Annotated in this window: 35 protein-coding genes and 1 pseudogene (1 of these 36 only partly in view); 21 read left to right on the top strand and 15 right to left on the bottom strand. The window is 44.2% G+C overall.

Annotated features, from left to right (window positions below; genetic code table 11):
* Both ACRBG0_RS09950 and ACRBG0_RS09945 read left to right on the top strand, forming a co-directional pair.
* A pseudogene (locus ACRBG0_RS09950) lies at positions 1–600 on the top strand (hypothetical protein); the annotation flags it as partial.
* 234 nt (positions 601–834) lie between these two features.
* On the top strand, positions 835–1,932 hold the full coding sequence (locus ACRBG0_RS09945; protein ID WP_431486746.1) for an alkaline phosphatase: 1,098 nt from the start codon (positions 835–837) through the stop codon (positions 1,930–1,932).
* Positions 1,933–1,939: 7 nt separating this feature from the next.
* On the opposite strand, the gene ACRBG0_RS09940 is transcribed toward ACRBG0_RS09945, so the two are convergent.
* Together ACRBG0_RS09940 and ACRBG0_RS09935 are read right to left on the bottom strand one after the other, a co-directional pair.
* Positions 1,940–2,542 carry a ribonuclease HII gene (locus tag ACRBG0_RS09940; protein WP_431486745.1) on the bottom strand — a complete coding sequence of 201 codons (603 nt, stop codon included), beginning with the start codon at positions 2,540–2,542 and terminating at the stop codon, positions 1,940–1,942.
* A gap of 6 nt (positions 2,543–2,548) precedes the next feature.
* Positions 2,549–3,820 (bottom strand): carboxypeptidase-like regulatory domain-containing protein, encoded by a 1,272-nt coding sequence (locus ACRBG0_RS09935; RefSeq protein WP_431486744.1) that lies wholly within the window; start codon positions 3,818–3,820, stop codon positions 2,549–2,551.
* A 223-nt stretch (positions 3,821–4,043) separates the two neighbouring features.
* Here ACRBG0_RS09935 and hppD point away from each other — a divergent pair, with 223 nt between their 5' ends.
* Positions 4,044–5,177 carry a 4-hydroxyphenylpyruvate dioxygenase gene (gene hppD, locus ACRBG0_RS09930; protein WP_431486743.1) on the top strand — a complete coding sequence of 378 codons (1,134 nt, stop codon included), beginning with the start codon at positions 4,044–4,046 and terminating at the stop codon, positions 5,175–5,177.
* Between the two features lies 1 nt (position 5,178).
* Here the strand turns inward: hppD and ACRBG0_RS09925 are convergent, their stop codons facing one another.
* A complete protein-coding gene (locus ACRBG0_RS09925) occupies positions 5,179–6,096 on the bottom strand; it encodes a hypothetical protein (protein WP_431486742.1) in 918 nt (305 codons plus the stop codon).
* Positions 6,097–6,275: 179 nt separating this feature from the next.
* On the opposite strand from ACRBG0_RS09925, the gene ACRBG0_RS09920 reads away from it, so the two are divergent.
* From ACRBG0_RS09920 to argH, 3 genes are read left to right on the top strand one after another with little or no spacing between them, the layout of a single operon-like run.
* Positions 6,276–7,355: a M20 family metallo-hydrolase gene (locus tag ACRBG0_RS09920; RefSeq protein WP_431486741.1), complete on the top strand. Its 1,080-nt coding sequence runs from the start codon at positions 6,276–6,278 to the stop codon at positions 7,353–7,355.
* Positions 7,355–7,909: an acyl-CoA thioesterase gene (locus tag ACRBG0_RS09915; RefSeq protein WP_431486740.1), complete on the top strand. Its 555-nt coding sequence runs from the start codon at positions 7,355–7,357 to the stop codon at positions 7,907–7,909. Before ACRBG0_RS09920 ends, ACRBG0_RS09915 begins: the two co-directional genes overlap by 1 nt.
* A complete protein-coding gene (gene argH / locus ACRBG0_RS09910) occupies positions 7,902–9,251 on the top strand; it encodes an argininosuccinate lyase (protein WP_431486739.1) in 1,350 nt (449 codons plus the stop codon). Before ACRBG0_RS09915 ends, argH begins: the two co-directional genes overlap by 8 nt.
* Positions 9,252–9,346: 95 nt before the next feature.
* Here the strand turns inward: argH and ACRBG0_RS09905 are convergent, their stop codons facing one another.
* Both ACRBG0_RS09905 and ACRBG0_RS09900 read right to left on the bottom strand, forming a co-directional pair.
* Positions 9,347–10,798, bottom strand: coding sequence for a hypothetical protein (locus ACRBG0_RS09905; protein WP_431486738.1), 1,452 nt, complete (start codon positions 10,796–10,798; stop codon positions 9,347–9,349).
* A 120-nt stretch (positions 10,799–10,918) separates the two neighbouring features.
* Positions 10,919–12,427 carry a hypothetical protein gene (locus ACRBG0_RS09900; protein WP_431486737.1) on the bottom strand — a complete coding sequence of 503 codons (1,509 nt, stop codon included), beginning with the start codon at positions 12,425–12,427 and terminating at the stop codon, positions 10,919–10,921.
* A gap of 289 nt (positions 12,428–12,716) precedes the next feature.
* Between ACRBG0_RS09900 and proS the strand changes: the two genes are divergently transcribed.
* The 6 genes from proS (at position 12,717) to ACRBG0_RS09870 (ending at position 19,267) form a co-directional block, all read left to right on the top strand.
* Complete coding sequence (proS, locus tag ACRBG0_RS09895) at positions 12,717–14,189, top strand: proline--tRNA ligase (RefSeq protein WP_431486736.1); 1,473 nt, start codon at positions 12,717–12,719, stop codon at positions 14,187–14,189.
* Positions 14,190–14,294: 105 nt separating this feature from the next.
* Positions 14,295–14,939, top strand: a complete 645-nt coding sequence (locus tag ACRBG0_RS09890; RefSeq protein ID WP_431486735.1) for a DUF4291 domain-containing protein — start codon at positions 14,295–14,297, stop codon at positions 14,937–14,939.
* A gap of 125 nt (positions 14,940–15,064) precedes the next feature.
* Positions 15,065–16,654: a M28 family peptidase gene (locus ACRBG0_RS09885; protein ID WP_431486734.1), complete on the top strand. Its 1,590-nt coding sequence runs from the start codon at positions 15,065–15,067 to the stop codon at positions 16,652–16,654.
* A 168-nt stretch (positions 16,655–16,822) separates the two neighbouring features.
* A complete protein-coding gene (locus ACRBG0_RS09880; RefSeq protein ID WP_431486733.1) occupies positions 16,823–17,491 on the top strand; it encodes a metal-dependent transcriptional regulator in 669 nt (222 codons plus the stop codon).
* 4 nt (positions 17,492–17,495) lie between these two features.
* On the top strand, positions 17,496–18,515 hold the full coding sequence (locus ACRBG0_RS09875; RefSeq protein WP_431486732.1) for a metal ABC transporter solute-binding protein, Zn/Mn family: 1,020 nt from the start codon (positions 17,496–17,498) through the stop codon (positions 18,513–18,515).
* Positions 18,512–19,267 carry a metal ABC transporter ATP-binding protein gene (locus ACRBG0_RS09870; RefSeq protein WP_431486731.1) on the top strand — a complete coding sequence of 252 codons (756 nt, stop codon included), beginning with the start codon at positions 18,512–18,514 and terminating at the stop codon, positions 19,265–19,267. The genes ACRBG0_RS09875 and ACRBG0_RS09870 overlap by 4 nt, the downstream gene beginning before the upstream one ends.
* Before the next feature lie 77 nt (positions 19,268–19,344).
* Here ACRBG0_RS09870 and rny read toward each other — a convergent pair whose 3' ends face one another.
* The 3 genes from rny to ACRBG0_RS09855 form a co-directional block, all read right to left on the bottom strand.
* The gene (rny, locus tag ACRBG0_RS09865) at positions 19,345–21,027 is read right to left on the bottom strand and encodes a ribonuclease Y (protein WP_431486730.1); all 1,683 of its coding nucleotides are present in this window, start codon (positions 21,025–21,027) and stop codon (positions 19,345–19,347) included.
* 99 nt (positions 21,028–21,126) lie between these two features.
* Positions 21,127–21,423 (bottom strand): cell division protein ZapA, encoded by a 297-nt coding sequence (locus tag ACRBG0_RS09860; protein ID WP_431486729.1) that lies wholly within the window; start codon positions 21,421–21,423, stop codon positions 21,127–21,129.
* Positions 21,424–21,426: 3 nt separating this feature from the next.
* A complete protein-coding gene (locus ACRBG0_RS09855) occupies positions 21,427–21,729 on the bottom strand; it encodes a hypothetical protein (RefSeq protein ID WP_044086313.1) in 303 nt (100 codons plus the stop codon).
* Between the two features lie 287 nt (positions 21,730–22,016).
* Here ACRBG0_RS09855 and ACRBG0_RS09850 point away from each other — a divergent pair, with 287 nt between their 5' ends.
* Genes ACRBG0_RS09850 through ACRBG0_RS09840 form a run of 3 tightly spaced genes read left to right on the top strand, consistent with a single transcriptional unit; the run spans position 22,017 to position 25,324 of the window.
* A complete protein-coding gene (locus ACRBG0_RS09850) occupies positions 22,017–23,321 on the top strand; it encodes a hypothetical protein (RefSeq protein WP_431486728.1) in 1,305 nt (434 codons plus the stop codon).
* A gap of 24 nt (positions 23,322–23,345) precedes the next feature.
* Complete coding sequence (locus ACRBG0_RS09845) at positions 23,346–23,939, top strand: RNA polymerase sigma factor (RefSeq protein WP_431486727.1); 594 nt, start codon at positions 23,346–23,348, stop codon at positions 23,937–23,939.
* A gap of 14 nt (positions 23,940–23,953) precedes the next feature.
* Entirely contained in the window at positions 23,954–25,324 is a 1,371-nt protein-coding gene (locus ACRBG0_RS09840) for a hypothetical protein (protein WP_431486726.1), read from the top strand.
* Between the two features lie 95 nt (positions 25,325–25,419).
* Here ACRBG0_RS09840 and pheT read toward each other — a convergent pair whose 3' ends face one another.
* The 7 genes from pheT to nosZ all read right to left on the bottom strand — a co-directional run bounded on the left by pheT (position 25,420) and on the right by nosZ (position 33,973).
* Positions 25,420–27,870: a phenylalanine--tRNA ligase subunit beta gene (pheT, locus tag ACRBG0_RS09835; protein ID WP_431486725.1), complete on the bottom strand. Its 2,451-nt coding sequence runs from the start codon at positions 27,868–27,870 to the stop codon at positions 25,420–25,422.
* Between the two features lie 277 nt (positions 27,871–28,147).
* Positions 28,148–28,930 carry an ABC transporter permease gene (locus tag ACRBG0_RS09830; protein WP_431486724.1) on the bottom strand — a complete coding sequence of 261 codons (783 nt, stop codon included), beginning with the start codon at positions 28,928–28,930 and terminating at the stop codon, positions 28,148–28,150.
* A gap of 10 nt (positions 28,931–28,940) precedes the next feature.
* Positions 28,941–29,678: an ABC transporter ATP-binding protein gene (locus ACRBG0_RS09825; RefSeq protein ID WP_431486723.1), complete on the bottom strand. Its 738-nt coding sequence runs from the start codon at positions 29,676–29,678 to the stop codon at positions 28,941–28,943.
* Complete coding sequence (locus ACRBG0_RS09820; RefSeq protein ID WP_431486722.1) at positions 29,675–30,907, bottom strand: nitrous oxide reductase family maturation protein NosD; 1,233 nt, start codon at positions 30,905–30,907, stop codon at positions 29,675–29,677. The genes ACRBG0_RS09825 and ACRBG0_RS09820 overlap by 4 nt, the downstream gene beginning before the upstream one ends.
* A 2-nt stretch (positions 30,908–30,909) precedes the next feature.
* Positions 30,910–31,344 (bottom strand): nitrous oxide reductase accessory protein NosL, encoded by a 435-nt coding sequence (locus ACRBG0_RS09815; RefSeq protein WP_431486721.1) that lies wholly within the window; start codon positions 31,342–31,344, stop codon positions 30,910–30,912.
* Positions 31,325–31,918 (bottom strand): hypothetical protein, encoded by a 594-nt coding sequence (locus ACRBG0_RS09810; protein WP_431486720.1) that lies wholly within the window; start codon positions 31,916–31,918, stop codon positions 31,325–31,327. Before ACRBG0_RS09810 ends, ACRBG0_RS09815 begins: the two co-directional genes overlap by 20 nt.
* A gap of 66 nt (positions 31,919–31,984) precedes the next feature.
* Positions 31,985–33,973 (bottom strand): Sec-dependent nitrous-oxide reductase, encoded by a 1,989-nt coding sequence (gene nosZ, locus ACRBG0_RS09805; protein WP_431486719.1) that lies wholly within the window; start codon positions 33,971–33,973, stop codon positions 31,985–31,987.
* A gap of 245 nt (positions 33,974–34,218) precedes the next feature.
* On the opposite strand from nosZ, the gene ACRBG0_RS09800 reads away from it, so the two are divergent.
* The 6 genes from ACRBG0_RS09800 to ACRBG0_RS09775 all read left to right on the top strand — a co-directional run.
* A complete protein-coding gene (locus ACRBG0_RS09800; RefSeq protein ID WP_431486718.1) occupies positions 34,219–34,623 on the top strand; it encodes an RrF2 family transcriptional regulator in 405 nt (134 codons plus the stop codon).
* 44 nt (positions 34,624–34,667) lie between these two features.
* Complete coding sequence (locus ACRBG0_RS09795) at positions 34,668–35,126, top strand: c-type cytochrome (RefSeq protein WP_431486717.1); 459 nt, start codon at positions 34,668–34,670, stop codon at positions 35,124–35,126.
* Between the two features lie 635 nt (positions 35,127–35,761).
* Positions 35,762–36,583, top strand: a complete 822-nt coding sequence (locus ACRBG0_RS09790) for a hypothetical protein (RefSeq protein WP_431486716.1) — start codon at positions 35,762–35,764, stop codon at positions 36,581–36,583.
* 379 nt (positions 36,584–36,962) lie between these two features.
* On the top strand, positions 36,963–40,676 hold the full coding sequence (locus tag ACRBG0_RS09785; RefSeq protein WP_431486715.1) for a carboxypeptidase regulatory-like domain-containing protein: 3,714 nt from the start codon (positions 36,963–36,965) through the stop codon (positions 40,674–40,676).
* A gap of 99 nt (positions 40,677–40,775) precedes the next feature.
* Entirely contained in the window at positions 40,776–44,858 is a 4,083-nt protein-coding gene (locus ACRBG0_RS09780; RefSeq protein ID WP_431486714.1) for a hypothetical protein, read from the top strand.
* A gap of 181 nt (positions 44,859–45,039) precedes the next feature.
* Positions 45,040–45,734: the 5' portion of a PorV/PorQ family protein gene (locus ACRBG0_RS09775; protein WP_431486713.1), read on the top strand. The gene runs 355 nt beyond the window's last position; 695 of the gene's 1,050 nt are visible here — the first part of the coding sequence; the start codon lies at positions 45,040–45,042; the stop codon falls past the right edge of the window.

Below are 45,734 nucleotides of genomic sequence, written 5' to 3'. Positions count from 1 at the left end.
TCAATTTCTTTTTTGCGCAATATTGACGGCATGGTAGAAAAGACTTTTATAGAAAGTGACCTTGTTTTTGCCTTCCCGGAACACTGGGGGGTAAGGGAGTATGATAACCATCGTTTTTACAAAAATATTAGTGGCCTCGGCTTAAAAGGTGTTGACTTTTTATTGGTAGATCCTTCGGGGGCTGGCCATCTTTATCTGATGGAGGTTAAAAATTATCGCACCCGAGTTCGGGAAGGCATTGTTTATGAGGCTCCGCTTAAATCGCCCGAAGAATTGGCTGCAACTATCGCCATGAAGTATGAACACACATTAAGAGCTATTCGGGCCGTCCATTTATACTACCAGCGCAAATGGTGGTACCGCCTACTGAATCGTGTCATCCGCAAAAGTCAATACACCCAGTACGATTCCGTATTTTGGACGCAAGCCTACGAACTGGCCCGCCAACCATCACAGCATACCTTCTTGCTTTGGTTAGAGACAGAAACAGAAGATCAAGCGTATGAACAACAGTTACAAAACAGTATGGGCCTACAGATAGCGTTCAAAATTGGGAGGCAGATACATCCATATCCTCCGGGAATTATAGTGCAAGGCTGATTTTTTTGGCCGTAGCAGCGCTTCGCTAGCTACCACTTGTTCCGTTCTCAGTGCTCCCTCCGGTCGCACTACTATTCCGATGAAAGATCGGAACTCGTCCTTGCCCACTCCGTGCCCCGAGTTACAGCCTCCGGCTTACGCACAAGCGATGCAAACAGAATTAGTATTCATTTAACCTGAGATAGTCTAGGTATCCATTTCTCTTTGCTAATTTTGGGCCAAATAATGGATGCTATGTCTACTAGATTTTCTTTGTTTTTGCTAGGCCTGTTATTCTTGTTGTTGAGTACCTGCAATAAATCATTACAAGACCTCAGTGCTAAAAAACCGGCCAACAATATTATTCTATTAATTGGTGATGGCATGGGCCTCACCCAAGTTTCTACGGCCTATTATTACGGGGAGCAAACACCTAGCTTCTCGACCTTTAAGTACATCGGTTTGCATCAAAATGAACCCACCGATAAGAAAATCACTGATTCAGCATCTGGAGCAACAGCGTTTTCAACGGGTTATAAGTCTTATAACGCAGCGATTGGGGTAGATCAGGACACTATTGCGAGGGAAACAATATTGGAATGGGCCGCAAAAAACAGCAAAAGCACGGGACTTGTCGCCACCAGCTCTATTACACATGCGACACCAGCGTCATTTTTTGCACACGTCGCTAACCGAAATTTCCACGAAGAAATTGCTGCTGATTTTATCAAAGCACCCGTAGATTTTGCTGCCGGAGGGGGGTATAGGTACTTCAATCAAAGAGCAGATGAGCAAAACCTATTAACAAGACTAGAAGACCAGGGAGTCAAGGTGGATACAAATGCGCTTAGAGAAGACTTGGTTTTTGGTACACGTTATGCCTTTTTGCTAGGACCAGATAGCCTGCATAGCATAAGAGGAGGGCGCGGCGATTTCCTGCCTAGTGCTACGCGTACGGCCCTTAATTACTTAAATCAGGATAAAGATGGCTTCTTTCTAATGGTCGAAGGCTCGCAAATCGATTGGGCAGGGCATAATAATGATGCAGAGTACCTTATAGACGAAGTCCTGGATTTTGACAAAGCAGTGGCTGTCGCACTGGATTTTGCTAAAAAAGAGGGCAATACACTCGTGATTGTAACAGCAGATCATGAAACTGGGGGATTGTCACTTTCTTCCCAAAAGGTATTTGGCGTTAGTGATTATGGAATCATTAACCCTACCTTTTCAACAGGTGGTCATTCGGCATCTTTGATTCCCGTTTTTGCTTATGGTCCTGGTGCCGAACAGTTTATGGGGATTTATCAGAACAATGACATTTTTACTAAAATGATGAATTGTTTTTCAAAGTAGACTTCTTCTAAAATAAGCTCCCCTGGCTGCTATCCGGCAAAAGCCGAAAAGACATCCGATGGTACGGACTGGGGCCGTGCTCGGCAATGGCCGCACGGTGTATCTTGGCGGGGTAACCCTTATTGCTGTCCCAGCGATAGTGAGGAAAGTCTTCATGGATACGCAGCATATAGTCGTCGCGATAGGTTTTCGCGAGAATACTGGCCGCAGCGATGGATAAATACTTTCCGTCTCCTTTAATAATGGTGTGGTGAGGTATCTCCCGGTAGGGGTGGAAACGATTTCCGTCGATAAGCAATTGCTCCGGGCGTATCTTCAACTGGTCCAAGGCTCGGTGCATGGCCAAAAAAGAAGCACGCAAGATGTTGATTTCATCAATCTCAGCAGGGTCTACCTGGGCTACGGCCCAAGCAAGTGCTTCTTTTTCCACAATTTCGCGGGCAGCATAGCGCTTCTTTTTACTTAATTGTTTAGAATCGTTCAACAGCGGATGCGTAAAGTCTTTGGGTAAGATAACAGCCGCAGCAAAAACAGGGCCGGCAAGACAGCCACGTCCGGCTTCATCACAACCCGCCTCGATAAGGTGTTCACTCAAAAAAGGTGCCAGCATACTGGGTTATTCTACTTGTACGCGGTACAGATATTGCCACCGCTCTTCAAAGGTAATACCCTTGTGTAAATAGTAAAGGGTACCGTCGTGAATTTGCTGTTGCTTTAGATAAATCTCAGGTATAACAGCTGCTTCTCTCAGTATGCCAGTCCTCGGGTTCACCTCGTATACATAAGTATAATTGCGATCATTAGTTAAAGTGTAGAGCTTTTGGGAAACAGCATCTTGTAATATTTTAGCAGTAAAAGCTCGCTTTTGATGAAAAACAAAAGGTACTTCTCTGCGGAAAGAGGTGTCTCCTGCCCGAAAAAAAGTAATGCGATGATTGGCAAAATCAAACAGCAGTAAATCATCTTCTATAGTGAATAGTTGAGCATTTACAGGCTGGTAAATGATTTGTTGGGCAAATATGCTTTCGTCATTTAGTAGGTTAGCTACACGCTGCTCTTCGTTACCAATTCCTTGTAAAGTACTTGCTTTATTAGCCAGGAATCGATCCTCGTCAGCAAGGCGGCGAAGAAGGTCTTCACTATAGATTTCGGCCAATTGAAAGGCTTCTCCCTCTCTAGGGGAGGCAAAGATTGTGAAAATCTGTTTCTGCTGACGATAATAACCGGTATAGGTGTATTCTTCGTCGGTGAGTAGGCATGGCCGTAAAAAACGATTGTACTCATATATCCTACTTTGGGTGCCGATAAATAACTCTTGACTGTTGTGAGATAATTCAGTAATTGAATTTTCGTAAATGACATAAGTATTGCCCATACAGCTGCTGAATAAGCATTCCGGCCTGGTTTTTTCGAGTGCTTTTTCATCTATTATTTCTCCAGAGAGCTGGGTCAGCTGTACTCGGTAATGAGGAGATCGGTCGGAGTGGATAAGTAACACCATCTTTTGATCCTGTATCATGAAGTCCATAATAGTGCGATGGTCTGGAGAGATTTTCTCTGGCTCCCGGTAGGCTTTGACTACAATGTCTGGCAAAATGGAAACTCCTTTGATGAGTTTGATTTCGAGCTGGGTTTCTTTCTTAACTAAGGGTAGCAATGCTTGTTGATAACCAAGGTGAGAAATGACCAGAGTGTCTGGAAAGGAGGCTAAAGAAAGAGAGAAATAACCATTTTCGTTGCTAATGGTGCCTTGGTTGTTATTGATTGCATAAATGGTGGCACCCGACAATGGTTCTCGGGTAGTAGCATTACTAATAACCCCTTCTTGTCCCCAACTAGTGTAGGATAGAAGCAGTAGTGGCAGAATAATAAAGCGTAACTGGGCCATGTTCTGAAGGGTTTAGCTCTTAAACTTATCAAAAGTAGTTGGATAAGCAATGCATAATCATTGAAGGGCGATAATCACAGGGTGGGCTACTTATTTGATTGGCTAAAGGATAAAATAATACTTCTGATCTGAATACTATTGGAAGGCTTGTTGAAAATTAATATATTTGCCATGGCAACTAAATTAATTTAGCCTCAGCCCTAACCAACCAAAATCATCAACTATGTCTAGCGCTACCACTGCTCCAGAAAAAATTTACCAGGAAGCTGCCGATTTTATGCCTTTACTGGGTACCGACTATGTGGAGTTGTATGTAAGTAATGCTAAGCAAGCAGCGCATTTTTACCAGACAGCAATGGGTTTTCAGCCTTTGGCTTACGCCGGTCTGCAAACCGGTTTGCAGGATCGGGAATCCTACGTTTTGCAACAAGAAAAAATTCGCCTTGTACTTACATCACCACTGAAAAGTGGTACTGCTATAGGTAAACACATTGACCTGCACGGCGATGGTGTCAAGGTTGTTGCACTTTGGGTAGATGATGCGACTGCCGCCTACAAGGAGGCCACTAACCGTGGTGCAATATCCTATATGGAGCCGGTTACGGAAGAGGACCAGCACGGAAAAGTGGTACGGTCAGGTATTCACACTTATGGCGAGACGGTTCACATTTTTGTAGAGCGCAAAGATTACCAGGGTGTATTCCTTCCAGGTTACCAGCCTTGGAACTCTACCTACCAACCCACTCCTATTGGTCTTCAGTATATCGACCATATGGTAGGTAATGTAGAGCTTGGAGGGATGAATAAATGGGTCGATTTTTATGCAGATGTTATGGGGTTCACCCAGATCGTTTCTTTTGATGATAAAGATATATCGACCGAGTATACTGCATTGATGAGTAAAGTGATGAGTAACGGTAATGGCCGCATCAAGTTTCCTATTAACGAGCCAGCGGCCGGTCTGCGGAAATCACAGATCGAGGAATACCTGGATTTTTATGAAGGAGCTGGCGTTCAACACTTGGCAGTGGCGACAGATGACATCATTGGAACGGTCAAAGAATTACAAAGCCGTGGGATAGAGTTTCTGCAGGTACCAGGTACTTATTATGATACCCTCCTGGACCGCGTAGGAGAGATAGAAGAGGACCTTGCTCCACTACGCGAGCTTGGCATCCTGGTGGATCGCGATGATGAAGGTTATTTACTACAAATCTTCACCAAGCCTATTCAGCCACGTCCTACTATGTTTTTCGAAATCATTCAACGCAAAGGCGCACGCTCTTTCGGCAAAGGGAATTTCAAAGCCCTCTTCGAAGCTATCGAGCGCGAGCAAGAGTTGAGAGGAACCTTATAGGTTAACTTTCCTCTTGTTCGGCAAGCATCCGGTCAAGCATCCCCTCTTTCATAGAAAAGCGGGAAACGGTTAATTTTTCCACTTTAGCTATTTTTAAAACAAGCTTTACGAGAATCATTGCAACGACAATCATATCTGCTCGGTCATCGGGGATATCCGCCATGGCGTGGCGCTCTTCCTGATTGGCAGCGATGATTTGCTGATAGAGGTTTTCAAAACCATCAAGGGCTACTTCGTCGCAATGAGGGGTCGGCTTGATGGTTCCCAAAATATTGGCAATCACATCAAAAGTACCTGCGGCACCTACGAGGTGGTGCGTAGGGAAGCGACTAAGCGCGAGTTCCAGCTCGACCAGTTTGCTCTTTAGAAATAGCTGGGTCTGCTCTATTTCGATGCTGCTGATGGGCTCCGTCTGGTGAAGCTTTTTGTATAAAACAGCTACCCCCACAGGGAAACTCTCAAACCATTTAACTCCCGTTTGGTCAACAATAATGAATTCTACACTACCACCTCCAATATCCATAACCATCCAGGGTGCCTCTTGAGGGCCAATCGCCTGGCGGACACCTTCGTAAATGAGTTGTGCTTCTTCCTTGCCGGGAATAATGGCGATTTCCAGGCCCGTTTTTGCTTTGACTTCAGCAACGAACTGTGGGCCATTCTCTGCGGTGCGTAGGGCAGCAGTACCCGACACTCGAGTGGCCGCTACCTGGTATTCGTTTATCTTTTGAGCATAAGTCTCCAATGCACTTAAGGCACGCTGATATGCATTTTCGCCAATGCGTTGAATGCCGTCTTCGGCTAACTTAATAAACCTTCTTTCACGATAAACCGTTGTGAATCCTCCTTCTGGCTTAGGCTGAGCGATAAGTAGGTGGAAGGTATTGGTTCCACAGTCGATGACAGCAAACTTGGGCATAACAAGCAATTAGTTGAATAACAAACATACGCAATTTGATCTCTGTGTTGTTTTTTTAAAAAAATAGAAGTAAGAATTGAGGTACTAAAGCTCTTAGCGGTTGTAGTAAATCGTTTTAATCCTGAACTATTTCTTGGTAGTCTTTTGTGGAAGTCTTTACTTTCGTAAAAAAGAAGGTTTTGGAGGTAAATGCTCAACATCCGGTCTGTATTCAGGTGATCCAATTACTGGAGCAGCTTATTTGTACTCACTCCTTTTCTAAGGAAGAAAAAGAAACGGCCGACCTTATTGCTGCTTTTTTTGAAAATAATGGACTAGCAGTAAATCGAAGCAAAAATAACGTTTGGGTAAAGCACCCTCATTGGCAAACAGGTTTGCCTGTTATTCTACTAAATTCCCATCACGATACGGTCAAACCAGCTGCTAGTTGGCAGCGTGATCCTTTTGTGGCCAATTGGGAAGGAGATCAACTTTTTGGCTTGGGAAGCAACGATGCCGGCGGACCGCTAGTGAGCCTGATTGCTGCATTTCTATTGCTTAAAGATCAGAAGGACTTACCTTTTAATCTTATCATGGCCGCTACTGCGGAAGAAGAGATCAGTGGCGCCGGAGGTATCGCTCATATTTTGCCAGAGCTAGGGCCACTAGCCGGAGGAATTGTTGGTGAGCCCACACTAGGTCATGTTGCGATAGCAGAGCGAGGTCTAATCGTTATTGATGGTGAAGCACAAGGCGTCTCTGGGCATGCTGCCCGCGAGGAAGGCACCAATGCTTTGTACGTCGCACTGGATGATATCGCTCAGCTACGAGAATACACTTTTCCGAAAATATCCTCTATGCTAGGAGGTGTCAAGGTTTCAGTTACCCAAATTGCAGCAGGCAGTCAGCATAATGTGGTACCTGACCGTTGCCAATTTGTGATGGACGTAAGAGTAAACGAATATTATACTAACGAGGAGGTCGTGGCTGCACTACAAGCCGTGTGCCAGTCAAAGTTGACGCCGCGTTCATTGCGTTTGCAATCATCAGGGATAGCTGCCGATCATCCGTTGGCGAAAGCTGTTGCTGCCCTTGGCTTATCTACTTATGGGTCACCCACCCTCAGTGATCAAGCGCTGATGCCCTTTCCTACGATTAAACTGGGCCCTGGAGACAGTGCTCGTTCTCATACGGCAGATGAATTCATCCGTCGAACAGAAATCATTGCCGGTATCAAGACTTACCTTAGCGTTCTTGGACAACTTAAATTTGACGAATAATGGATTATAAGAGTGTAAAGGATTCTGAAGTCTTCATTTCAGTGCTGATGCAACCGTCCCATTCCAATTTTGGAGGTAAAATCCACGGGGGGTATATTCTCTCCTTAATGGACCAGATTGCGTTTGCTTGTGCCTCCAAGTATTCAGGTGCTTATTGTGTGACTGCTTCTGTCGATACAGTTGACTTCCGTAACCCGATTGAAATAGGCGAATTGGTGACTATGAAAGCGTCTATCAATTACGTAGGTCGCTCTTCTATGGTGGTTGGTATCCGAGTAGAATCCGAGAATATTCAGAATGGCTTTGTCAAACATTGCAATTCTTCTTACTTCACTATGGTTGCCAAGGATGAAGAGGGCAAGACAACCAGCGTGCCTGGCTTGATTTTGAATAGCGATATTGATCGCCGCCGATTTGTTAAAAGTATCCGCCGGATGGAAATGAAGAAAGCACATAGCGAAGAATATAAGGCCCTTGATGGCAGTACAGCTGAATCACTGGAAATACTTTCTGAATATAACGTCCAAGTAAACCTCTCCAATAATAATGAGTAATACCCCTAAAAATAAACTCTGGCAGAAAGCGTATGGCTTAGATGCCAAGATTGAAGCTTTTACCGTAGGCCGTGATCGGGAGCTTGATCTTCAATTAGCTCCTTTTGATATTGCCGGTTCCTTGGCTCACGGGAAAATGCTTAGTGAAGTAGGCTTGTTACCTCCGAAAGAGTATGAATTGCTGGCTAATAAGCTACGTCAGCTTTACCAAAAAGCGATCGCCGGCGAATTTTCTATTGAAGAAGGGGTGGAGGATGTCCACTCTCAGGTGGAAATGCTACTCACTTCGGCTTTAGGTGATATTGGTAAAAAAATTCATAGTGGTCGTTCTCGCAACGATCAGGTTTTAGTTGATTTGCGATTGTTTTTTCGCGCAGAGTTAGCGAAAATTGTTCGTCAGATAGAAACTTTGAGCACCTTGTTACTGGAAAAAGCAGAAGCCAATAAAGAGGTATTGCTTCCTGGGTATACACATTTACAAGTGGCGATGGTTTCCAGCTTCGGCTTGTGGTTCAGCGCGTATGCTGAAAGCTTAACAGATGATTTGGAGCTGTGGCGTGCTACACACCATATTATCAACCAGAATCCGCTGGGTTCAGCAGCTGGATATGGCTCTTCTTTTCCTTTGAACCGTCAGCGAACGACGGAGTTGCTAGGGTTTCGAGAATTGGCTTATAATGTAGTCCATGCTCAAATGGGGAGAGGTAAAACGGAATTGAATTTTAGTTTTGCCTTGGCGGGAACAGCTCAGACCCTTGGAAAAATGGCGATGGATGTTTGTTTGTATAACTCCCAGAATTTTGGCTTTCTGAAATTACCAGATGATCTGACCACCGGGTCTAGCATCATGCCTCACAAGAAAAATCCAGATGTTTTTGAGCTTCTCCGCGGGCGTTGTAATCAATTACTTACCCTGCCTGCGCAAATGGCTCAACTCAACGGCAATTTACCTTCAGGTTATCATCGTGATTTTCAGTTACTCAAGGAGGTGCTCTTTCCTGCAATTTCACAAATGAAGCAAGTATTGGATTTAACGACCTATGCGATCACTCATCTGGAGGTTAAAGATAACCTTCTGGAAGACGAAAAGTACCGTTTGCTTTACAGTGTCGAAGCTGTTAATGCAGCAGTACTCGAAGGGTTACCGTTTCGCGATGCCTACCAAAAAATAGGAGCAGAAATAGCTGCGGGTACTTTTGATCCTCCACGAGAATTAGGACACACCCACGAGGGTAGCCTTGGGAATCTTTGTCTTCCTCAGATAAAGAACAAAATAGATAGTGTAATGGAGCAATTCAACTTTCTCTCCTGGGAGGAAGCTATGGCTCAGCTTACCAACTAGTTGTTCTCTTCGTGTAATAGCTTTACTAAGTAGCCCCAGAAAACATTGTTTCCTGGGGCTACTAAATTTATGACTCTTTGTCTTGATGCGAATAATTACCAGCGAAAGCCGAGGGTAAACACAAAGTTTTCTCGAACCGTGTCATTATTTACGAATTGCTGTGCTGCATCTGCAGTAAGATAGGGTGTGTAAGTCGTTTTTTGGCCAGCACGACGATAAGCAAAGTCCAGATAATACGTTTTCTGGCGTAAACCTAACCCAAAGCTTCCAGTTGGATAAAAGGTATTGTCACCAACGATGGGAGCTTGCTGAAGACCCACTCCTCCTCTTAGTCGAAAGTTGCCAATCGCGTATTCTGCGCCAGTCCGAATTTTTACAGCACTGGAGAGGTTTGCTTCGGTTTCTTTATTGATTTCAGCTTCATCTGTAGAGAAACCATCAAAAAGGAAGCGGTTTTTGCTGTAGTTGACATATTCGACTTCGCCGGTAAGGAAACCACTTTTGCCAAAAACGGTACCAATACCCCCCAAAAGTCGCCATGGGGTGCGAAGGCTATAGTTGAATTGTCCTTCCGGAGATTGAGCAAAGCCATTGCTTTCTGGTTCCTCGGGTAGCGTATAACTATAGTCCATGCTTGTTTCGAAAGTTTCGTCTACTTGGTAAAAAGTAGGGGTATGGATAGCCATACTTAACCGTAAAGCTTGATGCGCACGATAGATGAAACCCAGCTTGAGGTTGATACCTGCTCCAGAGGTCGTCAAATCTTGTGTGTAACGGAGGTCGTTGAATACAAAAACTTCATCAGTAGGGTCAGTTTCTGTATATTCTTTTTGTTCCTGATAGTTTAGAAAGGGAACGCCAACAGCTAGGCCCCAGAGGAATTTATTCTGCACATTGCCAGCAAAGCCAAAAGACAATTCCGTTAAAGAACCACTGCGAATGACGGTCTCTGAACGTTCTACGACAGCGTCCTCTTGGCCGTCAAAATCACTAAAGTAGAAGCCATTGTCATCAATTAGAGCTTCTGCATCGTAAGCTACTCCAGCTTCAAAATCATCAAGCCCTCGATCATTGGCTAATTCCGCGAATCGTTGTACCAAACTTCCTTTGGAAGTACCTTGGTAATAGAATTGTTGGTTGAAATCAGCCAAACGATTTATGCCGATAGCAAAGTTGAAGGTCTCCATGCCGTTAGCACCACGTGAGCTGGTAACAATACCAACATTAGGGACATTGAATTGTACCGCTGCATCATCAAAGTCCAGTTGGTTATCACCGTTTAATAAACGGGTGTTGGCAGAGTTTATGTATAGCCCAGGGCTGATCATAAACTCAGATTTTCTAATCCATCCTAAACCGGCAGGGTTGGTACTAATGACGGAAAAGTCGGCACCCAAAGGGCCTAGTGCTCCTCCTGCGCCAGTGAAACGAGCACTTCCTACAGGGTCAAAATCAGAATACCGCAAGGCGTCTCCGAAGTTTTGAGCGGTAAGTAAGCTGCCAAATAAAAATGCCAGGGAAAAAACAAGAGGTTTGAATACGTTCATTGTAAAGTAAATTTTCAGGTTAGTAGAGGGCGTTTGTACTTCTGATGAAAAATAAAATGGGTGGAAATGCTGCCACCTCCACCCGTTTTATCTTATAGAAACCATATGTATTTTTGTCGTTTATCCGCCACGACGTGAGCTTGAGCTCGAACTGCCACCTCCGCGGCTAGAGGAACTCCTGGAAGAACTTGAGCTCCGGCTACTGGAGCTACTGCTCCGACTGCTACTTGAGCTCCGGCTAGAAGAGGTACTTGGTCTGCTGGAACTGCTGCTCCGACTAGGACTAGCACTGCTCGAAGGCCGGCTTGATGAACGACTGGTACTGGAGCCACCACCACGGCTAGAGCTAGAAGGACGACTAGAGCTACTACTTCTTGTAGAAGTGCTTGGCCTACTATTACCTCCACTACGTGAGCTACTTGGCCGCGTAGAAGGTCGAGTACTGGTCGACGGTCTTGTAGAAGGCCGAGTACTTGGTCTTGTCGATGGCCTTGTACTTGTCGATGGCCGCGTGCTTGGGTAAGTACGAGTCGATGGTCTAGTTGATGGCTGCGTCCGACTAGTAGAAGGTCTTGTTGATGTACTTGTTGATGGTCGCGTACTACGAGGAGGCGCGATTTCCCGTGGTTCACTGCTTGGGGCAGTCCGTGGATTGTAACTGCTACTTGGAGCAGTACGAGTTGTCGTAGCTGGCTGACGAGTAGAAGTACTAGGACTGCTTGGGCGAGTTGACGGCTGTGGTTGAGTATAGTCACGCGTACGACCAGCAGCACTATCCGAAGGCCGATTTGTTACCGTAGGAGTGTTGTTGTTACGGGTACGTTCCCGTTCCGCTAGCGATACCGTAGCTTTAGGACGATTGTTGGTCACATCTACAGGCCCACCGGTCTGTAAAGGAATCGTGCGGTTGTTAGTTCTTGGAGCTACGGTAGAACCGAGTCTACGAGGACCATAAGCGACAGTTGTGGTATTGTTGTCGTTGTAAACATTGGTGGTGTTGTATACGTAATTGTTTCCCCAGCCTGGAGGGCAGTAAAAGTTAGAATAACCTCCTCCCCAGCGATTATAGCCATAGCCATTGCCCCATCTGTTCCAGCTGTTACCCCAGCGATTGTAGCCAAATCCAATACCAATACTTGGACCGAAGGAGTAAGCATAGGGGTTGTAGCCGAAGTTCCAGTTGTTGTAACGGTTCCAGCTATTCCAACGATTATAACGGTTGTAGCGATTCCAGCGGTTGTAACCCCAAGGTGAATCGTAAATCAATACCGTAGTCCCGCCAAAAGCATAGGGGTCGTAGTAGAAAGCATCTATATAGCAAGGGTCGAAGTAATCGAAGCCATAATAAGGGCGGTGAAAACGGCGAATACGTGATGAGTAGTTGTAGTCGTAATCATCATAATACTCGTAATCGTCATCATCGTAACCATAATCTTCGTCATAATACTCATCATTGTAATTCGTATTTGAGGAAGAGTTGTTGTAGTAGGTGCTACTATTATTGTTATTATAGTAGTCAGAATCGGTTGCCGGATCGTAGTAGACATCGTCGTACTGAGCCGAAAGCGCGGACGCTACCAGCAACAGGGCGGGTAGTAACATCCAGGCCGTCAGGTTTCTATTTTTCATATTCATTTTATTTGGCGTAATTACTGCTACACTCATTTTGTACTTATCAAACACTAAATTATTACTTTTGTGCCTGATTTTTAGTTAAGACCTTATTAAAAGCCCTTTTTGAGGGTGTTAAATAGTATTAACAAGGCGATTTAACTACTGTTAAGACGGTTTGGGAACAATTTAGTCACCTGAAAATGTTCTTTCTAACGACTTGACATTCAGAGGTCTTTAATATAATAACAGCTTATACCACTTAGAAGTTGGCTTGGCCAACACTTAGTAAAAGGACAATACGATTATGGCTAAAGCAATTGCGAATCGCGACGAGGATTATTCTCAATGGTACATTGACATTGTAAAAAAAGCAAACCTTGCTGACAATTCCGCTGTGCGGGGATGCATGGTGATTAAGCCTTATGGCTACGCACTTTGGGAAAATATGCGTGATCAGTTGGACAAAATGTTCAAGGAAACCGGGCACGTCAATGCTTATTTCCCGCTCTTTGTACCTAAGAGCTTATTTGAAGCTGAGGAAAAGAATGCCGAAGGCTTTGCGAAGGAATGTGCGGTAGTAACTCATTATCGGCTCAAAAATAATCCGGATGAGCCAGGAAAGTTAATGGTAGACCCTGAGGCAAAGTTGGAAGAAGAACTGGTCGTTCGTCCTACAAGTGAGGCGATCATCTGGAATACTTACCGTGATTGGATCAATTCTTACCGTGATCTGCCTTTACTGATCAATCAATGGGCGAATGTCGTTCGTTGGGAAATGCGGACACGCCTGTTTTTAAGAACCGCCGAGTTTCTTTGGCAAGAGGGGCATACTGCTCATTCGACCAAAGAGGAAGCTATTGAAGAAGCAAAACGTATGCAGGATGTATACGCTCAGTTTGCAGAAGAATACATGGCTATGCCTGTTGTCCGCGGAACCAAGTCTGAGAGTGAACGTTTTGCCGGGGCGGATGATACTTACACCATCGAAGCACTGATGCAAGATGGCAAAGCTTTACAGGCAGGTACTTCTCACTTCTTAGGACAGAATTTTGCGAAAGCTTTTGAAGTGAAATTTTCAAATGAAAATAACCAGGAAGAGTATGTTTGGGCAACCTCTTGGGGCGTATCTACCCGTTTGATTGGTGGCCTGATTATGACACATTCTGATAATGAAGGCTTAGTACTGCCTCCTAAATTGGCTCCGGTACAAGTGGTTATTATCCCTATTCCAAAGCCAGGAGCAGAGATCGATGAGGTAGCTGAAAAACTGATGAGGGATTTGAAAGCAAAAGGTATTCGTGTGCAATACGATACCGATGCCAAGAAGCGTCCTGGGTTTAAATTTGCCGAACACGAACTACGTGGCGTACCTGTGCGAGTAGGTATTGGTAAGCGTGATCTGGAAAAAGGCGTTGTAGAAATTGCACGCCGGGATACTAAGGAGAAATCGGCTCAGCCTTTAGAGGGTGTAGTGGATCATATTGAACAGCTGTTGGGAGATATTCAGGACAACCTGTTTAATCGTGCGCTGAAGTTTCGCGAAGAAAAAACTACTGTTGTAGATACCTTCGAGGAGTTCAAAGCGGTCTTGAAAGAGGATATTCCTGGTTTTATTTCTGCTCATTGGGATGGTACCAACGAAACGGAACAGAAAATCAAGGAACTAACCAAGGCTACGATTCGTTGTATTCCCAATGATGCTCCCGAAGAAGAGGGGCAATGCGTGTTCAGCGGCAAACCCTCCAGCAGGAGAGTCTTATTTGCTAAGGCTTATTAACGAAAACAACGCGTAGGGAACAGTGCAAAATAAATGATCCCAGCGCGAAGAATCAGTCAACCAGCGTGAGCAGTAGATTACTGTTCACGCTTTTTTATTTTAATTATGTCTTCATTACTACTAGAAAATTACCAAGACCAGCAAAATCGCCTACCAGCTATAGGCCAGCATCTCTGTGCCCAATTCACATCAGGTGATATTATCGTTTACCAGGCTTATCATCCAGGGATTGCAGATTTTGCAGTACGAGAACAATCCTTTGGTGGCTCCCATTATTCGTTTTCCCGGATGACCTGGATTAAGCCTGGCTTTATGTGGATGATGTACCGGGCAGGTTGGGCAACGAAGCCTAATCAGGAACGTATTCTTGCTATTCGCTTGAAACTGGATGGTTTTTTAGCTATCCTTGGGGCAGCGGTACATTCAAGCTTTCAGGAAGCTATTTACCAAGATCGGGAGAATTGGCAGGCAGCATTGGCTAATTCGGATGTTAGGCTACAGTGGGACCCGGATCATGATCCTCATGGACAAAAACTTGATCGACGGGCAATTCAAATAGGGCTTCGGGGAGATTGGGTACAACGATTCAATAAGGAATGGATATTGGAAATTACGGATGTAACGAACTTTGCAAAACGACAATTTTCAGTGCTCTCCGAATCAGGTGTTGAAAAACTAGAAGTGCCAGTAGAAAATGTATTTCCCTTGGGGGAATATCCTTTAATTCAGCAGCGTCTTGGTGCAGATTAGGGCATCGTGCATGCTTTTTATCGCAAAAAACTTTGGATTTAAATCATTATGCTGCTGGCTGACGGTTAATTACACAGGGATCTCTGCTATTATTACTAAATTCACTCTCTGAAAAAGCGTAAAAAATGATAAAGACAAGTTTAGTGTTATTCTTCGCCTTATTGGGCCTGAATTTATTTGCCCAGGAAAGACCAACAGAAGATCCGGCCATTACTTATGCCAACACAATTACAGTAGAAGACCTTACTCGTCACCTTACCGTTTTGGCGGATGATGAAATGGAAGGACGCGAGACCGGACAACCGGGCCAATACAAAGCTGCTCGTTATCTAGAAGAAATTATCAAAGGTTATGGCTTGCCAGGAGTTGGGCCGGAGCAAACTTATTCACAACCCATCTCTTTTATCTCTGAGCGTTGGCAAGAAATTGATTTTGTTATCAATGGTAGTAGCAAACGCCATTTGTGGGATTACTATGCTTATCCTTCAAAAAATGCTGATCGGGCTAAAGTGATGACTGATGAAGTAGTCTTTCTTGGCTACGGTATTGAAAGTGAGGAGTATGATGATTATGGTAATCAAAAGCTAGAAGGTAAAACCATTCTGATTATGGATGGAGAGCCTAAAGATCGAGACGGCGTTTCTTATGTCTCGGGGACAGAGGAGGCTTCTGTCTGGTCGGAAGATATTTCACTAAAATTAAAAGCAGCCCGTCGGCACGGCGTGGAAACAGTGCTTATTCTTGATCCCAATTTTCAAAGAAACCTGAGCAGCGCCAGAAAAATTTCTCTGGATAGCAGGATGCACATGGGCTTTAGCGAAAAGCCAGCGGATAATTACAGTAATAGCATTTACATCTCGTCGGAAACGGCTAAGACCATTCTAGGATCTTCCTATGGTAAGGTTGTAAAAGCGAGGAAGCGTATTGAAAAGAAAGGCAAACCAAAGTCGGTAAGCATCTCTGTTGATTTGGCGCTTACGCAACAAAAGAAAGTTAAAGAATTATTGGGCGAGAATATGCTCGCTTATGTTGAAGGATCTGATCCTGTATTAAAAGATGAGCTATTGATAGTAACAGCCCATTATGACCATATTGGTCGCAGAGGGAACTCAATCTTTAACGGAGCAGATGACAATGGATCGGGTACCTCTACGGTACTTGAAATCGCTCAAGCGTTTACACTTGCGAAGGAAGCAGGCGTTGGCCCTAGACGGAGCGTCTTGTTTATGTTGGTTTCTGGGGAAGAAAAAGGCCTTTTAGGTTCTGAGTTTTATGTTAATCATCCACTATTTCCTTTGGAAAGTACGATTGCCAACATCAATGTAGATATGGTAGGCCGAGTTGATGAAAAGCATGCTGCTGATCCTAATTATATTTATGTAATCGGTTCTGATCGTCTGAGTACAAGTTTGCACGAAATCAATGAAGCTGCTAACGAAAAATATACGCAACTAGCGTTGGATTATACTTACAATGCAGAAGATGATCCGAATCGCTATTACTATCGCTCTGATCATTACAATTTTGCTGAGCGGGGTATTCCTGCCGTTTTCTACTTCAATGGCACACATGCCGATTATCACCAGGATACCGATACTGTTGATAAGATCAACTTTGAAAAAATGGCTAGAATCGGTAAGCTGGTATTTTATACCGCTTGGGAGTTGGCCAATCGTGATGAGCGGATTAAGGTGGATGTTGGTGTGAAACCTTAGTCGGGTGTAAAGGTTAGGAGGGTGTAAAGGTGTAATAGTCGACTCTTACACTTTTAAACACTTACACGTTTACACCCTCAGACCCAAGTTTGTTTGTCTGATAGAATTCTTGTAACTTGCTGGCTCTAATTATTTTTTTAGATGCGTCTAAATTAATAGCCCTACTTTATGCCAGATCAGTTATCTCAGGCGGAAGAGAATTATCTCAAAGCCATTTACAAGATTAGCCGCCAAAGCGGTACCCTCGTTAGCAATAACTCCATCTCAGTGGAGATGAATACCTCTGCGGCCTCGGTAACGGATATGATCAACCGGCTATCGCAAAAGGAGTTGATCCATTATCAAAAAAGGAAAGGTGTACGATTGACGGACTTAGGTGAACTTACGGCTATTCACTTGGTGCGTAAACATCGTTTATGGGAAACTTTCCTCGTTGAAAAACTCAATTTCACTTGGGATGAGGTACATGAATTGGCGGAACAACTCGAGCATATTCAGTCAAGGGAATTGATCAACCGCTTAGATGAGTTTTTGGATTTCCCAAAGTATGACCCCCATGGCGATCCCATCCCCGATGAAAACGGAAGAATAACAGAGCGTCAACAAGTATTGCTCAGTCAATTGCCGGTAGGAGAGAAAGCGGTTGTTGTAGGAGTTAAGGATCACAGTACACCCTTTTTGCAGTATCTGGAACGGACAGGACTGTTATTAGGTGCCGAGCTAATGATAGGTGAGCGGTTTGCTTATGACAATTCTCTTCAGTTGGAGGTTGCAGATCAGCAAAAGCTACTGGTTTCTCAGAAAGTGGGACAAAATTTATATGTACAAAAGAAATAGAAGGATGCTTCGAAGAATAATTCTCGTCAAATTTCTTATTGTTTTGTGCGCTGGTTTTATTCTGAGCGCCCAAACGGAAGATCGACCACTTGTGGTTGCCTCTGCGTCTATGTTTGCGGATATGGCGGAAGTAATTGGTGGGAATCTGATCGACATCAAGATGATTGTCCCGGTGGGTGGTGATCCACACATTTATGAACCTACGCCTTCGGATGTGCAGTTAGTAGCCCGGGCTGACCTGGTGTTGCGCAATGGACTTACTTTTGAGGGTTGGATTGATGAATTGGTAGTTAACTCCGGATTTAGAGGCCAAATCACGACAATAACCAAAGGGATTGATATCATAGAGAGCGATGTGCATGAAAATTCTGCGGATCCTCATGCTTGGATGTCTACGCGTAATGGCTTGATTTATATTCAAAATATCCGAGATGCACTGGTTACCCTAGCACCAGAATATGAAGCTGAATTTAATTTTAATTATCAGATTTACCGCCAGCAACTGGAAGACTTGGATCTGGAAATTGAGAAAATAATTACGGATATTCCCCGTCATAAGCGCATTTTGATTACCTCGCATGATGCCTTCCGGTATTTTGGACGGAGGTATGGCGTACAAGTAGAGGCTGTTTTGGGGACCTCTACAGATGCGGATGTGCAAACCTCTGATATTCGCCGACTCACCAGGGTTTTGCAAGAAACAGAGGTGCCTGCTTTGTTTATTGAAAGTACAATCAACCCCAAGTTACTCAAGGTGCTGGCCAAGGATAATAATGTCATCATTGGCGGTAGTCTTTATGCAGATTCTTTAGGTGAAAAAGATGGCCCGGCAGGAACGTATGTAGATATGTTGCGCCATAATGCACATACCATAGCAGAAGGATTGAGTTTGGATAAGCAAACGCTTAATCATGAAGAAGAGGAAGAGAATACAACGCAGAATTACCTGCTCTTTGGATTCATTTTGTTAATCATGGCAGGTAGTTTTTTCTTTATGGTGTTTAAGCTAAACGCAGGAGCATGAGTACATCAACAGTAATGACGATTGAAGACCTCTCTGTTTCTTACGAGCGTAAGCGGGTACTCAGTAATATATATTTACGAATAGAAGGAGGGCATGTGTATGGCATCTTAGGCCCTAACGGAGCCGGGAAATCAACGTTATTTAAAGCTATTCTCGGCTTGATTGAGGTGTCAGCAGGAGATATAAAGGTCAATAAGTTGCCGATTGAGGCACAGCGGAAAGAAGTGGTCTACGTTCCTCAAAAAACAGATGTAGATTGGAATTTTCCTGCGACGGTATTAGACGTTGTGCTCATGGGCCGTTATCCTCATAAAAAGGTTTTTAGCCGGCTCTCTTCAGCAGATCGAGCCAAGGCCAATGCCGCCATGGAGGAATTGGATATAACTGCTTTAGCAAAACGTCAGATTGGAGAATTATCTGGTGGGCAGCAGCAGCGTGTTTTTTTGGCGCGTGCCCTTTGCCAGGAAGCAGATATTTTTCTACTTGACGAGCCTTTTGTAGGTGTGGATGTTACAACGGAGGAGAAGATTGTACAAGTATTGAAACGATTGGCTAGTGAAGGGAAGACACTATTGGTTGTTCATCACGACTTGTCTACTGTTACAACTTATTTTGATCAAGTAATCCTACTCAATCAGCGAATGATTGCTTACGGACCTACGGAGCATACTTTTACAGAAGAGAATATTGCCAAAACCTACAGCGGACAACTCCCTATTCTACACCAGATGGGTGTGATTGACGGGAAGTAGGTTTAGGTTGATGGTTGGATAGTTTATTTGCTTTCGAAGTATTTCTACTAACCAACAAACTATCCAACCTGTTAACCCTATCGCGCGTAATTTACCGCACGTTTTTCCCGGATTACCGTCACTTTAATCTGACCGGGGTACTGCATTTCGTCCTGGATTTTCTGAGAAATCATAAAAGACAAATCATCAGCGTGCTGATCAGAAACTTTTTCTGATTCGACGATTACGCGAAGCTCGCGACCAGCTTGCATGGCGAAGGCTTTTTGTACACCTTCGTGGCCCATTGCCAGTTCTTCGAGTTCGGTGATACGCTTGAGGTAGCTTTCCAGGATTTCGCGGCGGGCACCGGGGCGGGCACCGGAAATGGCATCACAAGCTTGGATGACAGGAGAAAGGATGTTGTTCATCTCTATCTCGTCGTGGTGAGCACCTACTGCGTTTACAACGGCTGCGTGTTCATTGTGCTTCTGGCAAATTTCCATGCCCAGCAGTGCGTGCGACAGTTCGCTTTGTTCCTCTGCTACTTTGCCAATATCGTGTAAGAGGCCGGCACGTTTGGCCAGTTTTACTTGTTTGCTACTCAGGCCCAGTTCAGCGGCCATGGTGGCACACAGGTTGGCTGTTTCAATAGAATGCTTGAGTAGGTTCTGCCCGTAGGAAGAACGGAAACGCATACGACCGACCATTTTTACGAGGTAAGGATGCAGACCGTGGATATCCAAATCAATAACTGTGCGTTCGCCAATTTCCTGAATTTGCTCATCAATTTGCTTGCGCACTTTAGCGACAACCTCCTCAATACGGGCAGGGTGAATACGGCCATCAGCAACAAGGCGTTTTAGCGAAAGGCGACAAACTTCTCTACGAATAGGGTCGAAACTGGAAATTACGATGGCTTCTGGTGTGTCATCGACGATGATCTCGGCTCCGGTAGCAGCTTCTAGTGCCCGGATATTACGTCCTTCGCGACCGATAATTTGCCCTTTGAGGTCATCACTCTCGAGGTTGAATACAGAAACAGTATTCTCAATGGTGTATTCCGCACACATCCGCTGGATGGTTTGGATAACGATTTTTTTGGCGTCTTTTGCAGCGGTAGCTTTGGCTTCTTCTACAGAGTTTTTGATGATTGACATCGCGTCCGTTTCTGCTTTGGCTTTTACAGCTTGCAGAAGTTGTTCTTTGGCTTCGGTCTGCGAAAGATTGGCTACTTTTTCAAGTTCGCGAATATGGCGTTCACTAGCATTTTCTAGTTCTTCTTTCTTCTTTCCGACTATTTTTAACTGCTTCTCCAGGTTTTCACGAATAGAATCGATCTCTGTGCCGCGTGATTCGATGTCGAGCCTTAAATCTTCCAGTTTTTGCTCTCGATCTTTGAAGGTGTTCTGCTTTTGTTCCAATTCCTTGATTAAGGCTTTGGTTTCTATTTGAGCTTCTTTTAGTTCAACCTTTTGTTCGGCTTTGTATTTGTCAAAGTCTGAACGGTAGCGGTTGAATTTTTCTTTAGCTTCCTGGATTTTTTGCTGTTTGATCTTTTCGTTTTTCAGATCAGCAGTACCAATGATTTTTTCAGCTTTTGTTTCAGCTTCGTCGATGAGGCGCTTTGCGCTCAGGCGGGCCTCTTTGATTTCCTGATCAGAGCGGGCGTTGATCTCCTCGAGTTTTGAATTGATGGCGCTTTTGTTACGCATCATCATAATAATAAACCCGACGATTAAACCCACTACCAGACCTATTCCTAGTCCTATTCCTATCTCCATGATGGCTTGGATTATTAAAATGTTAGCTGATGCAGCATGCTGTATCAGACCGGAATTAAGCAATCAGTAGAAAAGGAAGGTCGTAAAAAGGTAAAAGTACTAGAGCAGCTGGTCGAGTATTTCGTCGATATTATCCAGGTGAGAATCAATACCGGGCTCATTCACGAGCGGTTTGTCCTGGCGTAATTTATAAAGATCAAAAGCGTAGGTGAGGATGGTCATGGATAAGCCATCTTGCTTATCCCGGCCCTGGTAAGCCGACTGAAAAGTGGTGATTTTATCATTCACCTCTTTGACGATTTTACGTACGGCCGGTTCGTCGGCTGCTTTGATCCGTAATGGATAAGGCCGACCGGCAATAATGACCGTTATTTTTATCATATTCTCCTCCGTCATCGCTTATTGCTGCCCCAGCCATTCGATACACTTATCGATTTCTTTGAGGTAGTGATCTATCTGTTGACGAATATCCTGATCTAATGCTGCCCGCACTTCTTTCTGCTTCTTTTCCTTACTCACTGGTGCGTGCTCCGAAATATTATGTCCAGCTTTCTCCACGGCTTTTTGCTGTGTTTCTAGCTGTTGTTTCAATGTTTGGTTTACTGCCCGAAGTCGGTCATTCTCTGCATCCATAGCCTGTAGCTTATTCTGTAAGCGTTCAAGTTTTTGGACAATCTGTTGCAGTCGCGTATTCAATTCCATACTTGGGCAATTCATTTGCTTCTTAGTAAACGCAAATTCGCTGTATCCAGTTGTACCTGATAGGGCACAAGTGTAAATAATACTAAAAGGACATGTCTCTGCATTTTAAGCATTTGTTCTGCCTTTGCAGTACCGGGCACAATATCACTAAATTTCATCGAATTATCAACAATGTGTGCGATTCAGTATTTTTTTGACTTCCCTTACAGCGTTTTACCGAGGCTACGCATTGTAAGGTTGAAAGGAAGGATTCCTAAGGACGCTCTCAATAGCTAAAAAACATAATTATGCGCTACAGTCTTTGTCTAGCACTCTTTATTAGTCTGTTCTTTGTTAGCTGCGAAAATACAGATACGACCAGCGTCGAAAATTCTGGTCCTTTCCCTGTGACTATTCCTACTGTGGAAAGAGAGGTTTTTGGTTATGTTAAAGAAGTTAAAAGTTACTTTAGTATCGAATTGCGTTCTTTATTTCTGAGCAATGTTACGGTAGAACTGCGTTATGAGGATCAGGTATTGGATGAAGCAAATACAGATCTTGATGGTGCTTTTTATTTTCCGAAACAGGTTATGCCTAGTGAAGGAACTTACCTCTATTACAGGGCTCCTGGTTGTTATCCCGGCGTTACTAAAATAGATGATTCTTATGTGAATCAGAGTGCTAGATATATTCTTTCCAATAAATCCTCCTTAGTTAATGGAGAAGCGATCTCGAACAGAGAAGAATACATCACCTTAACTGGTGAACTTCAAAATCCAATCAATAGCTCGGGAGGAATAATTGTGATCACAAATTCTTCCAATGAGATACTTGATGTTCGGGCAACAGACATGGACTTAAGCTTTCGGGTAACAGTAGTACCCGGAGAAGAGGTTTTTCTCCATTACTTGGTAAAGTGTGGTTCACTGGCTCCTGTGTCTTTAGGCACTTTTACGGAAAGTACAGACGTAGGTGTTGTTTATGACCCAACTTACGATCTCAGTGAAGATCGAGTATACGCCGATGTTTACCCCGTCGATTGTACTGGTGAGGAGGTAACGCAGGGATATTTACTAAAAACAGTCAATGGCCAAACGACGTATTACAATGAGTTTCTAGGCTACCCCTGCTCACTACTGGGGGACCCTGATGCTTATGTTACTTATGTGAATCCACTGACTCAGGAGTATGGAGAACGGAATATCAATTATAGCTCAGGGACTGAGTTGGATTTTAATATGACGATCTGTGAGGAAGATGAAACCTACCTGAGCCTCACTTTGAGCAATGGACTTCAATATGATTTCAATCTTTATACCTTCGCTAACATCATGCCAGATGGTCGATTATTTATCAAGCAGGTCAACAGTCTTTTTGATATTTATGACAGTATTGTTTTTGAACTAAATGCGGCTACCCCCGGAACGACAACGGCTAACCTGCGTATTCTCGGTCCTGGAAATAAGGTTTTTCAACAGGCCGATAATTTTACAGCGAGTATTACTGCAAATGATGGCGACTTTATAGAAGGTACGTTTAGTGCTGAAATCTTTGACGAGTTTGAGCAATCATTAGGCGTAATTACAAGTACCTTCAAAGCACGCGTTCACTAAAATTTTCTGTAAACACACATCGGTATGACTAGACCCGTAAAAATGCTCCGTTTGCAGGATAAATCAGAAATAGAGGCTATCATTATTCGCTGCCAGCAAAACGATAGGGTTGCACAACGCCAGCTGTATATGATGTTTGCCGATGAACTGATGTCTATAGCAATACGCTACGCCAAAGATAAATCGATGGCGAGAGATTTGGTGCATGATACTTTCATTAAGGTCTATGAAAAAATTGGCACTTTTCAACTCAACCGAGGGTCGTTTGTCGGGTGGATGAGCCGTATTCTCATCAATCGAGCGATTTCAGATTTTCGTAAGCATAAGCGGGTTCTCTATCAAACCGAAGAGGTTTTTGATCAAGCTTGTACAGATGAGGTAGATATTGTTCAGCAATTGGAAGCAGAAGATATTCTCCAGTTACTCCAAATTCTCCCGGAAGGTGGTCGGCTGATTTTTAATATGTATATCATCGAAGGCTATAAGCACAATGAAATTGCTAAAATACTCGGAATTAGCCCCAGTACGTCTCGTTCGCAATTAACCAGGTCAAAAGCGCTTTTGCGTCAAGCCATCACCAGACGTCACAACCGATTCAAAAAAACAGGTACTAAATAATTGCTGTAGAAATTATGGAAAAGCATTTCAGAAATAAGCTAAAACAGCATCATGTAGCGTGGGACAAAGAGGCTTTGTGGGAAGAATTAGTGCCTCAGTTGCCTAGCAATGAACCAAAGCGTAAACGTTGGTTTCTTCTACTGCTTTTGCTGTTGATCATTCCCTTTTGTTGGCCTACAGAAGAATTGACGCCATCTACGGAAGCTGTAGAAGCTGCTGATCCGATTATTCAGGCAAATCCAGATTTGGTACATCCTATATCGACAAAACTACAGGGTGTTGGAGAAAAGGCTATGATCTCTTCTTCTTCTTCTTCTTCTTCTTCTTCTTCTTCTTCTTCTTCTTCTTCTTCTTCTTCTTCTTCTATGGAGGTTTCTAATTGGCAAGGAGGACTTGTGGCGTACGTGGAAGAAGAAGCCGTGTCGTCATCAGTGCCGCAGGATGAGCGGACATCATTAGTTGAAGTTGTTACAGAAAAAACGTCCGGCTTGACGAAATCTAGCTGGGAAAAGAATACCGAGTTTTCCTTTTCGATGGCGGCAGAAGAAGCGATGCAGGCTAGGCAGAATAATCAAGCTACTACGCTCTTGATTTCAAATGGTTATTCCCTCTTACCCTCCACCTTGGAGCAATTTCCTTCTTTCATTTCACCCACAAGGAGTGAGGATGGAAGTGCTCATGAAGGACGCTTTTTCGCCGCCACTTTTATTGGAGTGGGAGCTGTTACAAGAAACGATACTTACCTCACGGGAAACACAGAAGTCGCTACAACCCAGCAGCAAAATCAAGGGTTCATTGTGCCTAAAGCGGTGACAACAATGCAAGTTGAAGCAGGGTATCGGCTTTCAAGTCATTGGTCGGTTGCCCTTGGGGTAGGGCAACAGCAAATTTATGAGCAATTTAATTTCAACAGTGTTATCCGTTCTGATACGTTTACTCAGGATTTCGACAAGGCCCGCTTCTTTGTAAAAAGCAGTGGCGATACCTTGTTTGTTTCAGGTGAGGGCGATGTACTCGAACAGGAAGTTAGAAAGATTCGTCACCATAACCGACTCCAATCTGTCTATCTGCCTTTACAGGTGTTTTATACCCAGGATTATCGGCGTTTTGAGTGGACTGTCGGAGCTGGTGTCAATTGGACCACGACAGGTAAGTATGTCGGAAGAATCAACGATATTGTGGGTGTTTCAGACGATCCAAACTACCAATTAATCCATCGCTGGGGATACTCGCTGAGCTTTGGTACCCGCTTTCAACTGACGGGAAATAAACATCTTTTCGCTCGCTGCGCGTACCAGAAAAGTCCTACTTGGCAGTACGACGGCGTACAACAAACGTATACTACTTATGGTCTACAGTTGGGGGCAAGCGTTACTTTGGATTAAATGACGTTATTGGAAAAAGAATAGGGGGCTAATCTCGTAAGATCAATCCCCTATCTCTAATGTTATTTGCAGTTGCGCGTCGCGCAAGTTATTGGTTAGCGGCGAATTTGAGCCCCAAGTTTCGTTTCGCAGGTAGTAATTATTTTTTCCATTACTTTATCAATTTCTTTGACTTTTAGCGTACGGCTAGGGTCTTCAAAGATGAAACTAACAGCGTAAGATTTCTTGCCTGCTCCCAGTTGATCTTCGTTGATGTATAGATCAAAAAGATTGGTTTCTCGCAGTAATTTTTTAGCGGTTTTGCCAGCAATTGCGGCGATGTCACTAAATTTAACGGCTTGGTCAACGACTACTGCCAAGTCCCTACGCATGCTAGGGTACTTGTTGAGTTCTGTAAATTGTACCCGCTTTTTGGGAAGTGCCTTGAAGACATGATCCCAGTTGAAGTCAGCATAGAAAACTTCTCCTTTGATGTCCATGCCCTTGAGGAGACTGCCTTGTAAGCGACCAAAGCGTACGAGCTCTTTTGGCCCACGGAAGTAACGTGTACCATAGACGATTACCCCTTTTTCTGAAACTTCCTCTTGTTGGAAGCCTTGTACGCCCAGGCGGGTCAGGATACTGTCAACGTAGGCTTTTAGCCCGTAGTAACTCACCATAGCTTGGTCATCGGCAAGCCAGCTTTCTGCTTGACGACGGCCTGTCATAAATAAGGTAAGTCGGTTTATTTCTTCGAAACCTTCGTCTTCTTTGCGGTAGGTACGACCGAACTCAAAGAGACGTAAGTCACTCTCTTGACGGTTCTGGTTGCGCAGAATTGCCTCTAGTCCGCTGTACACCATGTGTGGACGCATAATGTCCAGGTGGACATTGGAAGTATTATTGATGTAGACCAATTCTTCGGCAGGAACCAGTGTTTCCTCCGTCTGGTAATACCGGGACTCAGACAAACTCAATGCCATCATCTCGTTGAAACCTTGAGCTGCTAGCAAGTCGCCGATTTTGTTGCGGATTTCACTTGGACTAGGGCTGGGCGCAATGGCCATACTGGTGGTCACCTTTGAAGGGATAGGCACATTGTTGAAACCATAGATGCGCAATATCTCCTCAATCATGTCTACTTCTCGAAGGACATCGGATTTATTGGTTGGCACTTCTACTGTGAAAGCTTTGTCGTCGTTTTCCAGGATCGCCATTCCCATTGCCTCCAGAATGCCATGTACTTTATCTGCGGGGATATCCACGCCAATGAGTTCGTTGACACGCTGATAGCGAACCTTAATGCGAGCTGGTGCTTTGACTTCCGGATAAATATCAATGATCTCCGAAGAGACCACTCCACCTGCTAGTTCTTCCAAGAGCAGCGCTGCTCTTTTAAGCGCAAAAACGGTAATGTTAGGGTCACTCCCTTTTTCGTAAACCTTGGCGGCATCTGTCCGGAGGTTGTGCCGCATACTTGTACGACGAATGAACTCCGGATCGAAGTGGGCAGATTCGAGAAAGATGGTCGTTGTACTGTCCTTTACGCCAGATGTAATACCGCCGAATACACCTCCAATACACATGGGGCTTCCTTCCCCATCACAAATCATGAGGTCTTCTTCGTGGAGTTCACGTTCGACCTCATCTAGTGAATGGAATTTGGTTTTCGCAGGGAGCGTTTCTACGATGATCTTTTTACCCTTGACCTCGTCGAGGTCAAAAGCATGAAGCGGCTGGCCAAGTTCGTGCAAGACGAAGTTGGTGATATCCACGACATTGTTGATAGGGCGAACTCCTACCGCATTCAAGCGAGCTTTCAACCAATCTGGAGAGTCTTTGATCGTCAGGTTGCTGATGGTTACCCCAGAGTAGCGGGGGCAGGCTTCCGTATTGCGGACCTCTACAGGTATTTGTAAACTGGTATTCGCTACAGCAAAAGCATCTACACTAGGAGGTTGCACTTTACCTTCGTGCTGATGGTTGACGCGCAGTGCGGCGGCCAGATCATAAGCGACCCCTAGGTGGTTGGTTGCGTCAGAGCGATTGGGTGTAAGCCCTATTTCGTAAACGTAGTCCGTTTCTACACCATAATAGTCGCGAGCAAGCTGGCCAACGGTGGCGTCGGCAGGAAGGACGATGATACCATCATGGCTATGACCAAGACCGATTTCGTCTTCGGCGCAAATCATGCCTTCAGAAACTTCGCCACGAATTTTACCTTTTTTAATGGTAAACGGATCCCCTTCGACAGGATGGAGCTCTGCACCAACGGTAGCTACAACCACTTTTTGTCCAGCGGCCACGTTGGGTGCTCCACAAACGATAGAAATTAATTCATCACCACCAACATCAACCTTGGTAAGTGAAAGCCGATCGGCACCAGGGTGTTTGCCACATTCTTTTACTTCACCAACGACTAGGCCACGCAGACCACCGGGAATGGTTTCTACCTCTTCCATGCCTTCCACCTCCAGGCCGGTACTTGTCAAAATGTCGCCAATGGTTTCAGGGCTGAGGTCTTTCGTGTCTATATACTGGCGCAGCCAGCTGAGGGATACGTTCATCTTTACCTAAAGTCTATGATCCTGTATTTAATATTGCGCTTTCTCTTACAAGCCCTTTCTTTTTGGAAAAGTTCCAGAAGGCGCTTGATTTAAGGGGGCAAAGATAGGAAAAAGAGAATGGGTTTAAAGGAACTTTTTAAATATCCCCCTTCTCTGACAATTTTTGTGGTCAAGCTAAAGTGAAAATGTTAAGCGACTGATAAAGAACGTTATTTTTACTTTCGATTGACTCAAAACACAAGAAATGTCAGAGAATCAATATCCCAATGTACTCTTCCTAGAAATCTTTGCGTTTCGCAATCATTCTTATAGAGAGAATCGGAATGAGTACCCAAAGCCCCAAGGAGAGTAGGGTTACGATGGTTCCCCAAAGAGTACCGAAGAATTTTTGGAAAACAGCTCCGGTATATCCCATCAAGGCAGAGATGTCTAACTTGAGTAGAATGAGTATTCGAGATAAATCAATAGGGTTGAGAATACTCAGCCCTAAAGCCGCATTTTCTAGAGGGTAATCTCTGAAAAAAAGGAGGAGTAACAAGACGATCCCGTCGTAAACGACTGCAAAGAATAACCAAGTTAGAATGGCTAAGCCAAAACCCCTGATCTTATTGTCGTTGCGAAGTGCAATTAAGAAGGCCAAACCAGAGAAAATAAATGTCAGGAGAAGCCCATTGCCCAATAATGTCAAGAATTCCCAGGTCGCTCCGGAAGAAGAGAGGCCGTAGTAGAGAAATGGTAAACCTATTCCCAGCAAGAGACAAAGAGATAAGGAGAGTGCTAGGCCGAAATATTGGCCCCAGAAAATAGCACTTCTGCGGATGGGTTGTGCCAGTAGTAAGACGGTAAATTCACGAGAATTGTACGCGTACATGACTCCAAAGATGGTGGCAATCAGAGGGCAAAGGATCAGAATAACATTCATCAGGCTGATAATAACCGTTGAAACATCACCGCTCAGCATGAGTAAGGAGGTCGTAAAAATCAAGTAAAAGCCGAAATAGATATAATTCCAACGACTTCGCAGCAAATCGAACAGGGTATATTTTAGAATCTTTTTCATTTTGGATGATTTAAGAGGTCAAAGCGTGGGTAGGCAAAGAAGAGGTTGTTTGATCCAGGATACTGGCGATTGCTCGTTCCAGGTTAGTTTCCTGTTGTTGCTCTTGCAGCGCTTGAATTGGCCCTTGGAAGTAAATTTTCCCATCCAATAAAAAGACAATGTCATCGGCGATTTCCTCCACAAAACTCATGATATGCGTTGTGATCATAATCGTTTTTCCAGCCTGTTTTTCCTCGCGGATAAGGGCACGTAGGCGCACCATTGCTACAGGGTCAAGCCCGGAAGTAGGTTCGTCAAGAATGACCAGGGGGCTGTCGTACATGAATGCAAGGGTGAGGTTGACCTTTTGCTTCGTGCCTCCAGAGAGGTTTATAAGCCGTTCATCCAGATAGTCCTCTAGGCCGAAGAGTTGGATAAGCTTGTCGTCTTGTGCAGGGGCCTGGCGGATATCCTTGATCATGGTGATAAGTTCTCTGACGGTCAGGTTCTCCGGAAACTGGGCAATTTGAGGCAGGTAGTCGATGGCTTTACGGTATTGCCACTGGCCTGCGATTGCTTCTCCCTGAATTTGGATATTGCCAGTATTGGGAATTACCATTCCTAAAATACACTTGATTAAGGTTGTTTTGCCTGAGCCATTTGGTCCCAGGACAGCAGTTATCCGCCCGCCCTTTTTGATATGCAGGTCGATACCATTAAGAACGGTGTTTTTGCCAAAGGCTTTATGGAGATTTTGAATCTTTATCATTTGACTATTTGCATTAGTGGGGCCTCGTCCAAGACGTTTTCTGGCGTAAAAATCGGGCTAACTTTTTCTGAAAAGTTGATGAGGTCAACAAAGAAGCTGCGTAGTAAAATAATAGCCTCTGGTGCCTCTGTCAGTACGTGCGAGAATAACTTCATCGGACGATGGGGGACATCGCCCAGGCCATCATAATCCAAGTCGTAGCCGGTGTATTCTCCCCAGTAATTACCATTGAAAGTGTTGTTGTTGACCCGGCTGTTGACAACCAAATCGAGAGAGTTGTTTGTAAAGTTGTTCTTAGTAAAATGATTGTCCAGGCAGCCTCCGCTCATTTGAATAGCCCAGCCATTGCGTATGAAATTATTGTTTTGGTAATTCAAACGGGTTGAACCTTCGAGCAGGATGCCGATGGTGTTTTTCTGGAAAACATTGTCTTTAATCTCTGCGTCATAGATTTCTTTGAGCAATAATCCGTAAGAAGATCGGCCCCAGTTTTGGGCGAAGAAATTTTCCGTCATGCTAATGTTCTTGGAAAACATCACCGCTACGCCTGCGCCATTGTCGTAAAAAGTATTACAAGTGTAGCTGTTGTCATTGGAGAACATGAAATGCAGCCCGTAGCGGATATTGAATTCACTAAGGTTGTCAGCAATGGTGCTTTTGTTGACAAATTCCAGGTAAATACCATCGCGATAGCGCCTTACAAGGTTGTCTGAAATGGTTAAATCTTCGGCATACCAGCAATGGATGGCATTGCCGGAATCCATTTCGTTATTGGCGCGCCCCAGGAGAATATTGTCTTTGATCGTTCCGTGCTTGCCGTTTTCAATGTAAATACCAAAAAAAGCGTTGATGACTCGGTTGTTAGTGATCGTGAAATAATCGTGTCGCTTGACGCGGATCGCTGCGAGGTCAGAAATGTGACTTACGCCCGCGTTTTGGAATTCTAGCCCTGTAATGGTTACACTATCGGCAGTAATAATCAGGATTTCCCCCTTGCGCTGCCCGTCGATGACGGGCATGCCTTCTCCGCGAAGTACAAGGGAGCAGGTAATGGTCAGCCCGGATTCTTGATAGGTGCCTGCTTTGACCAGGATTTCATCACCGCTGACAGCTTGGTCAATTGCCTTTTGGATGGTAGGAATTGAGCAGGATGGACAAACAGTGATGGTTTTGGCCTGAGTAGCCAATACGCTTATCATGCAGAATAATCCGATCGCTAAACTTCGCATTTTTATCGTTTTATTTGATCTTGGATTTCTTCCCAGGTGTACAACTTCCCTTCTTTCTCTTGTTGGAATTCTTGAGCTGTAGAAGCATCAAGAAAAGCAGAAAGGTTAGCTCCCATTGGGCTGGAAATATTAGGACTGATTAGGAAAGTACAGTCTTCAGCGGGATGCAACTCGCCTGTTGTTTTGGAATAATCATTGACCAATGTAAAAGCAAATTCGGTATCCTTGTTTTCTTGTAAATAATGGATTTGACATTCAATCGCATCAAATTTATAAGCGCGTCCTTTGGCGGTCACTACCTCTGCTGCGTGCTGTAGATCGACGATGGTCATGCGACAAAATTCACATTTATCAGCACCGTACTCAATGGGTTGTGGCTCAGGGGTACAGGCCAGAAGCATTAGCGGTAAGCTGAGGCTAAGAAGCAACTGTCTCATGTTGTTCGTTTTTGCGTTTTAACCACCATGCTGTCCCTCCCAAAAGGAAAGATAAGCCTACAAAGTAGCCCCCAATGTGAGGAAGAGAAACAGCGGTGAAATTGATGATTTCTTTTCTGCCAATGACCGGAGGTTGAAAGGATGCTCCGGGGATTTTTATAGGAGCGGTATCACTTAGGTTGTGACCGTAATCATACTCCCATAGATAGAAGTCGTAAAGCCCCAAAATGCATAAGATAGCAAAGAAGATGAGCCATCCCATAAATGCGTAAGGACGATTAACTAATGCCGCAATTAACCCAAGAACAATAACACCGATAATTACCATCGGAAAGTACTTTAACTCAGGAATTGCATCGGGATCTATTTCTTTCATCCCCACATAATGGTTGAGGATATTAATGTTTTGTAAGGTGCCAGGGGTCTTTCCGCCAATTTTATTGATGGAGATATGCATCTCTACGCCATCGGGATATTGGGGGGCAAATAATTGTATTTTCCACATGGGGAAAACGAAAAGCATGAGCAGGCTGAGCGCGGCCAAGATCATGAAGAATTGAGGCAAACGTTTCATGGTGAAGCTTTGTGGGCCGGTACAGCTGAGGATTGCTGTACCGGCCATTTGGAATGATACTAGTGCTTACTGGGTAAATTCATCTTCACCCAACGACCATTTCATTGGCATATTTGAAGTGCTAGGAGATACGCGAATGTATCCCTGCATTTCCTGGTGTAATGCCGAACAGAAGTCTGTACAGTAGAAGGGGTAAACACCCACTTTTTGAGGCTCCCAAATCATGGTTTCTGTTTGTCCCGGCATGATGAGCAATTCGGCAGTCCGAGCTCCCATGACCGCAAAACCGTGAGGAGTATCCCAGTCTTGTTCCAGGTTGGTTACGTGGAAGTAGACCTTGTCACCTACTTTGATACCTTCTATATTGTCAGGAGCAAAGTGGCTACGGATTGTGGTTGCGTATACGTGAACCTCGTTGCTGCTGGTGCGCTCCACTTTCGTGAATTTCTCGCCCTTGGCAGCGTAAGGGTGTTCGTTTTCTTCCAGCGGATAAAATTTCTTGGAATTAGGAACAATCTTAGAGGCCAGTATCCCTTGTGCGTAGTGGGGCTCGCCAATCGTTGGGAAATCAAGAAGAAGCTTCATCTTGTCGCCAGAAATATCGTATAGCTGGGCAGAGTGGTTAAGCTCAGGGCCAGTAGGCAGATAGCGATCTTTGGTAATCTTATTCAATGCTACCATGTATTTACCATCAGGCTTGCCAGAATCTCCGCCAGGGATCATCAAGTGACCTACAGAGTAATAACAAGGGGCGCGGTCTAAAACTTCCCAAGTACCAACTTTCCATTTGACAACTTCAGATGAAATGAAGAAGGTTGTATAAGCATTGCCTTTGTCGTCAAACTCTGTATGCAAAGGCCCAAGCCCTGGTTTCTCAACGATGCCAGCTACGATTTCTTCGTACTTCAAAACGGGGATACCTTCGATTTCTGTTTCGAAAGATTTGTTTTCAATGGCTTCCAGCACTTTCGTGAACGAGTGAACGGTAAGGTCAGCAGACAATTTACCATTACCTACAATGTATTCTCCGGTAGGGTCAACATCTACACCGTGCGGCGATTTAGGAGTAGGTAGGAAGTAGACCAGTCCTGGACATTCAGAAGGAATTAATACCCGAACTTTATCCTGCATCTTAGTAGTAGCAGAATGCGTCTTCTCATTTAGAACGTTATGAGCATAGTTGGCAGGAACTTCCTGAAACTTACCCTGGGCAATGTACTCTTCTGCCTTTTTCCAGTTAATGGCCGCAATGTAATCCTTATCGTTTTGCGAAGCATTTACTTCCAGTAGGGTGCTTTTTTCCTCTGTATTGTAAGAGGTAAAGAAGGTCCAACCATGTGATTTGCCTTTGCCCGAGTGGGCGAGGTCGTAATCAAATGCAGGGAGTAACACCTGGAATTCGATATTCATTTCACCATTGTCAGGATCGACCTTGATGAAGGTTTGTGCACCACGGAAATTTTCTGCATAAGTATTGATGGCTACATCCTGCTGAGGAACGGGTACACCAAAGCGGGTACCTGCCACTACATACTCTGTGTTCTCAGTAGTGAAAGGAGAAGAGTGGTTACCCCCAGAGTTGGGAATCTCAATAATCTCAGCCGTCTCGAAGGTAGTAAGGTCAATACGAGCTACACGAGGTGTGTTGTTCCCATTGATAAATAGCCATCGGCCATCGGTTTCCCCTTTGGTTTGTGACAGCTCAGGGTGGTGGGCATCATCCCAGGGGATAAACCCAAAGGAAGTGTTGAGCATTGGCTTGGTCTCTTCATTATAGCCATAGCCCTTTTCTGCATCTTGAGAAAAGACAGGGATGACCTTTAATAAACGACCAGAGGGTAGGCCATATACACTAACCTGCCCGCTGAAACCACCGGAAAGGAACGCATAAAATTCGTCGTACTCTCCTGGCGCGACATAGACGGCGCTAGCTGCATCCCCGCTCAAGGCAGAAGCCTTCTGAGGACTGGAAGAACAGCTTTGATTGGTGAAGGCTAACCCTAGCACAAGAGGGATCAACCATAAAAGCCATTTGAATTTAAACGGATTCTTCATAAAGCAATCATTTTACTTAAGGGTGTAAACAGGGGGAGGATAAAAGAATGTGGATATACATCTTTGTTATTCCCCATTATTTAGTGACAAAGTTCACCGTATTGAGCCCACTAATAGATGATAACAATCATCACGATATTTAATCTTAAGCATTTGATTTTTTGAGATAAAGAGATATCTTTGTCTTATTTATATCTTTGTCTTATTTATATCTTTGATCAAGTAATCAACTGAAAGCTCATTAGATGTTCTCAAAATCTTGCAAGTATGCGATTCGGGCAGTGCTGCATATTGCCGCACATACGGACGGAGAAAAAAAGATTGGTGCTAATGAAATTGCGGAAGCTTTGGAGGTGCCCAAGTCTTTCTTGGCAAAGCTATTGCAGCAACTTGCCAGGCATCATTTGATTGCATCAAGCAAAGGGGCAGGAGGAGGTTTTTATTTAGCGCCAGAAAACCAAGAAGTGAGCTTAGAAGATGTGATTAGGTGTATTGATGGAGAAGACTTGTTTACGTCGTGTGCATTGGGGTTGCCGGTTTGTTCTTCGGAAAAACCATGTCCATTACATTGTCATACATTGGTTTTTCGGCAGAGTATTGAGCAAATGAAATCAATTCCCGCCTTGGCCCGAGAGATAAAACAGAATTAACGCATTGAAATACTTATAAATCTAATAAACTAAAATTATTTGCCATGAGATTTATCATTGGATTATTATTATTGTCGAGTATGGTTTTCGCTTGCGGAGGTGGAGCTGAAGAACCTAAGGAGACTCCTTTTACAACGAATGCTACCCGGCCTGATGATGGCAAGGGCATTGGCGAAATTAAAGAGGTTACGCTAAACAATCCACTGGATCAGGATATGGTCGACCGAGGCCGTGGAATCTACGAAATGAAATGTGCGGCTTGTCATAAACTATCAGCTCAGCGGGTAGTAGGTCCAGGATGGAAAGGCATTACGGAGAAACGTAAGCCAGAGTGGATTATGAACATGATCACCAATGTAGAGGTGATGTTGGATCAGGATCCGGCAGCTCAGAAACTTTTGGAAGAATGTCTTACCAGAATGCCTAACCAGAACATTAGCATCGGGGATGCACGGGATTTGCTGGAGTTTATTTACGCCAACGATGCGGAAACTACAGAATAAAACAAGGATTTACCTATAGAATAAATGTAGGCTATTCGATCTGGTTGAAACCAGGTTCCGCGCGGCTTTAGTCCGCAATGAGTTTCCCCGCTCTTAGAAGCGGGCTGAAGCCCGCGTAACCTGGTTAACAGTAGTTTTGTCTATCGCTCTCGTTTTTGAAAATTGATTCTCTTATATTCCTTAGCTTTAGTTGGATTAGAAAACGATAAGAGAAGGTGAAAATTTACGACTTGATGGCTAAACGATGGTTGATTATAGCATTACTTAATTTTTTGATAGCCGCGTCTCTTGGCGCACTCCTACGTTTTGCATTTGTAGAAGAGGTCAGTTGGTTAAATTTTAAAAGTTTTTTGCACGCCCATTCTCATGTAGCGATGCTGGGTTGGGTATACATGGCCCTTTTTGCTTTGCTTACCACCGCTTTTGTTTCCTCTTCCAAGGTAGATCAACGTGCCTACAACGCTTTGTTTTGGGTTACCCAAATAAGTGTGGTTGGGATGTTGATCAGCTTCCCTTTACAAGGGTATGGTAGCGTATCTATTGCTTTTTCTTGCCTGCATATTATTTGTTCCTATGTCTTTGTAGCTTGGCTTTGGGCTGATCTTCCCAAAGGGAAATCTTTTGCCGTTTTACTTTTGAAAACAGCTATTGCTTTTATGGTAATTTCTACCATCGCCATTTGGGCGATGGGGCCGATTATGGCTACCTCTCTCAAGGGCTCTGCGTTCTATTATATGGCTGTTCAGTTTTATCTGCATTTTCAATTCAATGGATGGTTTCTATTTGGCGCATTAGCGCTATTGTTTAAAGTACTTGAAGATCAGAATTTGATGATTGATCCCAAAAAACAAAATTACTTTTTGGGGTTACTTGTTTTGTCCAGCTTGTTGACTTATGCACTGGCATTAGCTTGGGCGGCACCTGAAACATCTATTTTTCTGGCCAATAGTTTAGGGGTTATTGTACAGCTATCGGCTTTAGTTGTACTAGTATTTTTACTTAGGCCTCACTATAGCTCGCTAGAAAGATTTTTTTCAAAGGCAGCCTTCCGTTTATTAATCATTGCCGGTGTCTCATTTGCAGGAAAAGTCTGTATCCAGGCATTGGTAGTTGTACCCTTTGTAGCCGAAGCCGCATACACTATTCGGAATTACGTTATTGGTTTCATTCACCTCGTCTTATTGGGCGCAATTTCCTTTTCATTACTTGCGCTTGCTGGTAAATTTCAGCTGTTGCAAACCCAAAGTAACTACGCACGTTGGGGGATGATTATACTAGTGTTAGGTTTTATTTTTAGTGAAATACTTTTGTTTCTTCAGGGAACAATGTTCTGGGCTACGCTCGGATTTATGCCATATTATTACGAATTCCTATTTGGGGCCAGCTTTCTTATTCCTCTAGGAGTGTTAATTTTTCTTTTAAGCCAAGTGAAGGAGCTGAATTCGCCTAAAATTTAATCAATTCTTTTTATAGGTACAGACAGTACTATACTCTGTCAGCTACGAGACGAATCTCTCACTTCTCTTACTAAAATTTAAGAGTGGTTTTTTATTCTTAGTGCTAGTGTTGCCATTTTACCTATGCTAAGTAGGCTTTTTACAAGTAATTAAGCGTTTCTGATGGGAAATCAGAAACCTGACTTTTGTTAAATAACATCTTCGGTTCTATGCTTTTAAGCATTACTTTTGCTTGAGAATGTTAGGAGAGAAAGTTCTAAAATATGGTTGCCAAGGCAACAATGCTTTTTTGTACGTGCTTAATTTCTTAACATTGTGGACTTTTTCGGACCGGTGATCGGTTCGTCTAGGAATTAGCAAATGTCAAAAACAGGATTATATGAAACGTTCTTTACTGTTTTTCACACTATTGCTGTTTAGTGTATCCTTCCTCGCTGCCCAATCCGCTTCGTTAAGCGGAAAAGTTGTAGACAGGGGGAATAAAGAGCCGATTTTATTCGGTACTGTATCACTTTATCAGAATGGTGTACTTAAGTCCGGAACTGAAACGGACTTCGACGGGAACTACAATTTCGCAAATTTAGATCCCGGAACTTATGAGGTTCGATTTGGTTACCTCGGATATCAAACCGCCACGGTTACTGGCGTTCAGGTTTTTGCCGGAAAGGCAATTAAATTGGACGGAGAAATCGCTGAAGAGGGAGTTTTGCTGGATATCGGAGCAACTGTAACTGCTTATCGGGTACCGCTGGTAGAACAAGATAATACCACCCAGGGTGGTACGCTTACCTCCGACCAGATTCGTAGCCTTCCTACACGTAACATTAATGCCCTGGCGGCGACCACTGCTGGTCTGTCTACCGCTGATGAAGGGGATGCTGTGAATGTACGTGGATCACGTAACGATGCAACCAACTATTACGTGGACGGTGTTCGGGTACAGGGTAACTTAATCCCTGAATCGGAAATCGATCAACTCCAGGTTATTACTGGTGGGGTAGAAGCTCGTTATGGAGACGTAACAGGTGGTATCATTTCGATTACTACCAAAGGCCCTTCTGATAAATTTTCAGGAGGTATTGAAGCGGAAACGTCTCAATATCTTGACCCTTACGACAACAGCCTGTTAGGGATTAACTTATCTGGCCCTATTCTTCGTAATAAAAAGGGCGTTTCTGTCCTTGGATTCCGGGTTGCTGGCCGTTATACTTATCGCTTGGATGATGACCCATCTGCCGTGCCTGTGTATCGGGTAAAGGATGATGTCCTTGCAGAATTGGAGGCTAATCCAGTGATTATTAAAGGAGGTACTCCTTTTGTAGCAGCTGACTTTTTAACGAATGACGATGTTGATGGGCTGGATGTTCGTCCTTTTGAAGAGCAAACATTAGCTAACTTCAATGCTAAGTTGGATGCGCGCTTTAGCGATGCAATTGACGTAACATTGAGTGGTACTTACTTTAATGGTGAGGACATGCAGACGCCAAATGAAAACAGCTCTACGGGTGCAAGTTGGCGTACATTGAACTCTCACAATAACCCTACCCGTGTTGATACCGACTACCGGGTTAACTTCCGCTTCCGTCACCGCCTTGGTGGTGCTGTGAGTGGAGAAGGCGATGATCGTAAAGTGTCAACCGTACAGAATGCCATGTATACCTTACAGGGTAGCTACGAGAACGAGACTTTTGAGATCAAAGATCCTCGCCATGGTGATGACTATTTCGCTTACGGTCATGTGGGTACTTTCGATGTAGATTATATTCCAGTATTTGAACAAGATTTCGATACGCTTGGTAATCGCTTCTTGAATCACGTGGATTACCGAGAGGTATTACGCAATTATGATACCGGCAACAGTTCTAACCCCGTATTAGCCAATTATAATAATCCACTTGGTTTGGCTATTGGAGAAGGACTGAATGCAGAACAGCCTGGCTACGTTGTACAAGGAATTTTAGGAGAAAACAACAATGTTAATATCGATAACCTGTACGCTATCAATGGTCGGGTAAACGATATCTTTAACAACTCTTGGGGTTTTCACTCGAATGTAGGTTCTATTTACAACCGCGCGCTTCAGCAGGATAATGATGTAACGATTTTCAACGCTAGTGCTTCTTTTGATTTAGTGCCTGGTGGTTCTGAGAAAGGTCGTCATAACATCCAGTTGGGTATTGTTTATGAAGGCCGTGTTAATCGTTCTTACGATGTACGTGACCCTCGTCGTCTTTGGACAGCTGCCCGTCAGAATGCGAATGCTCACATTCAGGGTATCGACCGTGAAAATGCAGATACGCTTGGTTTATACAGTCAGTTGTATGATGCAGAAGGTTTACCTGATCCGTTTTTTGATGCTAATATCCTTAGCCTGACACTTCAGAACCCTGAAAATGCTCGTTTTTACCGCGCTATTCGGGAGTCGTTAGGTGTTGGCTTGGATGAATACGTGAATATCGACGGACTTACACCAGACCAGTTGAGCTTGTCTATGTTCTCTGCAAAAGAATTGAACGATCAGTTCATTCTTGACTACTATGGATATGATTACCTAGGTAATGAATTTGATGGTACTTTCGAAGACTTCTTTACTGCGGTTGACGCGGAAGGTATTCGTACTTTCCCTGTAGCTGCTGCACGACCACTATATACGTCGGCTTATATTCAGGATAAGTTTACTTTCCGGGATATCATCTTCCGTTTAGGTGTACGTATTGACCGCTACGATGCGAATACTAAAGTTTTACAGGATCCTTATTCGTTGTACTCTATTCAAGGTGCAGAAGATTTCCATAATAACTTTGGTGGTTCAGCTCCTGGTAACATCGGTTCTGACTTCCGTGTTTATACGGAAAATGACAATGGTGAAACGGTACAAGCCTACCGTGATGGTGATAACTGGTACAAAGCAGATGGTACTCCTGTAAATGGAGCAAATGAAATTGAAGGTATCCGTACCGGTCTTGTATTTCCTAAATACCAGGACCCTGGTGCCCATGAGTCTAATTACATTAAGAGTGAAGAGTTCAACCCTGAGTCTTCCTTTAAGGATTACGAGGTACAGTTTAACGTGATGCCACGTTTGGCGTTTTCGTTCCCTATCTCTGATAAGGCCAACTTCTTTGCTCACTATGATGTATTGGTTCAGCGCCCTAACAGTAGCACCATTGCTACGGCACTTGATTACTTCTACTTTGTAGAGCGTACCGGTAGCCAAACCTTTAGTAACGCTAGCCTACGTCCAGAACGTACGGTAGATTACGAAGTAGGTTTCCAGCAAGCATTAACGCAGTCTTCTGCGATTAAGATCTCTGCTTACTACAAGGAAATGCGGGATATGATCCAGCTGCGTACCTTCTTCCCTGTTCCTATCGTAGGTCAGTACACGACTTTTGACAACCAGGATTTTGGTACCGTAAAAGGTTTCTCTTTTGGTTATGATTTGCGTCGTACTCGTAACTTGACCCTGAATGCTAACTATACTTTACAGTTTGCTGATGGTACGGGGTCTGATACAGAATCACAGCGTGGTTTAACCAACCGTGGTAACCTACGGACTTTGTTCCCACTGAACTTTGACGAGCGTCACCGTTTCAACCTGGTTGCTGATTACCGTTTCCCACAGGAAAGTGGGCCACGTGTTGCTGGTGCTTACATCTTAGCGAATGCAGGTATTAACTTCCAGGCCGTAGCGGTTTCTGGTCGTCCTTACACGGCAAAGCAAGTAGCGCAGGAATTAGGTGGAGTAGGAACGATTGGTGCTATCAATGGTTCTCGTAAGCCTTGGAATACAACGATCAATATGCGTATTGATAAGAACTTCGACATTGGTGATAAACTAGGTTTGAATGTTTACTTGCGTATTTCCAACGTGTTGGATACTCGTAACATTATCAATGTATACTCTGTTACTGGTGACCCAGAAGATGATGGCTTCCTTCGTTCTTCTTTCGGGCAGGATCAGATCGAGTCGATTTCAGGATCACAGCGTGAGATTGAAGCATACCTTGCTTCTTACCAGTGGCGCCTGTTGAACTCTGATTTCTACAGCTTGCCACGTCGTCTCTTCATTGGAGCGATCATGGACTTCTAAATCAAATTCCCGAAAGCAGGTGTACGCAGGTATAGTTGCTTTCGGGAACATTGTGCGCTCCGTAAGGGCGCTCTTATAAAATGCTAAATAAATTTTATTATGCGTATTTCTAACTCATGGCTAATGACCCTGCTGGGCTTGTGTATGACACTGGCACTACAGGCACATGTCGGTCCCACTCGGGACGGCCGTCCAGTAAATACGCCCTCAGATCAGGTATCGTTCCGGAATAACTGTGATAATGCAGTAACCCAGATCGATCAGCAGATCAATAATGTACGGGCGCGTTTAACTACTGGTGGCGATGTTTGGTGGGATGGTAACGATGGACGTTACATTGTTCCTAAACCCCCTCCGGGCGTACCGGAAATTTCTTCCATTTTTGCCGGTGCTGTTTGGCTAGGTGGTAAAGATCCCGGTGGTAACCTAAAGGTAGCTGCTCAGACCTATGGTCGTGGTAGTGGTGATTTTGATTTCTATCCTGGACCGCTTAATCCCGGTGATGATGACTACGAAGGTGGTCCTTTGGCAGATCCTAACCGTGGTACGATTGGTCGCGATACCTGTGCCCAGTGGGATAAGTTCTTTGTAGTCAGTGGTGCAAACATTGAAGCACACGTACGTGAATGGCGTAAAGCTGAAGCATTGGGCGAAACTTCTCTTGATCCAGAAACTATCCCTGAGGATATTCTTGGCTGGCCAGCAAAAGGTAACCGTTTCTTTGAAGATATTCACCAGTTTCAACTGCCGAATACATTGCAAGGATTAGCTGGTTTCTGGGATGTTGGAGTTGATGGCGAATATAACCCAGACGAAGGTGATTATCCTATTATCGAGATTCGCGGCTGTCTGGACAAAGAGCCACAGTCTAATCCTGATGAAATGATCTTCTGGATCTACAATGATGCAGGTAACGATCACCGGGAAACTGGTTCTCCAAATAAAATTCAGATGGAGGTACAGGTGCAAGCCTTTGCTTACCAAACGAATGATGATATCAACAGTATGACCTTCCAGCGTTTTAAGCTGATCAACCGTGCAATTGAGCAGATTGACAGTACTTATTTCGCGATGTGGGTAGACCCTGATTTGGGCTGTTATACTGATGATTATGTAGGTTGTGATGTAGGCCGTAGTTTGGCTTATGTTTACAATGCTGACCAATTAGATGGTACCAATGGTTGTACTTGTGACCAGGGTGTCAACACTTATTGTGATGAGGTGCCGATTTTAGGTATTGATTATTTCCGTGGGCCATTGGATGAAATGGGTAACGAATTAGGTATGTCCTCTTTTACCTATTATAACAACGGTGCGGGGGTTCCTACACCTGCTCCGGGAACCACGGATCCTAATACACCACAGGAATACTACAACTATCTATCAGGCCGCTGGCGTGATGGTACCCCTTTCACTTTTGGTGGCGATGCTTACCAGGAAGGTGGTCCTGCTATTCCTTACGCTTTCGTCGATCCTCCCAACGAAAATGGAGGTTGGTCGATGTGTGAAGAAGGTTTACCTGTAGGTGACCGTCGTACCATTCAGGCTTCTGGTCAGTTTACGCTGTTTCCAGGTGCTGTAAATGAGTTGATCGTCGGTGTTGTTTGGGTTCCAGACCAGGCTTACCCATGTCCGAGCCTTTCTCGTCTACAGAAGGCAGATGATGTAGCTCAGGATTTATTTGATGCTTGTTTTGAAATCACGCGTGGCCCTGATGCACCAGATGTAGATTGGGTAGAGCTTGATCGCGAAATTATTGCAGTATTCTCTAACGATACGCTTAGCTCAAACAACCGCTTTGAGGAATACCAGGAGCAAGGCTTGGGTATTAGCGATGGATTTGATAGTCTTTACCGTTTTGAAGGATACAAGTTGTATCAGTTCTCTGGCCCTAATGTGTCACTAGCTGATGTTGAAGATCCGGAAAAAGTTCGCTTGGTATACCAGGTAGATAAGCAGAATGGTATTGAGAAGATTTTCAACTGGGAAGCACTTAGCCCAGAAGATAATCAGACACCAACAGAAGATGTTTACTTCGTTCCTGCATTGAAAGTTAATGGCGAGAACCAAGGTATTCGTCACACCTTCAAAATCACGGAGGATCAGTTTTCAGAAGGTGATCGTCGTTTAGTGAACCATAAAAAGTACTACTTCACGGCAGTTGCATACGCTTACAATAACTACCTGGAGTTTGATCCTACCCGTCAGGGGGATCGTGGCCAGGAGACGCCTTACCTCGAAGGTGACCGGAATATTGGAGATGCAGATAATGGTTTCTATACCGTAATCCCTCGTAAAATTCTGGATCGTAACCTTCAAGCGCAGTATGGAGACGGACCTGTTATTACTCGTATTGATGGAGAAGGAACAGGAACTAATTTCCTAGATATCAATGAGGAAACTCGTACGGAGATAGAAAAACTGATTCAGGAAGATAATTCCGATAGTTTCTCTGGCGAGGTTACTTACAAAGGAGGTTTCGGCCCAATTAATGTACAAGTCTTTAACCCACTAGAGGTTATTGATGGCGAATACGAGTTAACATTTACAGATGACAACCTTGCAAATGACGAGCTAGATTCGCCTGCATTCTGGACGCTTCGTAGCCTTACTGATGCTGCAGCTCCTGTAATTACAGCTGAAAAATCCATTGAAGACGTTAATGAGCAAATCATTCGTCAGTTTGGGTTCTCTGTAACGATTGCTCAGGTTGCTGAACCAGGTTCTGCACCTTATGATATCGAATCTAATGGTGCTCGTGGTTACGCTGAAGAATACCTAGATCCAGATGCAAGCCCATGGCTTTTTGGTATCAGAGATAACTTGCCTATTACAACAGGTAACCCTGTAGTAGATGCAGTAATCTTCGATTTCATGGCCACGACTAATTCTACCGATGAGGACTTTGATCTTGACCCTAACCAGTCACTGTCTGGTATTGGTAATGGATTTATTGTGCCTTACCTTCTTACAAACTGGCGCGATACTGAAGCAGGTATCCCTTACTTGACACCAGCTTGGGTAAATTCAGCTAATAGTAACAATATTGTTCGTAACCAGACTGATCTGTCAGAGTTGAACAACATTGACATCGTCTTTACAAGTGATAAGTCACTTTGGAGTCGTTGTGTTATTGTTGAAACCATGAACCCTGCATACGAAGATGCTGGCTTTTTCTCGGAAGGTGAACGCAATATGTTTGACTTGCGTGACAAGCCTTCTGTAAGTAAAGAAGAAGGTGCTGATGGCTTACCTGCGGTAGATACCAATGCTCCGGCAGGAGAAGAAAACGGTATGGGCTGGTTCCCTGGCTATGCTATTGACGTAGAAACAGGTGAGCGTTTGAATATTTTCTTCGGTGAGAACTCTGTATACAACGGGTCATTAGGATTCGGTCCATCTAACGGTGGTGATATGATGTTCAACCCTGATGATAACTTCTTTGTACCTACACCGGGTGGTGGAGTATCTCCATTCAACTACGCAGTAGGTGGACAGCACTTCATTTACGTTACAAAGCAACCTTATGATCGTTGTGCTCAGCTTTTGGAGCGCCTCGGTGATGGTAGCCCATTACGTAAGGTACTGGTCATGAAAGAGATCACTTGGGCTGGTATGATCGTTGGGGCTCCAGGAGGTGCTCAGATGACTTCTTACGCAGACGGCTTGATTCCTAGTGATGTGATCGTTAAGCTACGTGTAGATAATTCTTACGCAGTGAAAACTGGAACGGGTGAATTTAATGGTTACCCTACCTATCGTTTCAAGCTGGAAGGTAAAGAGGCTACTGAACTAGACGAAATTGGTTTGAATGAAGCACTTCAGTCAATCAATGTAGTTCCTAACCCTTACTACGGATTCTCTCAGTATGAGGATTCTCAGTTTGAGAATGTTGTTAAGGTTTCTAACCTTCCAAGCAAATGTACGGTTACGATTTACTCGTTGGATGGGAAGTTCATCCGCAAGTATGATCGCGACGAGGTTGGAGCCCGCCCTGATAGTCCTAACCGGGCTATTGAGTTGGCACAGGTCAACCCTGATCTGGAATGGGATCTTAAAAACTTCCGCGGTATTCCAATTGCCAGTGGTGTCTATCTGATTCACGTTAGTGCTCCTGGACTAGGAGAGCGAACCCTTAAGTGGTTTGGTGTGAATCGTCAGTTTGACCCCTCCGGTTTATAAGAAATCAGTTGGCGTCTGGTTTTTATAAACCAGACGCCCTCTAACTGATTGATTAGAAGCGGAATCTCCCTTTTAAGGGTTTTAAAAGATTAAGCAATACGCTCCTCAGAAGTGAGGAAATTGCTACATCCAAAAACAAAGTGCCAGGTTTTATAACTTGGGACTTCATTAATCTACGGTAATGAAAAGATCATTATACCTATTTCATCTTTGCCTTTTCCTAACAGCCTCCCTCTGGGCGGGTAACCCTGATCGCCAGGGTGAAGCTGGAGCAGTGCAGTTACTGCTCAACCCTTGGGCGAGCAGTGCTGGCCTACATTCGATGAATACATCGTTTGTAAGAGGGGTAGAGGCTATTCGGGTTAATCCTGCTGGAATGGCCCGTGTTAACAAAACAGAGTTTTCACTCGGTAGTGCTAACTATTTGCAGGGCGCTGATATTCAACTTAATGCACTGGGGCTTACCCAGAAGGTTGGCGAAAATAGCGCTTTTGGCTTCAGTCTTATGTCCGTTAATTTCGGAGATATCTTGGTAACAACCACTGAATTGCCTGATCCTGATCCTGATGGACCTACCTACAATATCAACTTCTTCAACATTGGCCTTTCTTATGCTCACGTTTTCGAGAACAAAGTATCGGTTGGTGTTACCCTTCGGGGGGTCTCAGAGTCTACCTCTGATGTATCTTCTTTTGGTTTCGCAGTTGATGCTGGAGTACAATATGTAACCGGAGACGATGACAACTTCAAGTTTGGCATTGCTTTACGTAATGTTGGCTCTCGGATGTCATTTACTGGCCAAGGCTTGGCAACTAACGCACAGGCGGCTGATGGTGATGCTTACAACTTGACTTTGTCTCAGCGTTCTGCTGGTTT

Origin of the sequence: Lewinella sp. (assembly GCF_050633125.1) — a bacterium.
In the GTDB taxonomy this organism is placed as follows: Bacteria; Bacteroidota; Bacteroidia; order Chitinophagales; family Saprospiraceae; genus Lewinella.
Note: the sequence above shows the minus strand (reverse complement) of the source record. Positions and strands in the feature narration are given on the sequence as shown.

Excerpts from the sequence above, each read along its gene's own strand:
- ACRBG0_RS09945 (WP_431486746.1), top strand. The coding sequence starts at position 835 with ATGTCTACTAGATTTTCTTTGTTTTTGCTAGGCCTGTTATTCTTGTTG.
- ACRBG0_RS09940 (WP_431486745.1), bottom strand. The coding sequence starts at position 2,542 with ATGCTGGCACCTTTTTTGAGTGAACACCTTATCGAGGCGGGTTGTGAT.
- ACRBG0_RS09935 (WP_431486744.1), bottom strand. The coding sequence starts at position 3,820 with ATGGCCCAGTTACGCTTTATTATTCTGCCACTACTGCTTCTATCCTAC.
- hppD (WP_431486743.1), top strand. The coding sequence starts at position 4,044 with ATGTCTAGCGCTACCACTGCTCCAGAAAAAATTTACCAGGAAGCTGCC.
- ACRBG0_RS09925 (WP_431486742.1), bottom strand. The coding sequence starts at position 6,096 with ATGCCCAAGTTTGCTGTCATCGACTGTGGAACCAATACCTTCCACCTA.
- ACRBG0_RS09915 (WP_431486740.1), top strand. The coding sequence starts at position 7,355 with ATGGATTATAAGAGTGTAAAGGATTCTGAAGTCTTCATTTCAGTGCTG.
- argH (WP_431486739.1), top strand. The coding sequence starts at position 7,902 with ATGAGTAATACCCCTAAAAATAAACTCTGGCAGAAAGCGTATGGCTTA.
- ACRBG0_RS09905 (WP_431486738.1), bottom strand. The coding sequence starts at position 10,798 with ATGAACGTATTCAAACCTCTTGTTTTTTCCCTGGCATTTTTATTTGGC.
- ACRBG0_RS09900 (WP_431486737.1), bottom strand. The coding sequence starts at position 12,427 with ATGAAAAATAGAAACCTGACGGCCTGGATGTTACTACCCGCCCTGTTG.
- proS (WP_431486736.1), top strand. The coding sequence starts at position 12,717 with ATGGCTAAAGCAATTGCGAATCGCGACGAGGATTATTCTCAATGGTAC.
- ACRBG0_RS09890 (WP_431486735.1), top strand. The coding sequence starts at position 14,295 with ATGTCTTCATTACTACTAGAAAATTACCAAGACCAGCAAAATCGCCTA.
- ACRBG0_RS09885 (WP_431486734.1), top strand. The coding sequence starts at position 15,065 with ATGATAAAGACAAGTTTAGTGTTATTCTTCGCCTTATTGGGCCTGAAT.
- ACRBG0_RS09880 (WP_431486733.1), top strand. The coding sequence starts at position 16,823 with ATGCCAGATCAGTTATCTCAGGCGGAAGAGAATTATCTCAAAGCCATT.
- ACRBG0_RS09875 (WP_431486732.1), top strand. The coding sequence starts at position 17,496 with ATGCTTCGAAGAATAATTCTCGTCAAATTTCTTATTGTTTTGTGCGCT.
- ACRBG0_RS09870 (WP_431486731.1), top strand. The coding sequence starts at position 18,512 with ATGAGTACATCAACAGTAATGACGATTGAAGACCTCTCTGTTTCTTAC.
- rny (WP_431486730.1), bottom strand. The coding sequence starts at position 21,027 with ATGGAGATAGGAATAGGACTAGGAATAGGTCTGGTAGTGGGTTTAATC.
- ACRBG0_RS09860 (WP_431486729.1), bottom strand. The coding sequence starts at position 21,423 with ATGACGGAGGAGAATATGATAAAAATAACGGTCATTATTGCCGGTCGG.
- ACRBG0_RS09855 (WP_044086313.1), bottom strand. The coding sequence starts at position 21,729 with ATGGAATTGAATACGCGACTGCAACAGATTGTCCAAAAACTTGAACGC.
- ACRBG0_RS09850 (WP_431486728.1), top strand. The coding sequence starts at position 22,017 with ATGCGCTACAGTCTTTGTCTAGCACTCTTTATTAGTCTGTTCTTTGTT.
- ACRBG0_RS09845 (WP_431486727.1), top strand. The coding sequence starts at position 23,346 with ATGACTAGACCCGTAAAAATGCTCCGTTTGCAGGATAAATCAGAAATA.
- ACRBG0_RS09840 (WP_431486726.1), top strand. The coding sequence starts at position 23,954 with ATGGAAAAGCATTTCAGAAATAAGCTAAAACAGCATCATGTAGCGTGG.
- pheT (WP_431486725.1), bottom strand. The coding sequence starts at position 27,870 with ATGAACGTATCCCTCAGCTGGCTGCGCCAGTATATAGACACGAAAGAC.
- ACRBG0_RS09830 (WP_431486724.1), bottom strand. The coding sequence starts at position 28,930 with ATGAAAAAGATTCTAAAATATACCCTGTTCGATTTGCTGCGAAGTCGT.
- ACRBG0_RS09825 (WP_431486723.1), bottom strand. The coding sequence starts at position 29,678 with ATGATAAAGATTCAAAATCTCCATAAAGCCTTTGGCAAAAACACCGTT.
- ACRBG0_RS09820 (WP_431486722.1), bottom strand. The coding sequence starts at position 30,907 with ATGCGAAGTTTAGCGATCGGATTATTCTGCATGATAAGCGTATTGGCT.
- ACRBG0_RS09815 (WP_431486721.1), bottom strand. The coding sequence starts at position 31,344 with ATGAGACAGTTGCTTCTTAGCCTCAGCTTACCGCTAATGCTTCTGGCC.
- ACRBG0_RS09810 (WP_431486720.1), bottom strand. The coding sequence starts at position 31,918 with ATGAAACGTTTGCCTCAATTCTTCATGATCTTGGCCGCGCTCAGCCTG.
- nosZ (WP_431486719.1), bottom strand. The coding sequence starts at position 33,973 with ATGAAGAATCCGTTTAAATTCAAATGGCTTTTATGGTTGATCCCTCTT.
- ACRBG0_RS09800 (WP_431486718.1), top strand. The coding sequence starts at position 34,219 with ATGTTCTCAAAATCTTGCAAGTATGCGATTCGGGCAGTGCTGCATATT.
- ACRBG0_RS09795 (WP_431486717.1), top strand. The coding sequence starts at position 34,668 with ATGAGATTTATCATTGGATTATTATTATTGTCGAGTATGGTTTTCGCT.
- ACRBG0_RS09785 (WP_431486715.1), top strand. The coding sequence starts at position 36,963 with ATGAAACGTTCTTTACTGTTTTTCACACTATTGCTGTTTAGTGTATCC.
- ACRBG0_RS09780 (WP_431486714.1), top strand. The coding sequence starts at position 40,776 with ATGCGTATTTCTAACTCATGGCTAATGACCCTGCTGGGCTTGTGTATG.